Annotated in this window: 55 protein-coding genes and 1 riboswitch (2 of these 56 cut by a window edge); of the genes, 38 read left to right on the forward strand and 17 right to left on the reverse strand. The window is 59.4% G+C overall.

Annotated elements, in window-relative coordinates:
* On the forward strand, positions 1-20 hold the end of the coding sequence (locus ACR0JW_RS19145) for a ribokinase (RefSeq protein ID WP_170619055.1). It extends 853 nt beyond the left edge of the window; only the last 20 of its 873 coding nucleotides appear in the window; the start codon falls outside the window, past its left edge; the stop codon is at positions 18-20.
* Here the strand turns inward: ACR0JW_RS19145 and msrA are convergent.
* From msrA to ACR0JW_RS19160, 3 genes are all read right to left on the reverse strand, one after another.
* A complete protein-coding gene (gene msrA / locus ACR0JW_RS19150) occupies positions 17-688 on the reverse strand; it encodes a peptide-methionine (S)-S-oxide reductase MsrA (RefSeq protein ID WP_480714315.1) in 672 nt (223 codons plus the stop codon). The two genes, ACR0JW_RS19145 and msrA, sit on opposite strands and share 4 nt — an antisense overlap.
* A 98-nt stretch (positions 689-786) precedes the next feature.
* Positions 787-1,068: an SCP2 sterol-binding domain-containing protein gene (locus tag ACR0JW_RS19155; protein WP_170612731.1), complete on the reverse strand. Its 282-nt coding sequence runs from the start codon at positions 1,066-1,068 to the stop codon at positions 787-789.
* Positions 1,069-1,212: 144 nt separating this feature from the next.
* Positions 1,213-2,439 (reverse strand): argininosuccinate synthase, encoded by a 1,227-nt coding sequence (locus ACR0JW_RS19160; protein WP_170680158.1) that lies wholly within the window; start codon positions 2,437-2,439, stop codon positions 1,213-1,215.
* Between the two features lie 141 nt (positions 2,440-2,580).
* On the opposite strand from ACR0JW_RS19160, the gene ACR0JW_RS19165 reads away from it, so the two are divergent.
* Positions 2,581-3,342 (forward strand): hypothetical protein, encoded by a 762-nt coding sequence (locus ACR0JW_RS19165; protein WP_170612727.1) that lies wholly within the window; start codon positions 2,581-2,583, stop codon positions 3,340-3,342.
* Between the two features lie 58 nt (positions 3,343-3,400).
* Positions 3,401-4,627, forward strand: coding sequence for a threonine ammonia-lyase IlvA (gene ilvA / locus ACR0JW_RS19170; RefSeq protein WP_480714316.1), 1,227 nt, complete (start codon positions 3,401-3,403; stop codon positions 4,625-4,627).
* Between the two features lie 14 nt (positions 4,628-4,641).
* On the opposite strand, the gene ACR0JW_RS19175 is transcribed toward ilvA, so the two are convergent.
* Positions 4,642-4,971 carry an Hpt domain-containing protein gene (locus ACR0JW_RS19175; RefSeq protein WP_170680162.1) on the reverse strand — a complete coding sequence of 110 codons (330 nt, stop codon included), beginning with the start codon at positions 4,969-4,971 and terminating at the stop codon, positions 4,642-4,644.
* Positions 4,972-5,133: 162 nt separating this feature from the next.
* Between ACR0JW_RS19175 and ACR0JW_RS19180 the strand changes: the two genes are divergently transcribed.
* Entirely contained in the window at positions 5,134-6,423 is a 1,290-nt protein-coding gene (locus ACR0JW_RS19180) for a PP2C family protein-serine/threonine phosphatase (RefSeq protein WP_480714317.1), read from the forward strand.
* Here ACR0JW_RS19180 and ACR0JW_RS19185 read toward each other — a convergent pair.
* A complete protein-coding gene (locus ACR0JW_RS19185) occupies positions 6,405-6,848 on the reverse strand; it encodes an NUDIX hydrolase (protein ID WP_170612719.1) in 444 nt (147 codons plus the stop codon). The two genes, ACR0JW_RS19180 and ACR0JW_RS19185, sit on opposite strands and share 19 nt — an antisense overlap.
* A gap of 76 nt (positions 6,849-6,924) precedes the next feature.
* Here ACR0JW_RS19185 and hslO point away from each other — a divergent pair, with 76 nt between their 5' ends.
* The 8 genes from hslO to ACR0JW_RS19225 all read left to right on the forward strand — a co-directional run bounded on the left by hslO (position 6,925) and on the right by ACR0JW_RS19225 (position 16,186).
* Positions 6,925-7,911 carry an Hsp33 family molecular chaperone HslO gene (gene hslO, locus ACR0JW_RS19190; RefSeq protein ID WP_170680166.1) on the forward strand — a complete coding sequence of 329 codons (987 nt, stop codon included), beginning with the start codon at positions 6,925-6,927 and terminating at the stop codon, positions 7,909-7,911.
* The gene (locus ACR0JW_RS19195) at positions 7,886-8,500 is read left to right on the forward strand and encodes a CoA pyrophosphatase (RefSeq protein WP_170612715.1); all 615 of its coding nucleotides are present in this window, start codon (positions 7,886-7,888) and stop codon (positions 8,498-8,500) included. The genes hslO and ACR0JW_RS19195 overlap by 26 nt, the downstream gene beginning before the upstream one ends.
* On the forward strand, positions 8,497-9,651 hold the full coding sequence (locus tag ACR0JW_RS19200; RefSeq protein WP_170680168.1) for a CCA tRNA nucleotidyltransferase: 1,155 nt from the start codon (positions 8,497-8,499) through the stop codon (positions 9,649-9,651). The genes ACR0JW_RS19195 and ACR0JW_RS19200 overlap by 4 nt, the downstream gene beginning before the upstream one ends.
* A gap of 192 nt (positions 9,652-9,843) precedes the next feature.
* Complete coding sequence (locus ACR0JW_RS19205) at positions 9,844-11,682, forward strand: ABC transporter ATP-binding protein (protein ID WP_170680170.1); 1,839 nt, start codon at positions 9,844-9,846, stop codon at positions 11,680-11,682.
* Positions 11,679-13,511 carry an ABC transporter ATP-binding protein gene (locus ACR0JW_RS19210; RefSeq protein ID WP_170680172.1) on the forward strand — a complete coding sequence of 611 codons (1,833 nt, stop codon included), beginning with the start codon at positions 11,679-11,681 and terminating at the stop codon, positions 13,509-13,511. Before ACR0JW_RS19205 ends, ACR0JW_RS19210 begins: the two co-directional genes overlap by 4 nt.
* A gap of 59 nt (positions 13,512-13,570) precedes the next feature.
* On the forward strand, positions 13,571-14,800 hold the full coding sequence (locus ACR0JW_RS19215; protein ID WP_170680174.1) for a methyltransferase: 1,230 nt from the start codon (positions 13,571-13,573) through the stop codon (positions 14,798-14,800).
* Positions 14,801-14,820: 20 nt separating this feature from the next.
* Complete coding sequence (locus ACR0JW_RS19220; RefSeq protein ID WP_170612705.1) at positions 14,821-15,606, forward strand: ion transporter; 786 nt, start codon at positions 14,821-14,823, stop codon at positions 15,604-15,606.
* A gap of 61 nt (positions 15,607-15,667) precedes the next feature.
* Complete coding sequence (locus ACR0JW_RS19225) at positions 15,668-16,186, forward strand: L,D-transpeptidase family protein (RefSeq protein WP_170680176.1); 519 nt, start codon at positions 15,668-15,670, stop codon at positions 16,184-16,186.
* A 2-nt stretch (positions 16,187-16,188) separates the two neighbouring features.
* Here the strand turns inward: ACR0JW_RS19225 and ACR0JW_RS19230 are convergent, their stop codons facing one another.
* The 7 genes from ACR0JW_RS19230 to cysQ all read right to left on the reverse strand — a co-directional run bounded on the left by ACR0JW_RS19230 (position 16,189) and on the right by cysQ (position 24,192).
* Positions 16,189-17,613: a nodulation protein NodH gene (locus tag ACR0JW_RS19230; protein WP_480714318.1), complete on the reverse strand. Its 1,425-nt coding sequence runs from the start codon at positions 17,611-17,613 to the stop codon at positions 16,189-16,191.
* Positions 17,614-17,619: 6 nt separating this feature from the next.
* Positions 17,620-19,320: a DUF5927 domain-containing protein gene (locus tag ACR0JW_RS19235; RefSeq protein ID WP_480714319.1), complete on the reverse strand. Its 1,701-nt coding sequence runs from the start codon at positions 19,318-19,320 to the stop codon at positions 17,620-17,622.
* Complete coding sequence (locus ACR0JW_RS19240) at positions 19,317-20,303, reverse strand: glycosyltransferase family 2 protein (RefSeq protein WP_480714320.1); 987 nt, start codon at positions 20,301-20,303, stop codon at positions 19,317-19,319. Before ACR0JW_RS19240 ends, ACR0JW_RS19235 begins: the two co-directional genes overlap by 4 nt.
* A gap of 186 nt (positions 20,304-20,489) precedes the next feature.
* Entirely contained in the window at positions 20,490-21,485 is a 996-nt protein-coding gene (locus ACR0JW_RS19245) for a glycosyltransferase family 2 protein (RefSeq protein WP_170680307.1), read from the reverse strand.
* A gap of 55 nt (positions 21,486-21,540) precedes the next feature.
* Positions 21,541-22,524 carry a UDP-glucose 4-epimerase GalE gene (galE, locus tag ACR0JW_RS19250; RefSeq protein WP_480714321.1) on the reverse strand — a complete coding sequence of 328 codons (984 nt, stop codon included), beginning with the start codon at positions 22,522-22,524 and terminating at the stop codon, positions 21,541-21,543.
* 70 nt (positions 22,525-22,594) lie between these two features.
* The gene (locus ACR0JW_RS19255) at positions 22,595-23,395 is read right to left on the reverse strand and encodes a 3-deoxy-manno-octulosonate cytidylyltransferase family protein (RefSeq protein ID WP_170680182.1); all 801 of its coding nucleotides are present in this window, start codon (positions 23,393-23,395) and stop codon (positions 22,595-22,597) included.
* Complete coding sequence (cysQ, locus tag ACR0JW_RS19260; RefSeq protein ID WP_170680184.1) at positions 23,395-24,192, reverse strand: 3'(2'),5'-bisphosphate nucleotidase CysQ; 798 nt, start codon at positions 24,190-24,192, stop codon at positions 23,395-23,397. Before cysQ ends, ACR0JW_RS19255 begins: the two co-directional genes overlap by 1 nt.
* Before the next feature lie 122 nt (positions 24,193-24,314).
* On the opposite strand from cysQ, the gene ACR0JW_RS19265 reads away from it, so the two are divergent.
* Positions 24,315-25,136, forward strand: a complete 822-nt coding sequence (locus ACR0JW_RS19265; RefSeq protein WP_170680309.1) for an ABC-2 transporter permease — start codon at positions 24,315-24,317, stop codon at positions 25,134-25,136.
* On the opposite strand, the gene ACR0JW_RS19270 is transcribed toward ACR0JW_RS19265, so the two are convergent.
* Positions 25,133-25,735: an alpha-ketoglutarate-dependent dioxygenase AlkB gene (locus tag ACR0JW_RS19270; RefSeq protein ID WP_170680186.1), complete on the reverse strand. Its 603-nt coding sequence runs from the start codon at positions 25,733-25,735 to the stop codon at positions 25,133-25,135. The genes ACR0JW_RS19265 and ACR0JW_RS19270 overlap by 4 nt on opposite strands.
* Positions 25,736-25,949: 214 nt before the next feature.
* On the opposite strand from ACR0JW_RS19270, the gene dnaK reads away from it, so the two are divergent.
* The 13 genes from dnaK to radC all read left to right on the forward strand — a co-directional run bounded on the left by dnaK (position 25,950) and on the right by radC (position 37,652).
* Positions 25,950-27,857 carry a molecular chaperone DnaK gene (gene dnaK, locus ACR0JW_RS19275; RefSeq protein WP_170680188.1) on the forward strand — a complete coding sequence of 636 codons (1,908 nt, stop codon included), beginning with the start codon at positions 25,950-25,952 and terminating at the stop codon, positions 27,855-27,857.
* Positions 27,858-27,931: 74 nt separating this feature from the next.
* Positions 27,932-29,077 carry a molecular chaperone DnaJ gene (dnaJ, locus tag ACR0JW_RS19280; protein ID WP_170680190.1) on the forward strand — a complete coding sequence of 382 codons (1,146 nt, stop codon included), beginning with the start codon at positions 27,932-27,934 and terminating at the stop codon, positions 29,075-29,077.
* 262 nt (positions 29,078-29,339) lie between these two features.
* Positions 29,340-29,446, forward strand: a riboswitch (TPP riboswitch).
* A 45-nt stretch (positions 29,447-29,491) separates the two neighbouring features.
* Positions 29,492-30,295, forward strand: coding sequence for a bifunctional hydroxymethylpyrimidine kinase/phosphomethylpyrimidine kinase (thiD, locus tag ACR0JW_RS19285; RefSeq protein WP_480714322.1), 804 nt, complete (start codon positions 29,492-29,494; stop codon positions 30,293-30,295).
* Complete coding sequence (locus ACR0JW_RS19290; RefSeq protein ID WP_480714323.1) at positions 30,292-31,269, forward strand: FAD-dependent oxidoreductase; 978 nt, start codon at positions 30,292-30,294, stop codon at positions 31,267-31,269. The genes thiD and ACR0JW_RS19290 overlap by 4 nt, the downstream gene beginning before the upstream one ends.
* On the forward strand, positions 31,253-31,447 hold the full coding sequence (thiS, locus tag ACR0JW_RS19295; protein ID WP_170680193.1) for a sulfur carrier protein ThiS: 195 nt from the start codon (positions 31,253-31,255) through the stop codon (positions 31,445-31,447). The genes ACR0JW_RS19290 and thiS overlap by 17 nt, the downstream gene beginning before the upstream one ends.
* 2 nt (positions 31,448-31,449) lie before the next feature.
* Positions 31,450-32,220 (forward strand): thiazole synthase, encoded by a 771-nt coding sequence (locus tag ACR0JW_RS19300; protein ID WP_170680195.1) that lies wholly within the window; start codon positions 31,450-31,452, stop codon positions 32,218-32,220.
* A complete protein-coding gene (locus tag ACR0JW_RS19305) occupies positions 32,217-32,813 on the forward strand; it encodes a thiamine phosphate synthase (protein ID WP_480714324.1) in 597 nt (198 codons plus the stop codon). Before ACR0JW_RS19300 ends, ACR0JW_RS19305 begins: the two co-directional genes overlap by 4 nt.
* A complete protein-coding gene (locus ACR0JW_RS19310) occupies positions 32,810-33,775 on the forward strand; it encodes a ThiF family adenylyltransferase (RefSeq protein WP_170680198.1) in 966 nt (321 codons plus the stop codon). The genes ACR0JW_RS19305 and ACR0JW_RS19310 overlap by 4 nt, the downstream gene beginning before the upstream one ends.
* A 20-nt stretch (positions 33,776-33,795) precedes the next feature.
* Positions 33,796-34,731: an ABC transporter substrate-binding protein gene (locus ACR0JW_RS19315; protein WP_170680200.1), complete on the forward strand. Its 936-nt coding sequence runs from the start codon at positions 33,796-33,798 to the stop codon at positions 34,729-34,731.
* Positions 34,728-35,402 (forward strand): thiaminase II, encoded by a 675-nt coding sequence (gene tenA / locus ACR0JW_RS19320; protein WP_480714325.1) that lies wholly within the window; start codon positions 34,728-34,730, stop codon positions 35,400-35,402. Before ACR0JW_RS19315 ends, tenA begins: the two co-directional genes overlap by 4 nt.
* Complete coding sequence (locus ACR0JW_RS19325) at positions 35,399-36,127, forward strand: ABC transporter ATP-binding protein (protein WP_480714326.1); 729 nt, start codon at positions 35,399-35,401, stop codon at positions 36,125-36,127. The genes tenA and ACR0JW_RS19325 overlap by 4 nt, the downstream gene beginning before the upstream one ends.
* The gene (locus ACR0JW_RS19330; protein ID WP_170680206.1) at positions 36,124-36,861 is read left to right on the forward strand and encodes an ABC transporter permease; all 738 of its coding nucleotides are present in this window, start codon (positions 36,124-36,126) and stop codon (positions 36,859-36,861) included. Before ACR0JW_RS19325 ends, ACR0JW_RS19330 begins: the two co-directional genes overlap by 4 nt.
* 35 nt (positions 36,862-36,896) lie before the next feature.
* Positions 36,897-37,652, forward strand: a complete 756-nt coding sequence (gene radC, locus ACR0JW_RS19335) for a RadC family protein (protein WP_170680208.1) — start codon at positions 36,897-36,899, stop codon at positions 37,650-37,652.
* A gap of 19 nt (positions 37,653-37,671) precedes the next feature.
* Here the strand turns inward: radC and ACR0JW_RS19340 are convergent, their stop codons facing one another.
* From ACR0JW_RS19340 to secA, 3 genes are all read right to left on the reverse strand, one after another.
* The gene (locus ACR0JW_RS19340; protein ID WP_170680210.1) at positions 37,672-39,228 is read right to left on the reverse strand and encodes a phosphate ABC transporter substrate-binding/OmpA family protein; all 1,557 of its coding nucleotides are present in this window, start codon (positions 39,226-39,228) and stop codon (positions 37,672-37,674) included.
* Between the two features lie 24 nt (positions 39,229-39,252).
* Positions 39,253-40,173, reverse strand: coding sequence for a hypothetical protein (locus ACR0JW_RS19345; protein WP_170680212.1), 921 nt, complete (start codon positions 40,171-40,173; stop codon positions 39,253-39,255).
* Between the two features lie 100 nt (positions 40,174-40,273).
* Entirely contained in the window at positions 40,274-42,991 is a 2,718-nt protein-coding gene (gene secA, locus ACR0JW_RS19350; RefSeq protein WP_170680224.1) for a preprotein translocase subunit SecA, read from the reverse strand.
* A 176-nt stretch (positions 42,992-43,167) separates the two neighbouring features.
* On the opposite strand from secA, the gene ACR0JW_RS19355 reads away from it, so the two are divergent.
* The 3 genes from ACR0JW_RS19355 to mutT are packed head-to-tail and all read left to right on the forward strand — an operon-like array spanning position 43,168 to position 45,702.
* Positions 43,168-44,016 carry a peptidylprolyl isomerase gene (locus tag ACR0JW_RS19355; protein WP_480714327.1) on the forward strand — a complete coding sequence of 283 codons (849 nt, stop codon included), beginning with the start codon at positions 43,168-43,170 and terminating at the stop codon, positions 44,014-44,016.
* A gap of 5 nt (positions 44,017-44,021) precedes the next feature.
* Positions 44,022-45,248, forward strand: coding sequence for a bifunctional glutamate N-acetyltransferase/amino-acid acetyltransferase ArgJ (gene argJ / locus ACR0JW_RS19360; protein WP_170680228.1), 1,227 nt, complete (start codon positions 44,022-44,024; stop codon positions 45,246-45,248).
* A gap of 55 nt (positions 45,249-45,303) precedes the next feature.
* Positions 45,304-45,702 carry an 8-oxo-dGTP diphosphatase MutT gene (mutT, locus tag ACR0JW_RS19365; protein ID WP_170612653.1) on the forward strand — a complete coding sequence of 133 codons (399 nt, stop codon included), beginning with the start codon at positions 45,304-45,306 and terminating at the stop codon, positions 45,700-45,702.
* 268 nt (positions 45,703-45,970) lie between these two features.
* Here the strand turns inward: mutT and ACR0JW_RS19370 are convergent, their stop codons facing one another.
* On the reverse strand, positions 45,971-46,435 hold the full coding sequence (locus tag ACR0JW_RS19370; RefSeq protein ID WP_480523117.1) for a phosphate-starvation-inducible PsiE family protein: 465 nt from the start codon (positions 46,433-46,435) through the stop codon (positions 45,971-45,973).
* A gap of 469 nt (positions 46,436-46,904) precedes the next feature.
* Between ACR0JW_RS19370 and ACR0JW_RS19375 the strand changes: the two genes are divergently transcribed.
* The 9 genes from ACR0JW_RS19375 to ACR0JW_RS19415 all read left to right on the forward strand — a co-directional run.
* Positions 46,905-48,848, forward strand: coding sequence for an AMP-binding protein (locus ACR0JW_RS19375; protein WP_170613143.1), 1,944 nt, complete (start codon positions 46,905-46,907; stop codon positions 48,846-48,848).
* 78 nt (positions 48,849-48,926) lie between these two features.
* Positions 48,927-49,745, forward strand: coding sequence for an ABC transporter ATP-binding protein (locus tag ACR0JW_RS19380; protein ID WP_170680230.1), 819 nt, complete (start codon positions 48,927-48,929; stop codon positions 49,743-49,745).
* A gap of 29 nt (positions 49,746-49,774) precedes the next feature.
* Positions 49,775-50,761 (forward strand): branched-chain amino acid ABC transporter permease, encoded by a 987-nt coding sequence (locus tag ACR0JW_RS19385; protein WP_170612647.1) that lies wholly within the window; start codon positions 49,775-49,777, stop codon positions 50,759-50,761.
* A 3-nt stretch (positions 50,762-50,764) separates the two neighbouring features.
* Complete coding sequence (locus ACR0JW_RS19390; protein ID WP_170612645.1) at positions 50,765-51,022, forward strand: hypothetical protein; 258 nt, start codon at positions 50,765-50,767, stop codon at positions 51,020-51,022.
* Between the two features lie 3 nt (positions 51,023-51,025).
* Positions 51,026-52,102, forward strand: coding sequence for a branched-chain amino acid ABC transporter permease (locus tag ACR0JW_RS19395; RefSeq protein WP_170612643.1), 1,077 nt, complete (start codon positions 51,026-51,028; stop codon positions 52,100-52,102).
* A 74-nt stretch (positions 52,103-52,176) separates the two neighbouring features.
* Positions 52,177-53,460 (forward strand): ABC transporter substrate-binding protein, encoded by a 1,284-nt coding sequence (locus tag ACR0JW_RS19400; protein ID WP_170612641.1) that lies wholly within the window; start codon positions 52,177-52,179, stop codon positions 53,458-53,460.
* A gap of 113 nt (positions 53,461-53,573) precedes the next feature.
* Positions 53,574-54,407, forward strand: a complete 834-nt coding sequence (locus ACR0JW_RS19405) for an ABC transporter ATP-binding protein (RefSeq protein WP_170612639.1) — start codon at positions 53,574-53,576, stop codon at positions 54,405-54,407.
* Between the two features lie 19 nt (positions 54,408-54,426).
* Entirely contained in the window at positions 54,427-55,644 is a 1,218-nt protein-coding gene (locus ACR0JW_RS19410; RefSeq protein WP_480714328.1) for a phenylacetate--CoA ligase family protein, read from the forward strand.
* 121 nt (positions 55,645-55,765) lie between these two features.
* Positions 55,766-56,991, forward strand: the 5' portion of a protein-coding gene (locus tag ACR0JW_RS19415) for an ABC transporter permease (protein WP_170680236.1). It continues 439 nt past the right edge of the window; 1,226 of the gene's 1,665 nt are visible here — the first part of the coding sequence; the start codon lies at positions 55,766-55,768; its stop codon lies beyond the right edge, outside the window.

The following is a 56,991-nucleotide window of genomic DNA, read 5'->3' on the forward strand; positions in this document are numbered from 1 at the left end:
GGGCAGCTCGGTTCGACTAGGACCCGGCGAAGGGCGCATCACTGCCCCACAGTTGTTTGACCCGCGCATCGCGTCCGCATGCTTTGCGGTAGGCCTTGTAAGCGCTGCTCTGACGTTTGGGGCCAAAGCGGGTTAAGACCAGTTTGTCGCCTTTGTAATAATCCTGATGGTATTTTTCGGCCGGGTAGAACGTGGATGCGTTCAGAATGGGTGTGACCACCGTTTGCCCCAATGCTGATTGCGCATTGGACTTGGCTTTTTCCGCCAGCACCTTTTCCCCTGTGTTAGAGACGAAGATGGCCGTCCGATAGCTGTCGCCCCGGTCGCAGAACTGCCCACCGGCATCGGTTGGGTCGACCGAGCGGAAAAACATGTTCAGCAGCGTTTCACGTGACACACGCGACGGATCGAATGTGATCTGAACGGCTTCGTAGTGACCTGTTCCTCCACGTGTCACCTGTTTGTAGGTCGGATTGTCCACCGTGCCGCCCGTATAACCCGAAACGGCGCCGGTCACGCCGGGGACGGATTCAAAATCGGATTCAACACACCAGAAACAGCCACCCGCAACCGTCAGTGTCTCGGTCCCGGCGGCAGGCGCGGGCAGTGCGCGCAGCAGCGCGGCCAGAAAGATCAGAATGAACAGCAGGGTCGGTTTGAAACAAACGGCATTTGCAGTCCGGGTCATGGCAGGTCTCCTTCCAGAGACAGGCTGCCCCGTGTTCCCCGATCATGCAATCCGCTGACATCGTTTGTCACATGCTGGTGAAACGAAGTTATCGCGCGCTAACCCAGCAACTGCCCCAGCTTCATCGCCACGCCCATGTTGCCCGAGATTTTCAGCTTGCCCATCGCGATGCCCGTCATCGGGTTCAGCTTGCCGGTCAGCAGCTTTGTCAGGTTGTCCCTGGAAATCCGAATGGTGCAGTCAGTGTCCTGATCCGTCGTCGACGCCATGTTGTCCGCCAGAACGATGACGCCATCCGCGCCGCAATCGAATTTGAGCGATCCGTCAAAGCTTTTGCCGTTCAGACCTTTCTGAATTCCGTCGGCGATCTCTTGCAGCATGTGTTGTCCTTTTCCCAATTGACCTTTGCGTAAGGACAAACGGGAGCCGCGGGCAAGGGTGACGCAACAGGAACCGCAGCACGCAACAAAATAACCCCGGCACCGGATTGCGGGCCGGGGTTTTAGAATTCGGTCGAGCAGGGCTTATTTTGAAAGCCGCTTGTCCCGCGCCGCCAGTAGTTTCAGGCGCAGGGCGTTCAGCTGGATGAATCCGGCTGCGTCCTTCTGATCATAGGCACCGGCGTCTTCCTCGAAGGTCACATGCGCCTCGGAATACAGCGAATGATCCGACCAGCGGCCCACGGTCGAGGCCAGGCCTTTGTACAGTTTCACACGCACGGTGCCGGTGACGTGTTCCTGAGACCTGTCAATTGCGGCCTGCAGCATTTCCCGCTCGGGCGAGTACCAGAAGCCGTTGTAGATCAGCTCGGCATATTGCGGCATCAGCTGGTCTTTCAGATGCATCGCGCCGCGGTCCATTGTAATGGACTCGATCCCGCGATGCGCCTCCAGCAGGATGGTGCCGCCCGGCGTTTCATAGATGCCGCGCGATTTCATGCCCACGAACCGGCCTTCGACCAGGTCGAGACGGCCGATACCGTGCTTGCCGCCATATTCGTTCAGCTTGGTCAGGATGGTCGCGGGGCTCATCGCCTCACCATTGATGCTGACCGCATCGCCTTTTTCAAAGCCGATTTCGATGAATTCCGGCTCGTTCGGCGCATCCTCTGGGTGGACGGTGCGTTGGTAGACATAGTCGGGCGCCATATCGGCGGGATCTTCCAGAACTTTGCCCTCGGACGAGGTGTGCAGCAGGTTGGCGTCGACCGAGAAGGGTGCTTCACCGCGTTTGTCTTTGGCAATCGGGATCTGGTTCGCCTCGGCAAATTCCAGCAGCTTGGTGCGGCTGGTCAGGTCCCACTCGCGCCACGGGGCGATGACCTTGATGTCGGGGTTCAGCGCATAGGCCGCCAGTTCAAAGCGGACCTGATCGTTGCCCTTGCCGGTTGCGCCATGGGCGACGGCATCGGCACCGGTGGCTTGTGCAATCTCGACCAGACGTTTTGAAATCAGCGGACGCGCGATCGAAGTGCCCAGCAGGTACAATCCTTCGTACTGCGCATTGGCGCGGAACATCGGGAAGACGAAATCGCGCACGAACTCTTCGCGGATGTCCTCGATATAGATGTTTTCAGGCTTGATCCCCAGCAGCTCGGCCTTTTGGCGGGCGGGTTCCAGTTCCTCACCCTGACCCAGATCGGCGGTAAAGGTCACGACCTCACAGCCATACTCGGTCTGCAGCCATTTCAGAATGATCGAGGTATCAAGGCCACCGGAATAGGCCAGAACAACTTTCTTGGGCGCGGACATCTGACTTCCCCTTATGCGTAGAACGCTTGGCCCCTAGCGGGTTTTGGACCCGGGGGCAAGCTGTGTGGATTGACGCAGGGCGGGAATTGGGGTGAAACAGTTGGAAAGAGAACAAGGATTGGTTGAGAGGGCGGTTTTCAGATGCTGGGTTGGGAGATTTTTGCGCATTCGGTGCGGATGGTATTCGGGAATTTCAGACAGGTTTTGCAGATCGCACTGGGACCGGCCGTGATCGCAACCGCCGTGATCGTCGGGCTGTTTCTGCTGCTGGGAATTCCACTCGAGTCGTTTGATGACACCGCCAATGCGTCGCCAGAAAACCTTGGTTCGATTACGGTCTTTACCTTTTTGGTTGTCGTCGTGGTGTTCATCGTGATGTTCTGGATCGCCGTGTCCTGGCACAGGTTCATATTGTTGGAGGAATACCCCAGCGGGCTGTTGCCCACATTCCGCTTCGACAGAATTCTCGCTTATCTGGGCCGCTTTGTTTTGTTGGGCCTGTTGATGGCAATCGGGTTCATACCGGTCGGACTAATTCTGTCTGTCCTGGGTGAAAGCGCCGGACTGATCGCGGTTGTCATAAGCTTCGGTGCCGCGCTAGTTCTGGTTGTTTGCTTCTACCGCTTGTCCATCATCCTGCCGGCTGCCGCGATCGGCAACCCGATTACACTGGGCGATGCATGGAACCGAACATCGGGTGTGGCTGGGGCGATTGTTGTTCTGCTAGTGGTCAGTTTTGTGTTTCAGATCCTGGTACAGTTTGCGCTTGCGGCGCTTGCCATTATCCCGGTTCTGGGCGTTTTGCTGACCGTGTTCTTCGGATCTCTCATTCTGCCGATGATCAATGTCAGCATCCTGACCACGATGTATGGGATCTTTGTCGAAAAACGCGAACTCACCTGAGCCGCGTACACATATGTATTCCTTGCCCTTCTCGCACTGATGCGGCACTGAAACGGTTATGACTGATTTCATGACCCGCGCCCGTGCCGCCGAACAGGCGATGCGCACCGTGTTTCCGCCAACGCCGTTGCAGCGGAACGCCCACCTGTCCGACCGGTTTGGGGCTGATATCTGGCTCAAACGTGAAGACCTCAGCCCGGTGCGGTCTTACAAGATCCGGGGCGCGTTCAACGCCATGCGCAAGCAGCCGGGTCAGGATCTGTTCGTTTGCGCCAGCGCGGGCAATCACGCGCAAGGCGTGGCCTTTATGTGCAAGCACATGGGTGTGAACGGTGTGATTTTCATGCCCGTGACCACCCCGCAGCAAAAAATTCAGAAAACCCGGATCTTCGGCGGTGACAATATCGAGATTCATCTGACCGGGGACTATTTCGACGACACGCTGAAGGCGGCGCAAAAATGGTGTGCGGAAAAAGGCGGGCATTTCCTGTCGCCGTTCGACGATGCAGACGTGATCGAAGGGCAGGCCTCGCTTGCAGTCGAGATCGAGGAACAGCTGGGCGGTGTACCTGATCACCTGCTGTTGCCGGTGGGCGGCGGCGGGATGTCGGCGGGTGTGGCGACCTGGTTCAGGGATCGCACCCATTGCCTGTTCGTGGAACCGGCAGGCGGGGCCTGCCTGCGCGCAGCGCTGGCGGCGGGTCATCCGGTGGCGCTGGATCGCGTCGACACATTTGTCGATGGCGCCGCCGTCGGCCGGATTGGCGAAAAGCCCTTTGAACTGCTGCGCAATTGCCACCTGTCGGATGTCCTGGTGATGTCCGAAGATCGTATCTGCGCTACCATGATCGAGATGCTGAATGTCGAAGGCATCGTTCTTGAGCCCGCCGGTGCGCTGGCGGTCGAGGCTGTGACGGATGTTCAAAGCTTTGTACGCGGCAAGACGGTGGTCTGTGTCACCTCGGGCGGCAACTTCGATTTCGAGCGTCTACCCGAAGTGAAGGAGCGGGCGCAGCGCTATTCCGGCGTCAAAAAGTACTTCATCCTGCGCCTGCCCCAGCGCCCCGGTGCGTTGAAAGAGTTTCTGGGCATTCTCGGCCCCGAGGATGACATCGCGCGCTTCGAATACATGAAGAAATCGGCGCGCAATTTCGGCTCGGTCCTGATCGGGATCGAAACCCGCAAGCCGGAAAACTTCATGCGGCTTTTTGCGCATCTGGACGAGGCCGGGTTCACCTATACCGACATCACTGAAGACGAAACACTGGCCCAGTTTGTGATCTGAGCGAAAAACAGCCTCTAACTAAGGCTCTCCGCCCGGTTTGCTAAAAATGCTGCCCGAGATTCATCGTAGGCGGTCAGGATTGCGGTCAGATCCACATTGTCGCCTTCGCCGCCTGCTGCCCGCCGTTCGCCATCCTGACAAAGTTTGGAAAACTGATCGAATCCCAGGCTCAGCGCGCTGCCTTTCAGGAAATGCAGGTTTTGTTCCAGTTCTGTCCGCGCGGTATCATTGTGCAGGCGCGCAAGAGCTTCCTGAACCTCATCCAGAAAGATCTGCACCACCTCGTCAAACTCGTCAGCGCCAACCTCATCCCGCAATTGTCTGACCCTGTGCCAGTGGATCATGGTGCCCTTCTCGCCTCGTTCTGTTGTGTCATGGAATTAGCATCTGTGCAGTAAAGGTCGGGTTAAGCCGGTCGAAGAAACCTCGGATTGCACCTTCATCGGATATTAAATCACCGCGCGCTAGGGTTGTGACATTCGAAAACGCGTGCGGTGCAGAGGGTGATGGTGTCAGGACCCGGACAGGCGGAAGCCAGCGCAGAGCTGGAGTTTGGTGCGATCCGCAGGGTGTTGGTCGTGGATGACAGCCGCCTGCAACGGCGCATTCTGGTTGCATCCCTCAGAAAATGGGGGTTCGAGGTCATCGAGGCGGACGGCGGTGAAGCCGCTATTGCCTTATGTGCCGAAAGCCTTCCGGATCTGGTTGTCAGCGATTGGGTCATGCCGGGGATGAGCGGGCTGGAATTCTGCCGCGCCTTCCGGGCGTTGGGCGGCGATCACTACAGCTATTTCATCCTTCTCACCTCCAAAAGCGAAAAGCAGGAGGTCGCGCGCGGGCTGGATGCCGGTGCAGACGATTTTCTGATCAAACCGCTCGAGGCGGATGAGTTGCGCGCCCGTATCTCGGCCGGAGCACGCATTCTGGATATGCAACGCGAACTGTCGGAAAAGAACCGTCTGATCGAAAACGCGCTGAACGAGTTGAAGCAGGCCCACCACGCCATCGACAAGGACCTGATGCAGGCCCGAAAGATCCAGCAGTCACTGGTGCCCGAGTTCAGCCGGGAATTCGGCAATTCCCGGGTCAGCCTGTTGCTTAAACCCTGTGGCCACATTGGCGGTGACCTTGTTGGTATGTTTTCCCCAGGCATCAATCGCCTTGGGTTTTACAGCATTGATGTGTCCGGGCACGGTATCACTTCGGCGATGATGACGGCGCGTCTGGGCGGGTATCTTTCCAGCACACATTTCGATCAGAACGTGGCGATGGAGCGTCGGTTCGACAAGTTCTTTGCCCTGCTTCCACCGGAACAGGTTGCTGCGACGCTCAACTCACGCCTGATGGCGGATGCCGGTGTCGAAGAATATTTCACGATGGTCTACGCCATTGTCGATCTGCGCAACGGTCATGTGAAAATGGTGCAAGCAGGGCATCCGCATCCGCTTCTGCTGCGCCAGGATGGCAGCGCTGAGTTTCTGGGTGAGGGCGGTCTGCCGATCGGCTTGCTACCGGATGTTCACTTCCAGCAGACGGAACTCTACCTCAAGCCCGGCGACAGGCTGATGCTGTATTCCGATGGGTTCACGGAATGCCGCCTGGCCGATGGCGGTCTGCTGGACGAATCCGGATTGCAGCAAATGGCGCTGGGCTGCGCGTCGGACCGGGCAGGAAGCGAGTTTCTGGACGACATGTTCTGGCAGCTCACCCAGGCCGCTTCGCCCGGTGAAGGCATGGACGACGATGTCTCGGCCGTTTTTTTTGAGTTTAATGTTTGTCAGAGCCTGTTCAAATGAAGTCTGGCAAAGTGCCGATCGCCGCCGTTGCCCAACATCTCAACCGCGTCCGCGCCATGCATCCACAATGCTTCGTGAAAGGGTTCGCTGGGCGGGCCCATGCGGCGCACAGGCCTTGCGCGATAGATCAGGCAAACCTTTTCGGCCCACAGATCGTATTCCGGCATGAACGTGAACCGTCGGAACGCGCCGATGCGCCGGGGCGCGGCGATTTGCCAGCCTGTCTCCTCGTAAACCTCGCGGTGCAGCGCAGTGATCGGGGATTCGCCGGGATCGATACCGCCACCGGGTAACTGAAGGTCCGGCCCAGGTTCGGTCTGGCAGGTCAGCAACAGGTGCCGGCCTCGCGGCAGCAGACCGTAAACGCCCACCCTGCGTATGTACTTGCGCCCCGGTTCCGGGGTTTCACCGAACCGTCTGATCATGTATGGCCCCTTACAACCCAATCTGTTCGACCTATATGGTGGCGGTATGCCAACCCGTGGCGTGTAAGGAAACCCCATGTCTCTTGGAACGAAAATCGCGTGGGACGACACCGTCCTGCCCTTTCAACTCGATGTATCGGATATGCGCGGCCGCGTGGCCCGTCTGGATGGCGTTCTGGACGGCATCCTGAAACAGCACGACTATCCCGAAAAGGTCGAGGCATTGGTGGCCGAGATGGCCCTGCTGACCGCGCTGATCGGCCAGACTGTTGCGTTGCGCTGGAAGCTTTCGCTGCAGGTACAGTCCAAGGGTGCGGTGCGGATGATCGCAACGGATTATTACGCGCCTCAAAAAGAGGGTGAGCTTGCCCGCATCCGCGCGTATGCAAGCTTTGACCGCGATCGGCTGACCGATGCCGCGCCGTTTGATCAGGTGGGCGAAGGCTATTTCGCGATTCTGATCGACCAGGGGAAAGGCACACAGCCCTATCAGGGCATCACACCGCTGGCCGGCGGTTCGCTCAGCGCCTGCGCTGAGGCATATTTTGCGCAATCCGAGCAATTGCCAACCCGGTTTTCGCTGAGCTTTGGCAAATCGACCGAACCGGGCGTGGGGGAACACTGGCGCGCGGGTGGCGTCATGTTGCAGCATATGCCCAAGGCCTCGCCCTTTGTGGCGACCAGTCAGGGCGAGGGCGAAATCCTGACAGCAAGGGATTTGGTCGACGGCGAAGAAGGCGAAAACTGGGGCCGGGTCAATATCCTGCTGGATACGGTCGAAGATCTGGAGCTCATCGGGCCTTCGGTGGCACCCACGGACCTGCTGATCCGCCTGTTTCACGAGGAACAGCCCCGCGTTTATGACGCGCAAGCCGTGCAGTTCGGCTGTACCTGTTCCGAGGACCGTGTACGGCAGAGCCTGTCGATCTATTCCGCCAAGGACATCGAAAAGATGACCACTCCCGAAGGTCAGGTGACGGCTGACTGCCAGTTCTGTGGCGCACATTACGTGCTTGACCCCGAAACCGTGGGTTTCGATGCCAAAGAGTCCGGCGGTGCATGACCTGACTGAACAGCTCAGGGCGGCCCTGCGCCGACCGGGCGGTGGGTCCAGCGATTTTGACCTGAACCCCGATGCGGTTCTTCCGCCCGGGCGGAAACTGCGTCCTGCGGGTGTGCTGGTGCCGATTTCGCTGGTCGGGGAGCAGCCGCGTCTGATTCTGACCAAACGGTCGTCGGCCCTGAAACACCATCCCGGGCAGATCGCCTTTCCGGGTGGCAAGCAGGACGGTGACGATGCCGACGTCACCGCCACGGCCCTGCGCGAAGCCCGCGAAGAGATCGCGCTGCCACCTGAACTGCCCGAAATCCTGGGACACCTGCCCGCGCATGAGACCGTGACATCGTTTCAGGTGACGCCGGTTGTCGCCATATTGCGGCGGCCTTTCACCCCGATCCCCGAACCCGGTGAGGTGGAGGAAGTTTTCTCGGTTCCGCTTGCACATGTCCTCAACCCTGCGAATTATATCGTGGAATCGCGTCGTTGGAGGGGCCAAAGACGGCACTATTTCACAGTTCCGTTCGGTCCCTATTACATCTGGGGCGCAACGGCCCGCATGTTGCGGGGATTGGCAGCACGGTTGAATGAATGAAGCGGATTGTTGAACCCTGGGTTACGGAACCGGCAACGCAGAAGGTCTGTGCGGCCCTGACAGAAGCCGGGGCGCAGGCGCTGTTTGTCGGCGGTTGCGTGCGCAACGCATTGTTGGGCGAACCTGTGTCGGATATCGACATCGCCACAGATGCGCCGCCGGAACGGGTCATGCAGCTTGCACGGCATGCGGGTCTCAAGGCTATCCCAACCGGGATTGATCACGGAACCATCACGGTCGTTTGTCACGGGGTCGCGCATGAAATCACCACGTTCCGCCGGGACGTGCAAACGGACGGTCGCCGGGCCGTTGTGGCATTTTCGGATAAGGTGGAAGAAGACGCCGCCCGCCGTGATTTCACCATGAATGCGATCTATGCCGCGCCGGACGGGACGGTTCTTGACCCGTTGAACGGCCTGCCCGATCTGCAGGCCCGTCGGGTCCGTTTTATCGGAACCGCCGAACACCGCATTCGCGAGGATTACCTGCGATCCCTGCGCTTTTTCCGGTTTCACGCCTGGTATGGCGATCCGCAGGCCGGGTTCGATCAGGATGCGCTGGCGGCGATTGCGGCTAACCCGGACGGGCTGCGTCAACTGTCGCGCGAACGGGTCGGGGCCGAGTTGCTGAAGCTGCTGGCAGCCCCTGATCCCGCACCGTCGGTGGCGGGAATGCGCAGTACCGGCGTTCTGATGCAAGTGCTGCCCGGGGCGGATGACAGATCACTGGCACCGCTGATTGCACTGGAACAGCAGGCCGGCGCGTCCCCTGATGCAGTACGCAGGCTGGCAGCCATTGCAACACCCGAAGACGCCGCGACCCTGCGCCTTAGCCGGGCGCAACTGCAGCGGCTGACCCGAATGCGGGAAGAGGCCTCGGGGACCGCAAGCGTGGCCGAGTTGGGTTATCGCTATGGCGAAGAGGGTGGATTGCACGAAACCCTGCTGCGCTGTGCGTTGCTGGAACAACCCTGGTCGGATGACCTGAAACAGCAGTTGAAAGCTGGCGCGGCGGCCCGTTTTCCAATCGGTGCAACGGACCTGATCCCCGATTTTTCCGGGCCCGCACTGGGCCAGAAACTTGCCGAACTGGAGCGCCGTTGGATCGAGTCGGGCTTCCGGCTAAGCCGCAAAGAGCTGCTTGCCGATTAGCGCGAGGTCTCAAAAAGGGATGACAAGTCAAATCGTTTGTGGTTACTTGCCCCCGTCACATGGATGGAGGAATGCGAATGTATTACGGGATCTGGTTCGGCTAAAGCCGGAACACTTTGACCCGTAAGGGTGGTGTTCTGGCGCCATCTTTCTTCGCACGCCCCTAGTTTATGCTCAATCGGAGCACTCTCCATGTTTCGCTATTTCGAAAACCTTGTTGACCCTTTTGTCGCCTATACCGAGACCGACACACCGCCGACGCGGCTGTGGCCATTCATGCTGGACTATTCGAGCCCGTTCTACAGGATCTTCATCTGGACGGCGCTGATTTCTGTCATCGTGGCCGGGGTCGAGATCGGTCTGATCTACTATATGGGGCGCGTCGTGGACCTGCTCAGCGGATCGCCCACCGAGGTTTGGCAGGCGCATGGAACGGAACTGATCCTGATGGCGGTCTTTGTCTTGTTCCTGCGGCCTTTGTTGCATGTGGTGGACGTGCTGCTGCTGAACAACGCGATCCTGCCGAATTTTGGCACCCTGATCAGGTGGCGCGCGCATAAACACGTGCTGCGCCAGTCCGTTGGATGGTTTGAAAACGACTTTGCCGGACGTATCGCAAACCGGATCATGCAAACCCCTCCGGCTGCCGGCGAGGTGATTTTTCAGGTCTTCGACGCGATTTCCTTTTCGCTGGCCTATCTGATCGGTGCGGCAATCCTTCTTTATGCGGCAGACGCGCGTCTTCTGATACCGCTGCTGATCTGGTTCGCGCTCTATGCAGCTCTGGTCCGGTGGACCGTCCGGCGTGTGGAACCGGCGTCAAAAGCGGCGTCTGATGCGCGGTCAACCGTGACCGGGCGGGTTGTGGACAGCTACACCAACATCCATTCGGTGAAGATGTTCGCGCACGATACGCAGGAGCTCGACTACGCCCGAGAAGCGATCGAGGAAACGCGGCGGACCTTTCAGATCGAGATGCGGATCTTCACCGTGATGGATGCCGTTCTGGTCACGCTGAACGGTCTGCTGATCGTCGGCGTTGTGGGCTGGGCCATTTCCCTGTGGATGCAGGGCAGCGCGTCGGTCGGAGTGGTTGCCGCCGCCACCGCCCTGACCCTGCGGCTGAATGCCATGACCGGCTGGATCATGTGGGCGCTGACCAGTTTTTTCCGCCAGCTCGGTATCGTTGCCGAAGGGATGGAAACGATTGCGCAGCCCATCGACCTGCTGGACGCACCGAAGGCCGACGATTTGCAGCTGACCAAAGGCCAGATCGAAATCCGCGACCTGTCGCATCACTATGGCCGGGAAACCGGTGGTCTGGATCACGTCGATCTGACAATCCGCCCGGGTGAAAAAATCGGCCTGATCGGGCGGTCGGGGGCCGGGAAATCGACCCTGGTCAAGCTGCTTTTGCGGTTTTACGACGTCGAGAGCGGCGCAATCCTGATCGACAATCAGAATATCGCCGACATCACGCAGGACAGCCTGCGCAGCCACATCGGCATGGTCCAGCAAGACAGTGCGCTGTTGCATCGATCGGTGCGGGACAACATCCTCTATGGTCGACCCGATGCCACGGAAGATCAGATGATCGCCGCCGCCAAACAGGCCGAGGCGCATGACTTCATCCTTGACCTGCAAGACCCACAAGGGCGCACAGGCTACGATGCCCATGTGGGTGAACGCGGCGTGAAACTAAGCGGCGGTCAGCGGCAGCGGGTCACGCTGGCGCGGGTGATCCTGAAGGACGCGCCGATCTTGTTGTTGGACGAGGCGACTTCTGCCCTAGATTCCGAGGTCGAAGCCTCAATTCAGGAAACTCTTTACGGCATGATGCAAGGTAAAACCGTAATCGCCATCGCCCACAGGCTCAGCACCATCGCGCAGATGGATCGCATTCTGGTGATGGATGGGGGCCGAATCGTGGAACAGGGCAGGCACTCTGAACTGCTGTCGCAAGGCGGGCTTTACTCGCAGTTCTGGGCGCGGCAGTCTGGCGGCTTCCTGAACCCAGAGGCTGCTGAATGAGGCTTGCAAACCTCATCGACCCTTTCAAAGGCGCTGAAACGCCCCCACCGCAGAAGTTGGGGGCGTTCATTCGCTGGTGTCTAGCGGGGTCCTGGTCGATCCTGTTTGTGGCGGCGTTCCTTTCCATGCTGGGCGGAGCAGCAGAAGTGGCCACCGCGTGGATACTGGGAAAGGTGATCGACATTGCCACCTCCAGCGGGCCGGAGAACCTGTTCAATGAACGGAACCTGTGGGCCTTCGGTGGTGCCGCGATCTTTTTGATGCTGTTGCGGCCGATCATCGCGGCCTTGTCGTCCTTCTCGAACAATTACGTTGTGATGCCCAACATTACGCCGCTGGTTCTGGCCCGGTTGAATCGTTGGACGCTGGGCCAGTCGACGACCTATTTCGATGACGATTTTGCCGGCCGTATCGCGCAGAAACAGATGCAAACGTCGAATGCAATGGCGTCGGTGGTGTCGGATGTCATCAGTGCAATCGTATTTGCGCTGGCTTCGCTTGCGGGATCTTTGCTTTTGTTAGGGTCGATTCACCCGCTGGTCATGCTGCCTTTTGCCGGATGGCTTGCGGTGTATCTGCTGTTGATCCGATGGTACTTGCCACGCATCCGCCTGCGTTCAGCCGCGCGGGCAGGAGCCCGGGCCATGGTGTCGGGGCAGGTGGTGGATACCATCACGAACATCAAGACGGTTAAACTGTTCGCCCATTCCGACAACGAAGATCAGGCCGCGCGTGACGCCATGATGACCCTGCGCGAAAGGTCACTGGATTTCGGTTGGCTCTCGGCCAGTTTCCGATCCATCCTGATGGCGTTGGCAGGCGTGTTGCCTGTGCTTTTGCTGGGAGCCACACTTTTGTTGTGGCAGGCAGGCATTGCCACGGCGGGCGACATCGTCGCGGCAGGCGCAGTGTCGATCCGGATCGCACAGATGACAGGCTGGGTCAGTTTCACGCTGATGGGCCTTTATGCCAATGTCGGCGAGATCGAGAATGGCATGAAGACACTGACCAGGCGGGACCGGATCGAAGACCGCAGCGGCGCAACACATCTGAGCGTCACCAAAGGTCGCATCGCTTTTGAAAACGTCAGTTTCGCCTATGGGCGGGATATCGGCGGGGTTGCAGACCTGAACCTGACCGTCGCGCCCGGCGAAAAGCTGGGTGTGGTTGGTGCCTCGGGGGCCGGAAAATCGACTTTGGTTTCCCTGCTGCTACGGCTTTATGATCGGGAAGAGGGCGCGATCCTGATCGATGGACAGGACGTTTCTAAGGTGACGCAGGACAGCCTGCGCAGCCAGATCGGGATGGTCACGCAGGAAACGGCGATGTTCAACCGCTCGGCCCGTGAAAATATTCTGTATGGCCGACCCGACGCCACGGAACCCGAACTGATCGCCGCCGCGCGGAAGGCCGAAGCGCATGAATTCATCCTCGGGCTTGAGGATGCGCAGGGTCGAACCGGTTATGAAGCGCATCTGGGGGAGCGGGGCGTCAAGCTTAGCGGTGGTCAGCGCCAGCGAATCGCGCTGGCCCGCGCCATTTTGAAGGACGCGCCAATTCTGGTTCTGGACGAAGCAACCTCGGCGCTGGATTCCGAAGTTGAGGCATCGATCCAGGCCGCCTTGCATCGCGTCATGCAGGGCAAAACCGTTCTGGCCATCGCGCACCGCCTGTCGACCCTGATCGAGATGGACCGCATTATCGTGCTGGATCATGGACGCATCGTGGAAAGCGGAACCCACGAGGCGCTGCTGGAACAGGGTGGGCTTTATGCCCGCTTCTGGCACCGGCAGTCGGGTGGCTTCATTCAGGCCGAAGCGGCGGAATAAGGCGCAAAGCGTTCAGTCAGGGGTTTTGTTGCGGGCGCAGCCCCGGTATCAGGCCACGCATGACGCAGCAATTCATCATCACCCGTCTTGGCCATCAGGGCGACGGCATCGCCGAAGGCCCGGTCTATGCGCCGCGCACCCTGCCGGGAGAAGTGGTCAGCGGGACGTTGCAGGGCCAGATTCTCGGCGATATCCGCGTGGACACCCCATCGGAAGACAGGGTCAAGGCACCGTGCCGCCACTACAAAGCCTGTGGCGGATGCCAGTTGCAACATGCAGCCGACAGTTTTGTCGCGGACTGGAAGGTCGAAGTGGTGCGCAACGCACTGGCCGCACAGGACCTGAGCGCGCCCATGCGTCCGATCCATACGTCGCCGGAACGGTCGCGCCGTCGGGCAACAATCGCGGTGCGTCGAACGAAAAAGGGAACGTTGGCCGGGTTTCACGGACGCGCCTCGGACACGATCACCGAGATCCCCGATTGCCAGCTGCTCGACCCGGCGCTGATCGCTGCCATCCCCGTTGCCGAAGCATTGGCTGCTCTGGGGGGCAGCCGGAAAGGCGTGCTGGCTGTGACGCTGACATTGTCCGAGGTCGGCCTGGATGTATCCGTTCAGGGCGGCAAGCCGCTGGACGGCCCGCTGGAACTGGCGCTGGCGCAGGCGACTGAGGCAAACGGGCTGGCAAGGCTGGCCTGGGATGGCGAGGTGATCGCCATGCGTACGCCTCCGTTCCAGAGGTTTGGTCAGGCGGAAGTCACCCCGCCGCCCGGCGCATTCCTGCAGGCCACGAAGGACGGGGAACAGGCTCTGATACAGGCGGTTTTGCAGGCCACGCAGGGCGCGAAGCGCGTCGCCGATCTGTTTGCGGGGTGCGGTACGCTCTCGTTACCGCTTGCGGAACAGGCCGAGGTTCACGCCGTCGAAGGCGAAGCGGCGATGACCAAGGCGCTGGACCGGGGCTGGCGCAAAGCCAAAGGTCTGAAACGGATCACGACCGAGGCCCGCGATCTTTTTCGCCGACCCCTGATGCCGGATGAGCTCAAGTCTTTTGACGCCATTGTGCTGGACCCGCCTCGTGCGGGCGCGCAGGCGCAGGTGGCCGAACTGGCGCAGGCGCTGCGTCCGGTCGTGGCCTATGTGTCCTGCAACCCCGTGACCTTTGCGCGGGATGGAAAAATTCTGGTTGATGCCGGATATGCCCTTGAATGGGTACAGGTCGTTGACCAATTTCGGTGGTCGTCACACACCGAACTTGCCGCGCGGTTCACTTTAGGCCCAGCACAATGATCAGACCGGAGATATTCACAATGGGGATCACCCAGCGCCTTTCGACTGTCATCGAAGCCCCGGCATTTGGGCGTTTCATCACCGGTGTCATTATCTTTAACGCCATCTTGCTGGGCATGGAAACTTCGCCCAGCCTGATGGAACGCGCAGGCCCCCTGATCGTGACGCTGGACAGCCTGTGCCTGACGGTCTTTGTGGCCGAGATTGCCATGAAGCTTGTGGCAACCGGTCGGCGGTTCTTTCAAAGCGGCTGGAATATTTTCGATTTTCTGATTGTGGGTATCGCCCTCATTCCGGGAGGTGCGGGCCTGTCAGTGCTGCGGGCTCTGCGTATCCTGCGGGTTCTGCGTGTCATTTCGGTGGCCCCGCGCCTGCGCCGCGTTGTCGAAGGGTTCATCTCGGCGCTTCCCGGCATGGCCAGCGTGTTTCTGCTGATGGCGATCCTGTTCTATATCGGTGCCGTCATCGCGACCAAGCTGTTCTCGCAGTCTTTCCCGGACTGGTTCGGTGATCTGGGCTTGTCCGCCTATACGCTGTTTCAGATCATGACGCTGGAGAGCTGGTCGATGGGCATCGTCCGCCCGGTGATGGAGGTCTATCCCTACGCGTGGATTTTCTTTGTGCCCTTTATCATGGTCACGACCTTTGCCGTGGTGAACCTGCTGGTCGGTCTGATCGTCAACTCGATGCAGGATGCCCACCATGCCGAGGATGAAGTCAAAACCGATGCCTACCGCGATGAGGTTCTGGAGCGTCTGGAAACCATCGAGCGCCACCTGACCAGGCAGTTGAACAGCAAAAAGTGATTTCAAATTTCGCGTTTTCTGGCATAATCATCGCAAAAAAGCAGAAGCAGGCAGTGAATATATGGATCGTCGAGTATTTGGATTAGGGGCGATGGCGACGCTGGCCCTTTCGGCATGTGCATCCGCCAACCCGAAATTTCTGACATATCGCGGGCCCGAGGTGACGTCGCTGGTCGTCAACAAGAGCGCGCGCAAGCTGTATCTGTTGCACAACGAACGGATACTGAAAGAATACGATGTCGCGCTGGGCTTTGCGCCCCAAGGTACCAAGACAAAACGCGGCGATGGCCGCACACCCGAAGGGTCGTACCTGATTGACCGCCGTAACCCGCGCAGCCGCTATCACCTGTCGATCGGGATTTCCTACCCGAATTCGGAAGACATTGCGCAGGCCAAAGCCGCAGGCGTCGATCCGGGCGGCGACATCTTCATTCATGGTGAGCCCAGCCTCAGGTCTGAAATCCGCCGCTCCCGTAAGACGCCCGACTGGACGGCAGGCTGTATCGCCGTAAAAAACAAAGAAATCGAAGAGATTTACGCGATGGTGAACAAGGGCACGCTGATCACCCTGCGCCCCTGATCCTAGACCGGTTTCCAGTCTCCAAATCCGAATTGCTGATAGTCGCGCTGGTAGGTTTCAACCGCCAGCGCTTCCAGTTGTGCGTCATAAATCTGATCCAGCGCGTAGGGGGTGTCCGGCGCACATGTTGCCGGTTGGGGCGGCGAAGGATGGCCCGTTTTGCGCGCCAGTTCCGGCAGGGCGATGACCATTTCATCTTCCCGCAGGATCAGATCGGGCAGCGCAAAGGCCGACATCCCCTCCAGCGTGTGCGCCTGACTGCACCAAACGCCGTCCACCCGAATGGACGTTTGCCCGGACAGATTGTGGTGCAGGAATTTCAGAAAGGCCGCAAACGCCTGATAGTGCTGTTCCAAGGGGTAATTACCTTCACGGATCTGGCCGGGAATGGGAAGCTTGAAACGGTTGCGCAGGGTATTTCGGATGGAAGCATAGGCACCTGGATCGGCGCTGAGAATTTTTGAAGAGAACGCGGTATGGGCCCGCGCCAGTGGGTGGCGCAAGACACTGAATTTGCGGTGTCCGGGGTTGGCCTCCAGCCATTGTCGGATCTGCCTGCGATTGCGGTTCGTGACCGGCGCGCTGCCATCAAGATCGGCCATCCATGCCGTCACCACGTCGTCGATTCCGCCGCGCAGGGGAAGATACATCAAAGGTGTACGTGCGGCAGTGACGTATTGGCCTACTGCCGGCCCGCGGCGCGGCTCGAAAGCGGGATTGCGATGCAGGTTGAACGTGTCCAATCCGGACAACGCCTGTTCCAATTCCTCCGGGTTTGAGACTTTGGACAAGGCCGGGCCGGGATTCTGGGGTTTGAGCGTGTCGTCCAGCGCCGTCAGTCGCGCCTGTATCCCCAGCCACGATGCCAGACCGTTTAGAATATCCAGTCTGTTAAGGTCGTCATAGGCCAGAAAAAATGCGGTCTGCCCGGTTTTCTGCAGCTGGTTCAGCAGCATCAGTTGAAATTCCTGCTGCTGATCCATGTAATCCGAGAACTCTTCAGCCTGAAACGTGACCAGAGCATCGCGGCGGCGCTTTATGTTCTTCAACTGCCATTGCATGGTCTCCCGCGCAATTTTCAGTGAGATGTAGCTGTCCAGCGGATTTCGCGTCAGAACAATCTTGGCACAGCGCGGGTCGTTCAGCGCATGCTCCAGAACGCGGGGATCGTGACCCTGAAAATAGCGAAACCCGTTCAGTGCGCCGGGGGCTGCTTTGATGGCGTCCAGTAACAGGTCGGGATTTTGGTCGCGTTCGGTCAGCGAAACACCCAGCAATTCCTCGGACTTCAATCGGCCGATGAAATGCGGATTGAACGCTTCTCCGTGGCAGGTCACACCCTCCTGTGCGTTCAGATTGGCTTCCAGCAGATTGGATCCCGTGCGCATGGCGCCAAGAACGATGAAGTAATCCCAGGGACCGGACATGGCGATTTACTGAACCAAATAAGGTTTTCGGAACGGTTTGGTCTGGCTGCCAAACACGTCGTCTACCGTGAAATCGCCCATCAGATACGGGTGCATTCCCTGGTTCTTCAGGTTTTGCAGGAATTGACCGAAGCCGGACAGATCAACCATCTTCGGCGCCTCAATCAGGTGGCTCGGTTGCTGGGTCCCGATCTCGTCTATCACCTCATGCAGCGCCTCAATCGGAGATTCGACAAACTCTGCCATACACCAGGTGCGCACCCGCGCCTTGGTCCAGACCGAGGTCAGAACCTCAAGCTGTTTGCTTTCGACCTGTTGCAGGCGCGCAGCCTCATTGCGGATGTCGGCGAAGTTCCGGTTCGACCGGAACAGCGGAATTGCCCAGGCACCGGTGATCACTGAAATCTGTGCGTTCTTGTCGCGCGCCAGAAACCAGTTGATATCCTGCGTGTCCGCCGGGCCGAACTGGAAACACTGCCTTTCGCCGCGAGTATTCCAGATCAGGTTCGACAGGAAAGCCTTCGTGTTGTAGTCGCGCAATGTGGCGCAATCGCTGAGTGCGCCGTTCGTGATCGTCTGGTCACCTGCAAACTCTGCCCGTTCAGGGCTGAACACATGACCATGTACGCGTGTGTTTGTTGTGTTTTCCAGCCAGGTTTCGAAATCTTCAAAAAGGTCGGAAAATCCCTGAAATACCGAATATGGAAACGACGTCAGGCCGTTCTCGCTGCCATGTCGGGGAAACCGGCTTTGCATGTACAGCCCGTCGCGCCCGCGCATGCGCCGCTCGACCGCTTTGGAAAATACCCGGTCGATCTTGCCCGGATTTGGCTCGGCCGGTTTCATCGCCCCAGCTTGATCGGTCAAAAACGACTGGTACAGCCGGTCGGCCTTCCACCAGATCTTGCGGGCCACAAAACAGTCCGAACGGCGCAGCAATTGCAGGTGGTCATCATAGAATATGTGCGGCCGACCCTGATAGTCGAACTTGGACAAGGTCAGCGAGCGGCTTTCGATATGCGTTGAATAGAGCCTTGCGAGCGTCTGGAAATAGCTTTCATCCGGTATCCAGACGCGGCGGAAATAGCGGTCGTAAACGGGGCGTTTGGGGTCTTGCAGGATGGCCGACAGGGTCTGCCGGGTCAGGCACCACCACTGGCTGCCCATATGCGGGACCAGCCCGTCCGGGATACGCCGCCGCAAGCCCAGAGCGCGTTGAAATTTGACGTAAGTATCAAACAATTTGCGGCGCTTGCGCCAGGAAAACGGGAACCGCAGGGTGAACCGTTCATGATCCAGACCGCCGATGGTCCAGCTGACATCGGCGGTGGTCGCGCTTTCGATGAAATCGACGCGCGGGCGGTCCGACAGATAGTCGATCAGTTCCTGCACGGGCCGCAGGGGCAGACAGGCCCCGGACGACAAAAATACGTGGCGCACATCCGGGAACTGTTCCAGCATCAGCGTCGCCGCGCATTGCGAGGCTGCGACGATGCCCCAGCCGCCCCATTCGCAGGCATGCCGGTCCGAGAATACAATCAGGGGATTGTCGGCGCAGGCCTCGGAAAACTCGGCAAATGCCTGGTCGGAAACCTTGCGATCCACGTGGATCACTACCGGGCAGCCGGACGTTGTCCAGTGGCGCGCGACCTGCTCGGCACGGTCCAGTGCTGTATGCACCAGCATGACGACGCCCAGACCGCTCATGCCCAGTTTCCTTTCGACATAAGGCCCAGAATCTCAAGCTGTCTCCAGTTGATGTATTTCTCGGACCAGTCGCACCAGAAAACCGGTTTGCCTTCCAGCCGCTGGGCATAGGCCCGGTACTCGTCCGAGCCGCGATAATGCTGGCCGCGGTGCAGTTCTTCGCGCGCCTTGTCGCCCAGAGTGTTGATCAGCTTGGCATGAAGCAACGCGCCGCTGGCCTTTTCACCGCCCCATTCGTCGTAGACCTGGTTCAGCCCGCGCGGCAGCAGGGAATGGGTCGAGCTGACATAGACATAGCGCTTGTCCCATTTGACCAGCGGTATCTTGTTCAACGCCGGAGCTTTTGAGGGATTGTCCTGAAAGAACACCCGCGCGCGGGGACCGCCCTGAATCCACAGATTTCCATAATCGGGGTTCCGGGTAATCATGTAGTTGCCCGAGTCGAACCAGTTCGCGATTTCGAACGGATTCTGCCCTTCTTGATATGGCGCCTCATCGACCGGACCCTGCGGATACATGTCGATCAGCATGGTGCCAAAGCTGCGTACGGCGCAGCCATCCAGCCAGTCCGTCAACGCGCGGATCGGGCGGGTGTCACAAAACGGGTAAATGAAGAACTCATCCGGGTCGACCGTCAGGACCCAGTGATCGGGCGCGTATTTGCGCAGCAGATAGTTGGACCAGTCCAGACCAAAGGATGCGCGCTTATAGCTGGCCTCGGCCTGCCAGACGGACACATCCGGCTGCGCCTCAAGAAAGGCGCAGGTTCCGTCATCGCTGTCGTTATCGACAAACAGGAAGTGATTGATGCCCAGGTTGCGATAATAGTCCAGAAAGAACGGCAGCCTGATCTTTTCGTTGCGTACAACGCTCATCAGCAAGACATCGCCACGCTGTATTTGCGCGGTGTTGTTCGAAACCGCGCGCAGCTCGCTTCGTTTGCGCACACAGCGCACCAGACGGCGCTTGCGCCGAAGCCTCATTCTATATGAATCCAACAGGCTCACGCGACTGCCCAACCCTTATTATTACGCGAGCAGGCCCGGGGCCTGTTCAAGCCTGAGTGGATCCGAGCCATTGCCGTTTTATGCCACCTATGCATCTTGCGAGGCAACGGGTTTAAAAGTTGTTAGCCGGGGGCGTTGCAATTCTGTCGGGAAGGCGGCAATTCAGTTCCAGCCCCCGTCATTCATCAGCCCCAGTGCGCGCAATTGCTGCCATCCAGCGTAGTGCTCTGATCGCTCTGTCCACATGACAGGCTGCGCAATTATGCCATCGTAATATGGCCCGAATTGGTCCGGATCATGAAAATGCTGACGCCTGGCTTTCTCGGTTTTGGACCTGTCGACGACATCCGGCAGGAATTTGGTGTGCAGCAGGATACCCGAGGCCGCAGTCCCCCCAGGCCCGTCATAAATGGCGTTCAACCGGCGCGGCAGCGCGGAATGGCACGAGTTTACAAATGCATAATGCCGCGACCATCGCACCAGCGGTATCTTGTTCAGCGTGGGCGACCGACGTGGGGCACTTGCAAAAAACATCCTCTCGCGGGCTCCGCCCTGCACCCAAAGATTACCCAGCGGGCTTTGGCGCTGCACCCGGTAGGGACCGTTGTCGAACCCGTCCAGTACCCGGATCGGGTCGGTTTCGGGGTCATAGGTTTGATTCCCCAGCGGCCCTTGCGGATACAGATCCAGCATCAGCGCGCCAAAGGCGTCTTGCCCGTGCGACTCCAGCCATGCGGTCAGATCATGTAGCGATCTGGTCTCGTGATGGGCGTAAATCAGCAACTCGTCCGCATCAGCCATCAAGGTCCAGTGCCCGTGCCCGTATCGCATCTGCAGCCAGGTCAGCCAGTCCAGGCCAAACCGCGCGGCACGGTAGCTGGCCGCCGTGTTCCAGACCGAAACATCGGGTTGTTCCAACAGATATTCGGTCGATCCGTCGTCGCTGCCGTTATCCACGATCAGAAAATGATCCACGCCGTAGGTTCGGTAGTGTTCAAAAAACCACGGCAGCCGCGTCATCTCGTTGCGCAGTGTGGTAAAGGCCAGAATATCTCCCTTACCGATTTTCTCCGTCCGGTCCTCAAGACAGGACAGCTGGCGGCGGCTTCGGAATGAGCGCCACAAGAGCCCGCGGCGTTTCAGCCGCAACCGGTACATCTGCGCCCAGCCAATGGATGGCAGATCCTGTACCGGGTGCGCGGTCACATGACCCTCATTTCTCGTAGTGTCCGGTCTGGTGCCAGCGCCATGCGTCCCGGACAATCGTCTCTAATGTTGATCTTTTCGGCCGCCAGCCCAGTTCCTGTTCCGCCCGGTCCGAGCCCGAAACCAGCCGCGTACAATCCCCGGCGCGACGGGGTCCGATCGTATAGGGCACTGTTCGGTTGGTGACCGCGCCGGATTGCTCGATCACTTCCATCACCGAAAACCCGGACCCGGTCCCCAGGTTGAACACCCGGTTGCCTTTGCCGTTTTCCAGCCATTTCAGTCCCAGAACATGGGCATCCACCAGATCGCAGACATGAACGTAATCGCGGATACAGGTGCCGTCCGGCGTATCGTAATCGGTTCCGAACACGGTCAAACCAACCCGCTTGCCGTCGATGGCATCCAGCATCAGCGGCACCAGATGGGTTTCGGGCCGGTGAAACTCGCCAACTTCTGCGTCAGGATCAGCTCCTGCAACGTTGAAATAGCGGAAAATGACGTGATTCAGCCCGTGCGCGGCCCCGAAATCATGCAGAATATCCTCAATCGCGCGTTTCGAGGAGCTGTAGGCATTCACCGGGTTCTGTGGCGCGTTTTCGTCCAGCACCACATTGTCCTGATCGCCGTAAGTGGCACAGGTCGACGAAAAGACGAAATCCAGACACCCGGCTTCGACGGCTGCTTCGATCAGGTTCAGCGAACCGGTGACATTGTTCGCCCAGTATCTGCCGGGTTGCGCCATCGCTTCGCCCACCTGGCTGAGGGCGGCGAAATGCATCACCGCAGCGGGACGGTATTTGGCAAACACCTGATCCAGCCTGTTTCGGTCCAGCAGATCCCCATGCTCGAACGGTCCGAATTTCACCGCGTCCTGCCAGCCGGTAACCAGATTGTCATATGTCACAGGCGTATAGCCAGCGGCGGCAAGGGCCTTGCAGGCATGCGACCCGATATATCCGGCGCCGCCGGTGACAAGAACAACTGTCATGGGTGATCCAATTTCCGAACGTCAAAAAACACTAGGCCATGAAAGGAGGCGGTGAAATGGGGAAAAACGTTCAATCCAACCCCATCGCGGCCATCATTTCTTCGATCTTTGGCACGTCTTGCGGGTTGTTCAGTTCCCAGAACTGGCGGCCCTTGGCCTCAACCTCGACGCACAAAACCTTGCGGCCGTTCTCCATGAACCGAAGCTGCTCCAGTCCTTCCAGTTTCTCCAGCGGCCCCACCGGCCAGTCGGGATAAGCGGCCAGCGCATCGGGTCGATAGGCATAAACACCCACGTGATGGAACACCGGGGTTGGCTCGTCACCCGCATAAGTGGCCGTGGTAAAGGGGACCACCTCTTTCGAGAAATACATCGCGCTGTGATCTGCACCGAACACGGCGGTTGTGCCGCCGACCCGTCCGTTCCTGCGATCATTCAGCAGGCTGTTCAGCGCATCACCGTCACAACGCAGGACCGGCGTGGCCACACCCGCGTCAGGGGCCGTACGTAACCCCGCGATCAGATCTTCGACGAACCAATGCGGTGTCAGCGGCGCGTCGCCCTGCAGATTGACGACGATCTCGTAGCCCGAACCCAGATTGGCATGGGTTTCGGCGCAGCGTTCCGTGCCGTTACCGCAGGTCTCGGAGGTCATGACCACTTCCGCCCCAAACCCTTCGCATACGTCACGAATACGGTCATCGTCTGTGGCCACTACAACGCGGTCCACGCCGGATACCGAACACGCAGCGCGCCAGGATCGTTCGATCAGGGTCATGGACACGCCATTTGCACCGTTCAGCGGCACCAGCGGTTTGCCCGGATAGCGGGTCGACGCGTAACGGGCGGGGATTGCGATCAGTACAGACATCAGGCTTCCTTCAGTTCCACACCCGGAGCGTAGGCAATGAAGAACGGATTTGCATAGTCTTCCTTGCCATAGCTCAGCGGTGAATGATCGTCGAAGCGAACGACCTTGCCCCCGGCGCCGGCCAGAACCGCGTGTCCGGCGGCGGTGTCCCACTCCATCGTGCGGCCAACCCGTGGATAGATGTCGGCCTCGCCAGTGGCCACAAGGCAGAACTTGAGCGACGAGCCGGCGCTTTTGCTGTCCTTTACCTGATATTTGTTGATGTAATCCTCGGTCGCCTGGTCCCGATGCGATTTCGAGGCCACGACCAAAAGGGCGGAATTGTCCGGTTCAGACACTGAAATTGGCGTAACGTCCCCGATAATGTCCATCTCAAGCGCACCTGTTTCTTCGACCGACCGGCCATCGGCCCGCGTGTAGAACATGCGGCCCCGGGCAGGTGCATAAACAACGCCGCGCGTGGGAACGCCGTTTTCGACCAGCGCGATATTGACGGTGAAATCACCACGCCGGTTGATGAATTCCTTGGTGCCGTCCAGCGGGTCGACGATCAGAAACGTATCACCCTTCTGCGTGTGCGAGGCCGCCTGTTCCTCGGTCACCAGCAGGACGTCGGGAAAGGCTTCGCGCAGACCGGCCGAGATCAGGGCATCTGCCGCCTCGTCCGCTTCGGTCACGGGGCTGGCATCGGATTTGACCTTCACGTCGAAATCATCCGCCTCATAAATCTGCATGATCTTGTCCCCTGCTTGCAGGGCAAGGCGTCTGATGACGGGAATTAACGCGTCGTAGGTCACAAAAATGCTCCGTTCCTGGGATTTGTTGATCCAATGTCCTGTTGGACTTATGATGTGACGGTTACGGAACGGCAAGAATTTCGTGCCAGTTTTTGGGCAAAGAAGCAGGAAAGACGCGTCGGGTGTTTTATTACAAGCGCAACCAAACGCTTTTGGGCGGTTCCTTCACCACGGCGGAACTGGTGTTTCACGCCGTCGTGCGGCAGATACGCTCGCAACATTCGAATGCTGTTATCGCGATTTTCATCAACATCATGCAGATCGTCATTCTGGCCACTGTCTTCTACCTGATACTGTCATTCATGGGGGGACGGATTGCCAAAATCCGCGGCAACTTCGTGCTTTACATGCTGTCGGGCGTTTTCATGTTCATCATGCATGTAAAGTCGGTATCCGCGATTGCCGGTATTGCGCCGGGGAACAATCCGATGATGCTGCATTCGCCGATGAATCCGATGATCATGCTTTTGGCGGCGGCCTTCGGCGCGCTTTATACGCAGCTCGTTTCAATACTGGTGATCCTGTTCGTGTATCATGTCGCGGTTGAACCTTTGGATATTCTGGACCCAGGCGGCGCCTTCGGAATGCTGATCCTGTCTTGGTTTGTGGGATGCACGGTGGGATTGAACCTGATGGCCCTGAAGCCGTGGTTTCCAAGGACGGCGGAGATGTTGAAAAACATCTATCGGCGTCTGAACATGGTGTTCTCGGGCAAGATGTTCGTCGCCAATGCGCTGGGCGGCTATATCCTGATGATGTTCGCCTGGAACCCGCTGTTTCACATCATCGACCAGGCCCGGGGCTTCATTTTCCGCAACTATTTTCCACGGAACACAAACTGGGAATATGCCTTGTGGGTTGGCATAGCGCTGCTGATGATCGGGCTATTGGGAGAGTTCTTTACACGCAAACACGTGTCTCAAAGCTGGGACGCACGCCGCTAACGGGCCACCCGCAGCGTCAAGTTGATCCGCCCGCCTTTTGGCAAGAGTTTGGAAGATCCGAAGCGGATGCGATCGATCCCGTGATAAGTCAGCCGTGCCGGCCCGCCCATGATGACAACGTCGCCCGAGTTCAGCCAGATCGACTCGGTCTTGCCGCCTCGGGTGGTGTTGCCGATCCGAAAAAGCGCATCATCCCCCAGCGAAACCGAAAGAACCGGCCAGGAAAAATCGGCCTCGTCCTTGTCCTGATGCAGACCCATCCGGGCGCCTTCCCCGTAATAATTGATCAGACAGCAATCGGGGTCGCGTTCACTGCTGGCAAGGTCGTGCCACAGGTTCAGGATCGGTTCGGGAATGTCGGGCCAGGCCTTCCCTTGCGGGTGCTGTGTTTGATACCGGTAGCCATCCCGGTCCGTGACCCAGCCAACGGCCCCGGCCGAGGTCATGCGCACCGACATCGCCTTGCCTTGCGGCGTCACCGGCCGCACCAGTGGCACTGCTTTCAGAATCGGGCGCAGCGTTTCGATCAGTTGCGTCTGGGCCGCTGCATCCAGCCAGCCCTTTCTGATATCGAATCCGCGCAAAATCAGCCGGGCCATCCCAGAATCCTCAATCCTTGCCAAAACCTTGCCGAAAAAGGCCACAAAATCCCGAAAACCTGCGTTTTACACCGCTTGCAGGCCTTTCGTCGCGCCCTTATATACGCCGGGACGCGCAATGGTGTAGGGCCATTACGCAATGCAGATCGGGGCAGGGATGCCATAACGGGTCCCGGCCTCGGGACATCGCCTTGAAGAGAAAGGGATTGAAAATATGGGTAAAGTAATCGGGATTGACCTTGGTACCACAAACTCGTGCGTGGCCATCATGGACGGCTCGCAGCCGAAAGTCATCGAAAACGCCGAAGGGGCGCGGACCACGCCCTCGATCGTCGCCTTCACCGAAGATGAGCGACTGGTCGGTCAGCCTGCAAAACGTCAGGCGGTCACCAACCCCGACAACACGATCTTTGGCGTCAAGCGTCTGATCGGTCGTCGTGTGGATGATGCCGAAGTCGAAAAAGACAAGAAAATGGTGCCGTACGCCATCGTTGATGGCGGCAATGGCGACGCGTGGGTCCAAGCCCGCGGCGAAAAGTACTCCCCAAGCCAGATCTCGGCCTTCACTCTGGGCAAGATGAAGGAAACCGCCGAGAGCTATCTGGGTGAGGAAGTCACGCAGGCCGTGATCACCGTTCCGGCATATTTCAACGACGCTCAGCGTCAGGCCACCAAGGACGCGGGCAAGATCGCCGGCCTGGAAGTGCTTCGGATCATCAACGAACCGACAGCTGCCGCGCTGGCCTATGGTCTGGACAAGAAAGACACTCAAACCATCGCGGTCTATGACCTTGGTGGCGGTACTTTCGACGTGACCATCCTGGAAATCGACGACGGCCTGTTCGAAGTCAAATCGACCAACGGCGACACCTTCCTAGGCGGTGAAGACTTTGACATGCGCATCGTCAACTACTTGGCGGACGAGTTCAAAAAGGAACACGGCGTCGACCTGTCTGCCGACAAGATGGCGCTGCAGCGTTTGAAAGAAGCTGCTGAAAAAGCCAAGATCGAGCTGTCCTCGACCTCGCAGACCGAGATCAACCAGCCGTTCATCTCGATGGGTTCGAACGGCCAGCCGCTGCACATGGTCATGAAACTGACCCGCGCCAAGCTGGAATCGCTGGTTGGCGATCTGATCAAGAAGTCGATGAAGCCCTGCGCCGCAGCTCTGAAAGACGCCGGTCTGTCGGCTGCTGACGTGGACGAGGTTGTTCTGGTCGGTGGTATGACCCGGATGCCGAAAGTGATCGAAGAGGTCACCAAATTCTTCGGCAAAGAGCCGCACAAGGGTGTGAACCCGGACGAAGTGGTTGCCATGGGCGCCGCCATTCAGGCCGGTGTTCTGCAGGGCGACGTCAAAGACGTGGTTTTGCTGGACGTGACCCCGCTGTCGCTGGGCATCGAAACCCTGGGTGGCGTGTTCACCCGTCTGATCGACCGCAACACCACGATCCCGACCAAGAAGTCTCAGGTCTTCTCGACGGCCGAGGACAACCAGAACGCCGTAACCATCCGCGTGTTCCAGGGTGAGCGTGAGATGGCTTCGGACAACAAGATCCTGGGTCAGTTCAACCTCGAAGACATCCCGCCCGCACCGCGCGGCATGCCGCAGATCGAGGTGACTTTTGACATCGACGCCAACGGCATTGTCTCGGTTTCGGCCAAGGACAAAGGCACCGGCAAGGAACAGAAGATCACCATCCAGGCCTCGGGCGGTCTGTCCGACGAGGACATCGAAAAGATGGTCAAGGACGCCGAAGAGAACGCGGAAGCCGACAAGGAACGCCGCGAGCTGGTCGACGCCAAGAACCAGGCGGAAAGCCTCATCCACTCGACCGAAAAGTCGATGGAAGAGCATGCCGACAAGGTCGACCCGACCACCATCGAGGCCATCGAGCTGGCAATTGCCGCGCTGAAAGACGAGCTGGAAACCGAAAACGCCGACAAGATCAAATCGGGCATCCAGAACGTCACCGAAGCTGCGATGAAGCTGGGCGAGGCCATTTACAAGTCGCAGGCCGAAGGAGGTGAAGAAGAACCGGCAGCAGCAGATGCCGCGCCGGGTGATGACGACATCGTCGACGCCGAGTTCGAAGATCTGGACGACGACAAGCGTAACTAACGGGTAACCGGGCCAATTCGGGCCGGTCCGGTTGCCGGGCCGGCCCGATTACGTTGAGGCAGAAGGAAAAACTGATGTCAAAACGCGACTACTACGATGTGCTCGGCGTGTCCAAGGGCGCATCATCGGACGAGATCAAGAAGGGTTTTCGCAAGAAAGCCAAGGAATTGCATCCCGACCGCAACAAGGACAACCCGGAAGCCGAGGCGCAGTTCAAGGAAGCGAACGAAGCCTATGACGTTCTGAAAGACGCAGAACGTAAGGCTGCCTATGACCGTTTTGGCCATGCCGCGTTTGAAAACGGCATGGGCGGCGGCGGCCGGCCCGGCGGCGGCTTTGGTCAGGGCGATTTCTCCAGCGCGTTTTCGGACGTGTTCGACGATCTGTTCGGCGATTTCATGGGTGGCCAGCGCGGTGGCGGTGGCCGTCGTGCCGCACGCGGTTCCGACCTACGTTACAACCTGCGCGTTTCGCTGGAAGAGGCGTTTGCGGGTCTGCAAAAGACTATCAACGTGCCCGCTGCCGTGGCCTGTTCGGCCTGTGATGGATCGGGCGCTGAAAGCGGCGTTGAACCGACCACCTGCCCGACCTGTTCGGGTATGGGTAAGGTCCGCGCGCAACAGGGCTTTTTCACCGTTGAACGCACCTGTCCGACCTGCTCGGGATTGGGTCAGATCATCAAGAATCCCTGTAAATCCTGCGGCGGCGCGGGTCGGGTGGAAAAAGAACGGGCGCTGTCCGTCAATATTCCAGCCGGTGTCGAAACCGGAACCCGCATCCGTCTGGCGGGTGAGGGTGAGGCCGGAATGCGTGGTGGCCCCCCGGGCGATTTGTATATCTTTGTTGAAGTGTCCGATCACAAGCTGTTTGAGCGTGACAGCATAAACCTCTATTGCCGCGTGCCGGTCAGCATGGCCAAGGCCGCGCTGGGCGGTTCGATCGAAGTGCCCACCATCGATGGCGGTCGTGGCCGGGTGCAGATCCCGGCAGGTAGCCAGTCGGGCCGCCAGATGCGTTTGCGTGGCAAGGGAATGCCCGCCCTGCGTGGCGGTGGAGTGGGTGACATGTTCATCGAACTGGCTGTGGAAACACCGGTCAACCTGACCAGTCGTCAGAAAGAACTGCTGCGTGAGTTTGACGATCTGGGAGAGGACAACCACCCGGAATCAAAAAGCTTTTTCTCGTCGGTCAAGTCCTTCTGGGATGGCATGAAAAGCTAAGGGAACCGCTTTCCCGACCAAAGCCGCCCGGATTCGGGCGGCTTTTTTGTTGCAGGGGGCGCTGCCCCCGCCGCCCTTTGGGCGCCTCCCCCGGGATATTTTTGGCCAGATGAAGGAAAGATCCCTTGTTCATCTGGCCCCAAATATCCCGGAGCGCGAGGCAGAGCCTCGCAAATACCATTGGCCTTACTCAAGGGATCAGGGTGGCCATAAAACAGATCAAATTCAGTCTTGTGTTTTTCCGATGTGCCTGTGATTGTCCGGTCAACCGTTGGGGTGCCCTGATCGAAGGGCTGAGAGGCGTTAATGCGCTAACCCATCGAACCTGATCCGGGCAATACCGGCGTAGGGAACGGTCTCAGATTGTCAGACGTTTTCCATGCGCGCGTTGCCCAATTTTGATGGAGCAACGATATGACGCCTATTGCGCTGACAATTGCAGGCTCGGACAGTGGCGGTGGGGCCGGAATTCAGGCTGACATCAAGGCAATGTCTGCCTTGGGGGTTTATGGTGCCAGCGTGATCACCGCCGTGACCGCGCAAAACACACGGGCCGTTACCGCCGTTCACGGGATCCCGCTGAATACTGTCGCCGCACAGATCGATGCCGTTCTGTCTGATCTGAGCGTGGGCGCCGTCAAGATTGGCATGCTGGCGACGCCGGAGATCATCCGATGTGTTGCAGACAGCCTTGCAGCGTTTCGTGGTTCCATCGTTCTGGATCCTGTGATGATTGCCAAATCCGGCGATGCCTTGCTGACAGAAGACGCGGTTGAGACATTACGGGCGGTGCTCGTGCCCATAGCCACGCTATTGACGCCGAACTTGCCTGAGGCCGGACGCCTTCTGGTTTGCCCGGCTGCGGAGTCGCCGGATCAGATGGTAAAACAGGGGCTTGCCTTGTGTGACATGGGCGCAGATTCCGTTCTGATGAAGGGCGGGCATGGATCCGGCGACATTTGCCGTGATCTCTTGATCGACGCTTCGGGCTTGGTGGCAGAGTTCACGGCACCGCGCCGAAATACCAAAAACACGCATGGCACCGGTTGTACATTGTCCGCGTCAATTGCTGCCGGGCTGGCGCTGGGAAAAACGCTGATGACGGCCGTTGCAGATGCGCACAGCTATCTGCAAGGCGCGATAGCCCGGTCCGATGATCTGGACATTGGTCGCGGGCATGGGCCAGTTCATCATTTTCATCAGCTTTGGCCCGCATGACTGTCTGGTCGGTCATAGGTGCCGGAGTAGCCGGTCTGACTGTTGCAGCCGAGTTGGTATCGCGCGGCGCTGACGTGCAGATATTCGACCCGGCAGGTGCGCCGGGTCCACATGGCTGTTCCTGGTGGGCGGGTGGCATGCTTGGCCCCTGGTGTGAATACGAAAATGCCGAGGAGCCGGTTCTGCGGCTTGGACAAGCAGCGATTGACTGGTGGGCCGCCAGAACGCGGGTGCATCGTTGCGGAACGCTGGTTGTTGCGCATTCGCGCGACCTGCCGGATTTGCGCCGCTTTGCACGCCGAACGGATGGGTATTCAGAAGTCGGAAGTGCGAAAATCACTGATTTAGAGCCTGAAATAAGCAACTTCGGTAACGGTCTCTTCTTCCGGGCAGAGGCCCATCTTGATCCCCGGCAAGCGTTGCGAGACCTCTACAGCCACCTCAGGGACAGAGGTGTACCCTTTCACCGTAAACTGGCCCCTTCCCGTTTGGAGAATGCGATCGATTGCCGGGGGTTGCACGCGCGTGAGATCTTGAATGATCTGCGTGGCGTCAAAGGCGAGATGCTGGTGATTCGCTGCCCGGATGTCACGCTCTCTCGCCCGGTGCGACTGCTGCACCCGCGCATGCCGCTTTATGTCGTCCCGCGGGGTGACGGGGTCTACATGCTGGGCGCGACGATGATCGAATCCGAGGACAGCGGCCGGATTACCGCCCGCTCGATGTTGGAGCTTCTCAGCGCGGCTTATGCGCTGAACCCGGCCTTTGGTGAGGCTGAGATCCTGGAAATCGGTGTCGATCTTCGCCCCGCTTTTCCCGACAACCTGCCGCGCATCCGCCGGTTGGGGCGAACGATCTATGCCAATGGCCTGTATCGCCATGGCTACCTTCTTGCGCCCGCGTTGGCACAGGGCGTCGCCGATCTGGCGCTGGAAAACAAACATTCGGAGATGGTCGATGAAGATCGTGCTTAACGGCGAGGCGCGCGAAAGCCGCGCGGATACCTTGTCAGATTTGTTGGTGGAATGTGGATTCTCGGGCTGTGTAGCCACCGCAGTGAATGAGGAATTCGTCCCTTCAAGCCTGCGCACGGCCCTAAAACTCGAAGATGGTGACCGGGTCGAAGTTGTCGCCCCGATGCAGGGGGGCTGACGATGAAGACCTTTTACGGCACAGAACTGCCTAACCCGCTGATGCTGGGCACGGCGCAGTATCCCAGTCCGGCCATTCTGGAACAAGCGTTTCGCCTCAGCGGGGCCGGTGTTGCCACGGTATCCCTGCGCCGTGAAGGCGCGGGTGGGGCCGGGCAGAGCTTTTGGCGGATGATCCGCGACCTGGGTGTGATTGTCCTGCCCAACACCGCCGGATGCCACACGGTGAAAGAGGCCGTGACAACCGCCCAGATGGCGCGCGAGGTTTTTCAGACCAATTGGATCAAGCTGGAACTGATCGGTCATACCGACAGCCTGCAACCGGATGTGTTTCAACTGGTCGAAGCCGCCCGCATCCTGACGGAAGATGGATTTCAGGTCTTTCCCTACACGACGGACGATCTGATCGTCAGCGAACGCCTGTTGCAGGCGGGTTGCGAGGTTCTGATGCCGTGGGGTGCGCCCATCGGGTCCGGGCGCGGTCTGAACAACGAATATGCGCTGCGGGCGCTGCGGGCTGCGTTTCCCGATGTACCGCTTGTCATTGATGCCGGGATCGGCCGTCCAAGCCACGCCGCGCATGCGATGGAGTTGGGCTATGATGCTGTTCTTCTGAACACGGCGGTGGCCCGTGCCGGTGATCCGGTGGGGATGGCGCGTGCAATGGCATTGGCGGTTCAGGCCGGCCAATTGGCCCATAAGGCCGACCCGATCGAGGCACGCGACATGGCTGAACCCTCAACCCCCGTGATCGGAAAGGCATTTCTGTCATGACGCTGGCCCGGTTCTATCCGATCTTCGATCATTCCGACTGGCTGCACAGGATGCTGCCTCTGGGCGTCAAACTGGTGCAGTTGCGGATCAAAGACCAACCGGACGATGCGGTGCGCGTCCAGATTATGATCTCGCTCGAACTGTGCCGCACCCATGGCGCTCAGTTGGTCGTGAACGACCATTGGCAGCAGGCAATAGAGGCGGGCTGCGACTGGGTCCACCTGGGGCAGGAGGATCTGGATGATGCCGATCTGCATGCCATCCGCCGGGCAGGCCTGAAACTTGGTGTTTCAACCCATGATAATGATGAGCTTGAGCGGGTTCTGTCGATGGACCCCGGCTATGTGGCTCTAGGACCTGTCTATCCGACCATCCTGAAAAAGATGAAGTGGCGGCAGCAAGGTCTGCCCCGCGTGACCGAATGGAAGGCGCGGGTGGGGCGTATCCCATTGGTCGGCATTGGTGGAATGACCGTCGAGCGCGCGCCGGGCGTGTTCGAGGCCGGAGCCGACATTGTCGCGGCAGTAACCGACATCACGCTGAAACCTGACCCCGAAGTGCGGGTGCGCGAATGGATCGGCATCACGCGATGAACCGTTATGCCCGCCAGATGACCCTGCCCGAAGTGGGGCCCGAAGGGCAGGCGGGCCTGTCCGCTGTACGAGTACTTGTCGTCGGAGCCGGAGGGTTGGCCGCGCCGGTTCTGCCGCTGTTGGCAGGGGCAGGGGTGGGTCACATCACGGTTGTTGATGTCGATGTCGTTGATCTGTCGAACCTGCACCGGCAAACGCTTTTCACGGAACGGGATGTCGGCTTGCCAAAGGCTGAAGTTGCGGCGCGGCGCTGTCGCGACCTCAACTCCATGCTTGAAGTCACCAGCCAAAGCCAGGCCCTGACATGCGAAAACGCGGCAAATCTGGTGTCGCGGTCGGATGTGGTCCTGGATTGTGCGGATAGTTATGCGGCCAGTTATGTCCTGTCAGATACCTGTCTGGCTCAGGGAAAGCCGCTGATCAGTGCCTCGGTGCTCGGCTTGTCAGGTTATGCGGGCGGCTTTTGCGGCGGCGCGCCGTCTTTACGGGCGCTGTTTCCAGACGCGCCCGACAGTGGTGCCAGCTGCGCGTCAGCAGGTGTTTTGGGTCCGGTTGTCGGTGTTATCGGCGCTATGCAGGCGCAAATGGCGCTGAGCGTGATCCTGGGCCTGCAACCATCGCCGCTGGGCCAGATGGTGAACTTTGATGCCCGCACCTTGCGCAGCAACAGTTTCCGTTTCGATGATGCGCCAGAACCCGCAAGTTGTTTCCGCTTCCTGTCTGCCAGCCAACTCACGGCCGAAGACCGGGTCATCGAGCTTCGCGGCACGGATGAAGCGCTGGTCCCGATACACCCCGGCGCAGAACGACTAACGCCAGTCGAATTGTCCGGATTAGAGCCTAAAAAAGCAAAAAGATTGGCCCTTTGCTGCGCCACTGGTCTGCGGGCGTGGCGTGCAGCCGAACAAATTCAATCGAATTGGCCGGGCGGGATTGTCCTCGTCGCGGCCTCAACCTCGTGAACAGGAAGGAAACGCGAGATATGAAGAAACTGATCACAGCCTTATCGCTGCTGGCCGCTGCACCGGCCTGGGCTGACGACAAGATGACCATTTTGCTGGACTGGTTCATCAACCCCGATCACGGCCCCATTATCGTGGCGCAGGAAAACGGCTATTTCGCCGAACAGGGGCTTGAAGTTGAAATCGTCCCGCCTGCGGATCCGTCCGCACCGCCGCGTCTGGTTGCTGCGGGGCAGGCCGATCTGGCTGTATCCTACCAGCCGCAACTGCATCTGCAGATACACGAGGGTCTGCCCCTGAAACGTGTCGGCACGCTAGTCGCGACCCCGCTCAACTGCCTTCTGGTATTGGAAGATGGCCCGGTCAAAACCCCGGCGGACCTGAAGGGCAAGAAAATCGGCTTTTCTGTCGCGGGCGTGGAAGAGGCGGTTCTGGGCACCGTTCTCGGCAAATATGACGTCGCACTGGCCGATGTCGAAATGATCAACGTCAACTTCTCGCTTTCGCCGTCGCTGATGTCGGGGCAGGTAGATGCGGTGATCGGCGCCTACCGCAATTTCGAGCTGAACCAGATGGACATCGAAGACCATCCCGGCACCTGCTTCTATATCGAGGAAGAGGGCGTGCCGTCCTATGATGAACTGATCTATGTCGCGAACCCGGACACAATGGATACCGACAAGATCGCCCGTTTTCTGGCCGCGACGGAAAAGGCAACACAGTTCATCGTCAACAACCCCGAAAAAAGCTGGGAAATCTTCGCCGCAACCTCGCCCGCGCTGCAGGATGAGCTGAACGCCCGGGCCTGGGTCGACACGCTGCCGCGTTTTGCCCTGCGCCCGGCCGGGTTCGATGCCGGGCGGTACACCCGGTTCGAGGCTTTTCTGAAAGACAGCGGCATGATCGACAGCATCAACCCGGTCAGCGCCATCGCCATCGACGTGACTGCGCAATGAATGAATATGGCAAGGCCTTCGCGCTGATGCGCGATGCGGCGCAGGGGCCGTGGCGGGATTATACCCGCCACGCCTTTGTCGAAGGGTTGAAGGACGGAACGCTTCCGCGCGCAGCGTTTCTTCATTATCTGCGGCAGGACTATGTGTTTCTGATCCATTTTGCCCGTGCCTGGGCGCTTGCGGTGGTAAAATCGGAAACCCACGAAGAGATGCTGGCCGCCTCGCGCACAGTGAACGGTCTGATCAGCGAAGAGATGAAACTGCATATCGGTGTCTGCGAAGCTGCGGGTATTTCACAGCAGGACCTCGTTGCGACGCCCGAGCGTGCCGAGAACCTGGCCTATACGCGCTTTGTGCTCGAGGCAGGCTACAGCAGTGACTTGCTGGACTTGCTGGCAGCGCTTGCGCCTTGCGTCATGGGCTATGGCGAGATTGGCGGGCGTCTGGCAACCGAGGCCACGTCCGAAACCTATCGGGACTGGATCAACGCCTATGCCAGCGAAGACTATCAGGCTGCATGCAAGGCGGTTGGAGAGTTGCTTGATCAGGCTCTAACACGGCGCATTGGGCACGATTTTGAAGCCTCCCCGCGCTGGGACCGCCTGAGCCGGACGTTCCGCACTGCGACCGAACTTGAAGTCAGTTTCTGGCAGATGGGCCTGACGCCATGATGTCTGCCCCCGCCCTGACCATCAGCGGACAGGCCACAATCGGCGGCGCGACCCTGTTCGCGCCGCTTTCGCTTACACTGGCGGCAGGGGAATGGACCTGTCTTCTGGGCGGTTCCGGCGTCGGTAAAACCAATATCCTGCGCCTGATCGCGGGATTGCAGACCGGGGCGGAGTTCTCAGGGCAAATCACGGCTGACGATGGCTTGCCGGTGCCAGAACGTGTCGCGTACATGGCGCAGGACGATCTGTTGCTGCCTTGGGCAAGTGTTGCCCGGAATATCACGCTGGGCGCACAGTTGAGGGGGGAAAAGGCCGATCTGAACCGGCGCGACCGTCTGATCAAACGGATGCGCCTTTGGGATCACCTGACAAGGAAACCGTCGGAACTGTCAGGTGGTCAGCGCCAGCGCGTGGCTCTTGCCCGAACGCTGATGGAGGACCGCCCTTTCGTATTGCTGGACGAGCCGTTTTCGGCCCTTGATGCCCGAACCCGCGCCGATATGCAGGATCTCGCGGCCGAGGTGTTGCGGGGCCGCACCGTTTTGCTGGTCACCCACGACCCGGCCGAAGCCGCCCGGCTGGGGCAAACCATTATTGTCATGACCCGGCACGGGCTGACCAAATGCCAGCCGCCCCGGGCCCCGGTCCCCCGCAAAGTGGACGACCCGGACTCGTTGGCCGCGCAAGGCGCTTTGCTGAGCCTGCTGAGACAGGAGGCAGCATGAAATACCTGTCTCCGCTTGCGGCAGCGCTTTTTGCCCTTGTTGTCTGGCAGGGCATCGTCTCCTTCACGGGCTGGCCGAAATTCATCTTACCCGGCCCGGCCATTGTCGTCGAAACCTGGTGGGACAACCGGTGGATCATCGCAAAGGACACCTGGGTGACGGCGGTCGAGGTTCTGACCGGCTTCGTTTTTGGTGTAACCTTGGGCGTTGTCACAGCCGTCTCGCTGGCCAGTTCGCGCATGACCCGGATCCTGGTGCGACCCTTGCTAGTGTTCACGCAAGCCTTGCCGGTTTTTGCCCTGGCACCGCTTTTGACGCTTTGGCTGGGGTTTGATCTTTGGTCGAAAGTGGCAATGGCCATGCTGATCATCTATTTTCCGGTGACGTCGTCCTTTTTTGACGGATTGATGCGCACTCCGGCCGGATATCTGGACCTTGCACGCACCATGCAGGCCAGCCCGCGCGCGGTTTTGTGGCATATCCGAATACCAGCCGCGTTGCCCTCGCTGGCTTCGGGGATGCGGCTGGCGGCTGTCTACGCACCCATCGGGGCCGTGATCGGAGAATGGGTCGGTGGTTCGTCCGGGGGTTTGGGGAACCTGATGCTGCTGGCCAACGGCCGGGCCAAGACGGACCTGATGTTCGCGGCCATGCTGACGCTGGGTGTATTTTCGATCCTGCTGCACATGGTGGTGCACCGCGCCACGGCGCGCATGGCGTGTGAGGTGCGCTAACGTTTCGGAAAGCAATTCTGCGCCAGTCTGCGCGTATGACCAAGGACGCCTTTGCCGAAGCCCCGATGCTTTTTGAAAACGACGAAGCCCCGGTGCAGCCGCTGCCGGCAGGCCGGTTGCCGTCTTATATCAAGGACCATCGCAAAAGGCTGCGCGAACGGTTCATGTCAGGTGGTTCTGCAGCGATGCCGGATTATGAACTGCTGGAGCTGGTCCTGTTCCGCTCGATCCCCCGACAGGACGTAAAGCCCCTGGCCCGGGCCCTGATGGACGAACTGGGCGACTTCAACCGGGTGCTGACCGCACCCGAAGAACGGTTGCGACAGATCAAGGGTGTCGGCGACAGCGTGATTACCGATCTGAAGATTCTGGAAGCCTGCGCTCATCGCATGGCCCGCGCACGGGTGATGCAACGGCATGTGATCTCGGGCTGGGACGCATTGCTGGATTATTGCCACACCACCATGGCCCATCGCGAGACCGAGCAGTTTCGCGTGTTCTACCTTGATCGCAAGAACGTCCTCATTGCGGATGAGGAACAGGCCAAGGGCACGGTGGACCATGTTCCCGTCTACCCGCGCGAGGTGGCGAAAAGGGCGCTGGAACTGAATGCCTCGGCTTTGATCCTGGTGCACAACCACCCCTCGGGTGACCCCACACCATCACAATCCGACATCGACATGACCAATCGCATTCAAGATGCCTGCACCGCGCTTGGCCTGGTGCTGCACGATCACCTGATCATCGGAAAATCGACAGAGCTGAGTTTCCGGTCGCAGGGCTATCTGTAGCTGTCGGTGGGATTCGAAGTCACTCGATCCAGACTTCGACCCGGCGGTTGATCTTGCGGCCCCATTCGGTGTCGTCGCAGGCCATGGGCATGGCTTCGCCGAACCCTTCGACCGAGATCTCGACACTGTCTGGGATCGCGGTCTCAACAGCGGCCAGAACTGCGTTGCGCACTGTTTTGGCTCGCAATAGCGCAATGCGGGCGTTCCCCGTCGCTGGCCCGTCACCATCGCTGAATCCCACGAAGGCCAGCTTTCGGGCCTCGTAGGCACCGGCCTCAAGCGCCTGCGCCAAGTGCAGGATGTTCGCGCGGGACTGGGCATCCGGGCGCGAAGACCCGGCCTCGAACCGGAAAGACAGCGACAGGCGTGACATCGGGCGCAACGTTTCGATCATCTGTTTCAAGCTGTCCAGGCCAACTTCGTCCCCGCCGTTTGCGATTGCGTTGGCAAGGCGGTCCCCCTGCAATCCGATACGCATGGTCTCGGGTGCCTGATCCACGAAACCGGCCTGCCGTATCGCCATCTGAGCCTCCGGGCTTTGGGTATAGGCCAGAAACTGTCGTGCGATCCGGGGCAGGCGGTATGACGGCAGGTACAGGAACATGGGTGAGGTTAGCGGATAATCCTCGGTCTTGATCGATTGCCGGGTCGCCGTCAGCGCGTGGCCGCAGCCCCCGGCAAGCGCCAGCGCGCGGACATTGTCAGCTTCGGCCCGGCTGGCGATTCCGATGGCAAACGGATCCTCGGCCACTGCGTGAACCAAGTCGTTGCTGCGCCCATGCCGCAGGACCGTGTCGGACAGCGTCACGCCAGCGGGCGCAAGCAACTGATCCTCGAAGGCCTGGGACAAGCCTGATCCTATGTCCGGCAGATGCAGCGCAATCGGCGCATCGGCCCCGCCCAGTTCGGCCCAGTTCAGGATTTCGCCGGAATACACGCGTGCCAGATCCGTGGGCGAGATCTGTCGTATCGCATTGACGGCGGACACCACAGGCACCATCGCATCCAGCGCCACAACCCGGGATCGCCGCGCTTTTGTCAGATCACCCATCCCGGCGTCTTCCGCAGCCAGTCGCTCACCCGGACGGATTTCGCGCAAGGCCATGACGATATCGGTTTCATTCGCGCTCAGATCGGAAAACCCCCGGCCTGTATTGCCCACGCGAAAGAAGAACCGCCCCAAAGGTGTGGGTCGCCCGGGTTGAAACAGATCGTAGGCAAAGGTTGCCGAGTCAATCCGTGATGGGGTCGCCGACAATCCTTCTTGTTGGGCAAAACCCAGAATCAGGGCAGGCATGACCTTCTCGGCCATGACCGACGACCCGGAGAACCGGACCTCTGCTACAAAATCGGTGAGATTGGGGCAGGCGGGGCCATCGCAGGTCACGCCGGACCCGTCCACCGTCAGTTCACCGAATTGGGTATCTATGCGATAGAACTCGCCATCATATCCGAGCAGGTTTCCAGTTACCTCGACCTTGCCGTCATGCGAGGTCAGCGTGATGTCCTGTGCCTGAGCACCAGATGCCAGCGTTGCCAGAAAAAGTGCAGCCACTGCTGCACGTAAGGATGTCATAGGAGTTTCGAGCCTGCCTGCGGTTTACTTTGCCGCGATTGTCAGGTCTTGGAACAGATTATTCAACACCAGAAACTCTCCGACCTGCGAACAGTCGGGCAGGTTCAGCACCAGATCGCGCGAGCGCAGGCGGCGGTCGGCGCGCAGTTCCAGCGACTGTACGCTCAGATCCGAGCCGCAATTGGCCTTGGTCACGTCAGCCTCGACCGTCAGGCCGATGGCGCCCGATTGCGCAGACTGGCCGGAAGGGAAGGAATAAATCTCGATATTCTGCGCGGTGCCAAGACCCGGCTGGCCCATATGGACAACCTCGCCGACACCCATTGCCGAACTGTCCGCCCAGACATGCCCCTCACCGCCATAACTGGCACCAAACTCCAGCGCGTGAAGCTGCAGATCGGTCGCGCCCTTCCATTGCAGCGCGACGCGGTCGTACTGGCTGATATCCGGCACGTGCGTTGTTGCCACCGTGCCTTTTTGATCCTCGAAGGAAATGAGAAAAATCGCGTATTCCGACAGCACCGGCATCGTCAGATCCAAGGCGCCGTTTTCATCCGTCTGTTGAGAAACGGCCAGCCCGCTGTGATGGATCTCGATCCGTTGGTTGGCGTGGCAGGGGGCCTTGACGATCAACCTTGCCGCTGCGCCAGGCACCGCGGTGGCGCGCGCGCTCAGGTTGCAGTCGGCCGTTACTTCGGGGCCGGGTTGCAGGCTGCGCTGCGAGGGTGCCGGAGCAGAAAGTGACGCGGTGCTGGCAGAAGACGAAGTAAGCGCGAACTGCTCAAGCCCGGCCAGCCCAACAGGTTGGCCCGCGGCAGAAGCCACAGAGATACCGGCCTGATTTCCATCAGGTTGCGCGGCAGATCCATTCTGCATCAGGTAACCGATGGCGAGCGCGCAGACGACAGTGCCACCCATGGTCACGTAGTTTCTTACAACGAACAAGACACCCTCCCCAGTTGAAGGAGCGAGTCACACTTTCCCGGTCAATCGCGGCCAATTTGTGACCGCGACGCGAAGTCATTGTGTTCGAATCTGGGTGACGTTAGGTCAGCCTGCCGTGACAGTGTTTGAACTTCTTTCCGGATCCACAGGGGCAGCGGTCGTTGCGCGACGGGTTACCCCAGGTCGCCGGATCGCTTTCGTCAAATCCGGGCCGGGCATCACCCGAGGCGTCGGCTTCTGCGACTGCTTCGGCCTGACCGGCGGCCTGTTCGACCGCCTGTTGCGCTTGGGCCTGCTGCGCCGCCATCTGGGCCAGCATCTCACGCTGCTCTTCCTCGGTCAGCGGGCGAACGCGCGACAATTGCTGTGTCACGGTTTCGCGCAGGCTGTCCAGCATCCCTTCGAACAGCTGGAAGCTTTCGTTCTTGTACTCGTTCAGCGGATCGCGCTGGGCATAGCTGCGGTAGCCCACGACCGAGCGCAGATGTTCCAGCGTCAGAAGATGCTCGCGCCACTTGCCGTCGATGGTCTGCAGCAGCACCTGCTTTTCGATGTTGCGCATGTTCTCGGGGCCAAACGCGGCGGCCTTCTGGGCCATCATCTCGTCGGCGGCTTTGATCAGGCGCTCGCGCACCTGCTCGTCATCGACGCCTTCCTCGGCGGCCCAGTCCTGAACCGGCGCATCGATGGTCAGCTTGTCCTTGATCGCCTCGTGCAGACCGTCGGTGTCCCACTGGTCGGCATAGGTTTTCGGCGGCATATATTCGTCGATCAGATCGTCGATCACCTGCTCGCGCATGTCCGACACGATTTCCGAAAGGTCACCGGTCGACATGATCTCGCGCCGCTGGCTGAAAATCACCCTGCGCTGGTCGTTCATTACGTCGTCGAACTTCAGAACGTTCTTGCGCATGTCAAAGTTGCGGCCTTCGACCTTGGACTGGGCGCGTTCCAGCGACTTGTTCACCCATGGGTGGATGATCGCCTCGCCTTCTTTCATACCCAGCGTTGTCAGCACCTTGTCCAGCCGTTCCGAGCCGAAGATGCGCATCAGATCGTCTTCGAGGCTCAGGTAGAAAACAGTGCGGCCCGGGTCACCCTGGCGGCCCGAACGGCCACGCAGCTGGTTGTCGATGCGGCGGCTTTCATGCCGTTCCGAGGCCATGACATACAGGCCACCGGCCTCAAGCACCTTCTGTTTTTCCTCGGCGTGACGCGCCTCTTCCGCCGCGCGCAGTTCGGCGGGGTCCGCTTCTGGGTTCTCGGCAAGTGCCTGCAGAACCTTCATTTCCACGTTGCCGCCCAATTGAATGTCGGTACCGCGTCCGGCCATGTTGGTGGCGATGGTCACCGCGCCCAGACGACCCGCTTCGGCGACGATTTGCGCTTCCTGCTCGTGCTGGCGGGCGTTCAGCACGTTGTGCTGAATGCCCTCCTTGGTCAGCATCTGGCTCAGCACCTCTGATTTTTCAATCGAGGTGGTGCCCAGCAAAACCGGCTGGCCCTTCTCGACCGCCTTTTTGGTTTCCTTGATCATCGCGCCGTATTTTTCGGGTGCGGTGCGATAGACCTGATCGTCCTCGTCCAGACGGGCGATCGGCTTGTTGGTCGGAACTTCGACCACACCCAGCCCATAGATCTCGGCAAATTCCTCGGCTTCGGTCAGCGCGGTACCGGTCATGCCGCCCAGCTTGTCATAAAGACGGAAGTAGTTCTGGAACGTCACGCTGGCCAGGGTCACGTTCTCGGGCTGAATCTGCACGCCTTCCTTGGCTTCGATGGCCTGATGCAGGCCTTCGGACAACCGGCGGCCCGGCATCATCCGGCCCGTAAATTCGTCGATCAGTACCACATTGCCGTCGCGGACGATGTAGTCCTTGTCGCGCTGAAACAGCTTGTGCGCGCGCAGGCCCTGGTTGACGTGATGCACCACGGTCGTGCTTTCGGGGTCGTACAGCGAATGACCTTCAGGGATCAGGTCGTTTGCCAGCAACTGCTGCTCAAGATACTCGTTGCCCTCATCGGTAAAGGTCACCGAGCGCGACTTTTCGTCCAGCGAATAGTGATCGTCCTGCAGCAACGGGATCAGCGTATCGATCGCGGTATACAGGTCCGACCGGTCCTGCGATGGACCCGAGATGATCAGCGGTGTCCGCGCCTCATCGATCAGGATCGAGTCGACCTCGTCCACGATCGCGAAATTGTGGTGCTTCTGATAGACGTCGTTCAGGTCCGCCTTCATGTTGTCGCGCAGGTAGTCGAAGCCCAGCTCATTGTTGGTGGCATAGGTGATGTCGCAGGCATAGGCCGCCTTTTTGTCTTCGTCCGGCTGACCGGACCAGATCACACCGGTCGTCATGCCTACGGCCGAGAAAACCTTGCCCATCCATTCCGCGTCGCGCTTGGCCAGGTATTCGTTCACCGTGACCACGTGCACACCTTTGCCGGTCAGCGCGTTCAGATAGGCCGGTAGGGTGGCGACCAGCGTCTTTCCCTCACCCGTTTTCATTTCCGAGATGTTGCCCTGATGCAGGAACGCGCCGCCCATCAGCTGCACGTCAAAGGCGCGCAGGCCCAGCGCCCGCTTTGCACCCTCGCGTACGTTGGAAAAAGCTTCTGGCAGCAAGGTATCCAGGCTCTCGCCATCCAGCGCGCGTTTGCGCAGCTCTTCAGTTTTCTCGATCAGACCCTCATCCGACAGTTTCTCAAACTCCGGCTCCAGCGCGTTGATCTTTTCGACCAGCGGGCGGGTCGCCTTGATCTTGCGGTCGTTCGGTGTTCCGAACACCTTTTTGGCAAGCGTTCCGAGTCCCAGCATGTTCACTCCAGCGGATCTGTTCTTGTCTTGGTTGCGACAGGCTTGCCCACCTTGCGCGCAACCCATAGATACGGGGGGTGAAAGGCGGCCCTGTCCAAGGCTTCAAAGCGATGTAAGCGGCAGGTTCCAGAGTGTCAACGCTGCGCCCTGTCGCGGCATGGAAATAGGATAATTCAATGCCCAAAGGCCTCACTTTTCTGCCATCGCTGGCCCTGACCGCCGTGATGGCCCTGCCACTTGCCGCCCAGACCCAGCCGGATGCGACCACTGTGGTTGCGCGCGTCAACGGGGACGAGATCACTTTGGGTCACGTGATCGCCACCGCCGCAAGCCTGCCGCAGCAATACAAGCAGATGGAAGACCAGGTCCTCTTTGACTTCATTGTCGAGCAACTGGTTCAGCAGCAATTGCTCAGCCAGGAACAGGAAGGCCTTTCCACCTACAACGCCCTGACACTCAAGAACGAGGAACGTTCGCTGAGGGCCGTGCAGACGGTTGCCGAAATCACCGGCGGTTTGGTGACGGACGAGTCGATTCAGGCCGCCTATGACGCGCAGATCGCCGAGTTTGAAGGCGAGGACGAGTACGAGGCCAGCCACATTCTGGTGGAAACCGAGGATGAGGCCAAGGAAATCAGGACCCAGCTGGACGGTGGCGCGGATTTCGCGGAGCTCGCCAGGGAAAAGTCCACCGGCCCGTCTGGCCCCAATGGCGGCATGCTGGGCTGGTTCGGCAAGGGCCGCATGGTGCCCGAGTTTGAGGCCGCCGTGCTGGAGCTGGAAGTAGGCCAGGTCTCGGACCCTGTGCAGACCCAGTTCGGCTGGCACGTGATCATCCTGAACGATCAGCGCAAGTCCGAGGCCCCCGAACTTGCCGATGTTCGCAATGAACTGGCCCAGACCATCCAGCAGGAAGCCATTCAGGCCCGTATCGACGAACTGACCCAGAAGGCCCAGATCGAGCGTCCGGCGCTGGAAGGTGCCGGTCCGGAAATCATGCGGCAGCTGGATCTGATTCAGGAGTAAGCCCCTTGGCCAATATCACTAAAGTGTCGCCGCTGGCACCTGCGGCCTTCCCCGACCTTCCGGCCATCGACGGCGTGCGTTTCGCGACCGTCGAGGCCGGTGTGCGCTATCAGGGTCGTACCGATGTCATGCTGGCAGTGCTGGATCCGGGCACATCCGTGGCCGGGGTGTTCACCCGCTCGGCGACCCGCGCGGCCCCGGTGCTGGATTGTCAGAACAAGATTGGCGGATCCAGCGAAGGACCGGCAGCGATCGTTGTGAACTCGGGCAATGCCAACGCCTTCACCGGCCATTATGGCCAGACCTCGGTGGCAGAAGTAACCCAGGCCGTTTCCAAGGCCACCGGCGTTCCGGTCGAACGGGTCTTTACCTCATCAACCGGCGTGATTGGTGAACCGCTGCCGCATGAACGCATCGTGGCCCAGCTTGAGACGCTGAAGGCGGGGCTCAGCCGGCATGCGATCGAGGATGCCGCCCGCGCCATCATGACCACCGATACCTTCCCGAAAGGGGCATCGGCGCGGGTTGAGATTGACGGTAAAACAGTCTCTATTGCAGGGATTGCCAAGGGCTCCGGCATGATCGCGCCGGACATGGCGACGATGCTGGTCTACATCTTCACGGATGCCCGGGTCGAGCAATCGGCACTGCAGGCGATGCTGGGCGCGCAGACGGACCGGACGTTCAACTGCATCACCGTCGACAGCGACACCTCGACTTCGGACAGCCTGCTGTTGTGCGCGACGGGGGCCTCGGGGGTGGATGCCACCGGCAATGCGGCGTTTGCCGAGGCGCTGGAAGGCGTCATGCTGGATCTGGCACAGCAAGTGGTGCGCGACGGTGAAGGCGCCACGAAATTCGTGGAAATTCGCGTGACTGGTGCGGCCTCGGATGCGGATGCCAAGGTGCATGGGCTGGCTATCGCCAACTCTCCGCTGATCAAGACGGCCATCGCGGGCGAAGACCCCAACTGGGGCCGCGTGGTCATGGCTATCGGTAAGTCCGGTGCCGCAGCGGATCGGGACCTGCTGAGCATTTCCTTCGGGGATATTCTGGTGGCCGAGAAAGGTTGGGTCAGCCCCAGCTATCGCGAAGAAGACGCCGCCGCCTATATGAAAGGTCAGGATTTGGTCATTGCCGTTGATCTGGGGCTGGGCGAGGGCAAATCCACCGTCTGGACCTGCGATCTGACCCACGGCTATATCGAGATCAACGCGGACTATCGCTCGTGAAACCGGAGCAATTCCAGCAAAAGTGGAGCCCGGTTTTGCGTCCGGGATTGCGACCATGAAAACCGTGTTGGTGTCTGCGGTTGCCCTGATCGATATCGAGGGCCGGGTGCTGCTGGCGCAGCGCCCGGAAGGCAAATCCATGGCCGGTCTGTGGGAGTTCCCCGGCGGCAAGATCGAACCCGGCGAAACCCCCGAGGCCGCGCTGATCCGCGAATTGCACGAAGAACTGGGTATCGACACCTGGGCGTCCTGCCTGGCCCCACTGACCTTTGCCAGTCACAGCTATAGTGACTTCCATCTGCTGATGCCGTTGTTCGCCTGCCGCAAATGGCAGGGCATCCCGCAGTCGAAAGAAGGGCAGGCGTTGAAATGGGTCCGCGCGAATGATTTGCGCAGCTACCCGATGCCTGCGGCGGATGTGCCGCTGATCCCGATCCTGCGGGACTGGTTATAAGTGGAATGCAAAGGGCATTCAGGGTGATCAGTCTGGATGACGGGAACGTGGACCTGGCAGCTGTTTCTTTTCGCAAATGGTCAGCACAAACTGCGCCCTTCTGGTAAACGACACCAAGCCGTCACACCCTAAAGGAAAATCCAGCAGATCGCATTGTGCCGACCCAGATCGAATGGCCCAACCGCAACTTTCCGATAGAGCGGTCAGACTCTGAGCAGGCCAAGCAAACGGCTTCACCGATGCGTCGGACACAAACGAGCAGTTGGACTCACGGTTTTCTCGCAATAAGCCAGTATGTTACGCCCAAGGCTAGGCCGATTGCCGCGTAACCAAGAAAGTACTGCGGCTCCAGATTCTTGTCGTCGAGCGTGATGATTTTTCGGGCGACCGCCATCAAGGCCGTCGCGACAACAAGCTTGATGTGGATGACGTCAGCGGTCAGATAGAGCGTGATATTTGTATAGATCTCTATCGCGATAAGAACGACCAATACAGCGCTAAAAACTGTAAGAAGGTCACTGACTTCCAAGATGTAGACAGGCGGTTCCAGCAACTTCTGAAATGTTGTGAAACCTGCGTCTATAATAGCCATCAGAATGATACCGAGCATGAGCACTGACAATGCTCTGACACCGTGGCGGATCATCCTGTTGCACCACCGAACGATGGCGTCTTCGTGATCGGGATCTAGTTCCACATGTGCCGGGATCGGTTTGTTATTTTCGCCACTCACTGTAATCTCCAATTCCGTGTTCGTTCACCAGCGTGAGATATTTCATACAGTTGCACCACTCGCCTCGGCTTTGACGGAACTTTTCCATGAAAGGGAATTGGTTTTCCAGTCCGATCTGTTGGTCGTCACAACGCCCCGTCGATAGCTCCCGGAAAACTTTGAAGCGGTATCAGCCGGTCTGCTGGATCTGTCCGTGTGCCAACGGCCCGTTTTCCGCCCCGCTTTTCCCGGAGGCATAATTTCGTTGCCTGTACGTTTGGTACAAATCAGAAGATCACCACTCTACCCCTGTTACAATTCGTAAGAATTGAGAAAACATCAGGAAAAAGTTGACGCTGATTGTGCCCCTGTCCCAAATCGGGGCATTGGCGTTCGGACCCTGTTCCGGACCCGCCATTTCCGCCCCCTGGGAGAGGGGTCGGATGGGGAGGAGAAAAGATTGGCTCAGACGCAGTCGGGCGCCGAAGGGATGCAGTCTCTTCCGGCGCTGTTACACCGCAATGTGACCCGGTTCGGGGATGCCCCGGCCTATCGGGAAAAAGAATTCGGGATCTGGCAATGCTGGACCTGGGCAGAAGCGGCCCGGGAAATCCGCGCCATCGCGCTGGGTTTTCTGGAACTTGGCGTCGAGAAGGGCGACCATATCGCGGTGATCGGCCGCAACCGTCCGGCGCATTACTGGTCCATGGTCGCGGCCCAGATGGTGGGCGCGGTTCCGGTGCCTCTCTATCAGGATTCGGTCGCCGAAGAGATGGCCTATGTTCTGGAACATTGCGGCGCGAAATACGTCGTCTGCGGTGATCAGGAGCAAGTCGACAAGGTCATCGAAATCCAGGAAAAAATGGATCAGGTCAAACACATCCTCTATACCGACAAGCGGGGGATGCGGAAATACGACCACAGTCAGATGAACGCTTTGGCCGATATCATGGCCGAGGGCAGCGCCGGCCATGCGCGGTTCGATGAGGAACTGGACAAGCGCATCTCCGAGATCACCTATGACGACACATGCGTGATGCTTTACACCTCGGGCACCACGGGCAAGCCCAAGGGCGTGGTGCTGTCGAACCGCAACGTAATCGAAAGCGCCAAGAACTCGGCCGATTTCGATCATCTGACACGGAACGAAGACATTTTGTCGTATCTGCCGATGGCGTGGGTGGGGGATTTCATCTTTTCGATCGGTCAGGCCTATTGGTGCGGCTTCTGCGTGAACTGCCCTGAAAGCGCCGACACGATGATGACGGACCTGCGCGAGATCGGACCGACCTATTTCTTTGCCCCGCCGCGCGTGTTCGAGACCCAGCTGACCAACGTGATGATCCGGATGGAGGATGCGAGCAAACTGAAGCAGCGCATGTTCCACCACTTCATGGCTCATGCCAAGAAGGTCGGAGGCCTGCTGCTGGATGGAAAGCCGGTGGGTTTCGGCGACCGGATGAAATACGCGCTGGGCAATCTGCTGGTGTATGGTCCGCTGAAGGACACGCTTGGTTACGGTCGCTTTCGCGTCGGTTACACGGCCGGTGAGGCAATCGGACCGGAGATTTTCGATTTCTACCGCTCGCTGGGCATCAATCTGAAACAGCTTTACGGCCAGACCGAAGCGACGGTCTTTATCACCGTTCAGCCCGATGGAGAGGTTCGGGCCGATACGGTTGGCGTCCCTGCGCCGGATGTCGAACTGAAGATCGACGACAAGGGCGAGATTCACTACCGCTCGCCCGGTGTGTTCGTCGAGTATTACAACAACCCGGAATCGACGGCATCGACCAAGGATGCCGAAGGTTGGGTGGCGACCGGGGATGCCGGCTTTATCGAGGAAAGCAGCGGCCATCTGCGGATCATCGACCGCGCCAAGGATGTGGGCAAAATGGCCGACGGGTCCATGTTTGCGCCGAAATATGTCGAAAACAAACTGAAGTTCTTTCCTGACATTCTTGAAGTTGTCCTGTTCGGCAACGGAAAGGATCGCTGCGTGGCCTTCATCAATATCGACCTGACCGCTGTCGGCAACTGGGCCGAACGCAACAATGTGGCCTATGCGTCTTATCAGGAACTGGCGGCGCATCCCCGTGTGTTAGAGACGATTCGCGGCCATGTGGAAGAAGTCAACAAGTCCGTAGCCGCTGATGAGATGCTGTCGGGCTGCCAGGTACATCGCTTTGTGGTGCTGCACAAGGAACTAGATGCGGATGACGGTGAAATGACCCGGACCCGCAAGGTGCGGCGCGGCTTCGTCGAAGAGAAGTTCCACGACATCATCCAGGCACTTTATGACGGGTCCGAGAGCATTTCGACGACCACGGAAGTGACCTATGAGGATGGCCGCAAAGGCGCGATCAGCGCGACCTTGAAGATTGTCGATGCGCCGGTCGTGCCTGTCGCGCAGCACAAGGTGGCGGCAGAATGAGGGCCGGTCGTACGCCGCTCGACCTGCGGTCATCGCCCCGCCCGCCGTCCCGTTTTTCCAATCGTCAGGGAGCGACTGATGCTGGATAATTCCGAAGGATATGTCACCGAAGACGGCCGCAAGATCGGCGGTGTGGTGATGGAAATGAAGAACATCACCCTGCGCTTTGGTGGCGTGGTGGCGATCAAGGATATCTCGTTCGACATCCGTGAGGGCGAGATTCGCGCGATCATTGGGCCGAACGGGGCCGGTAAATCCTCGATGCTGAACGTGATTTCCGGGTTCTATGTTCCGCAGGAGGGTGAGGTCTGGTTCCACGGATCGAAACGCCCGGCGATGCGCCCCTACGAAGTGGCGCGTCAGGGCATTGCGCGCACGTTCCAGAATATCGCCCTGTTTGAGGGGATGAGCGTGCTGGACAACGTTATGACCGGCCGTCTGAACTTCATGAAGACCAACGTCCTTCAACAGGCGTTCTGGAAGGGTAAGGCCGAGGCGGAAGAGGTCGAGAACCGCGAGGCGGTCGAGAAGATCATCGACTTTCTTGAAATTCAGCACATCCGAAAGACGCCCGTGGCGCGCTTGCCATACGGTTTGAAAAAACGCGTCGAGCTGGCCCGTGCGCTGGCTGCGGAGCCCAAACTGTTGCTGCTGGATGAACCGATGGCGGGCATGAATGTCGAAGAGAAAGAGGACATGAGCCGCTTTATCCTCGACGTGAATGACGAGTTCGGCACCACGATTGCCCTGATCGAACACGACATGGGCGTGGTGATGGACCTGAGCGACCGGGTGGTCGTGATGGATTACGGCAAAAAGATCGGAGACGGCACACCCGACGAGGTGCGCAACAATCAGGAAGTTATCGACGCCTATCTGGGGGTCAGCCATGACTGAAGCCTTGGCAGAATTGGGGAGGGGCTGACATGCCTGAACAACTCGTATTTGCGATGGAGGTCATCCTCAACGGTCTGATGGCCGGGGTGCTTTATGCACTGGTCGCGCTGGGCTTTGTGCTGATCTACAAGGCGTCCGGGATTTTCAATTACGCGCAAGGGGTTATGGCCCTTTTTGCGGCGATGACACTGGTCGGGATCATGAACGGTCAGGTGCCCTTTGCGCATCTGATCAACGCGATCTTCGGCACCCATGTCCACTATTTCGGCTGGAATGTGCCAGCGTTGCTGGCGATCATTCTGACAATGGCAGTGATGGTCTTGCTGGCCTGGGCGGTGCAGCGGTTCGTCATGCGCCATCTGGTCGGGCAGGAGCCGATCATTCTGTTCATGGCGACCATCGGTCTGGCCTATTTCCTTGAAGGCGTGGCCGACCTGATGTGGGGATCCGAGATCAAGACGCTGGATGTTGGCCTGCCGCAGGGTATCAACCTGTGGATTGACGAGACGACGTTCAACATCTTCGATTACGGCTTTTTCATCGACAATCTGGATATCGTGGCGACGGTCATTGCGGCGCTGCTGGTCGCGGCGCTGGTGGCCTTCAGCCAGTACACCAAACAGGGCCGGGCCATGCGTGCCGTTGCGGATGATCACCAGGCCGCGCTGTCGGTCGGCATTTCGCTGAACTTCATCTGGGTCATGGTCTGGTCGGTGGCCGGATTCGTGGCACTGGTCGCAGGGATCATGTGGGGCACCAAGTCCGGCGTGCAGTTCTCATTGTCGCTGATCGCGCTCAAGGCGCTGCCGGTGTTGATGCTGGGCGGGTTCACCTCGATCCCCGGCGCGATCGTGGGCGGGCTGATCATCGGTGTGGGAGAGAAGCTGTTCGAATTCGCGATCGGCCCGATGGTGGGCGGCGCGACCGAGAACTGGTTCGCCTATGTTCTGGCGCTGATCTTCCTCGTGTTCCGGCCTCAGGGTCTGTTCGGTGAGAAGATCATCGAAAGGGTTTAGGTCGTGCAGAAGCTGATCGCCATCATTAACGTCATCGCCTGGGCCGGGTTCTGGGCCTTCGGCTACATCGCGATCACAGCCGAGGGGCTGACAGACGGCCAGTTGATGATCGCCGCGATCCTGGCGTTTGCCGGTCTGGTGACGGGCGTGCTGGCCTATATGAAACTGGTGCGCAACACCGAGCAGAGCGGTTACGCCAAGTCTTCAAAACAATTGGACGCTGCGACCCGGAACCGGGCGCAGGAAGAATGGGGAAAGTAAGACATGTTCTATCGTGAAGCCGGGGACTTCAAAGTCTCGTACGTGGATGACAGCCAGACTTTCCCGATCAAGTTTGATCGGTACCGCTACTACGTGGTGCTGGCGGTGGCGTTCGGGATCATTCCGTTCATCATCAACGATTATTGGGCCAACGCGCTGCTGTTGCCGTTCCTGATCTACGCAATTGCGGCCATCGGGCTGAACATTCTGGTGGGCTATTGCGGGCAGGTATCGCTGGGGACCGGCGGGTTCATGGCTGTGGGCGCATATGCCTGCTACAAGCTGATGACGGCCTTTCCCGATGTCAGCATGTTCATCCATGTCCTGCTTGCCGGAGGCATTACGGCCATCGTGGGTGTGCTGTTCGGTCTGCCTTCGCTGCGGATCAAAGGGTTCTATCTGGCGGTGGCCACGCTGGCGGCGCAGTTCTTTCTGGTCTGGCTGTTCAACCGGGTGCCGTGGTTCTACAACTATTCCGCTTCGGGTCAGATCAATGCGCCCGAACGTGATGTGTTCGGCATCATCATCACGGGGCCGAATGCTCCGGCCTGGGCGACCTATCTGTTCTGCCTGATCTTCCTGACGGTCAGCGCGCTGATTGCCCGCAACCTGACGCGCGGCACCACCGGGCGCACATGGATGGCGATCCGCGACATGGACATCGCAGCCGAGATCATCGGGGTGAACCCGCTGAAAGCCAAGATCAGCGCCTTCGCCGTCAGTTCGTTCTTTGTGGGCATCGCTGGTGCGCTGTTCTTTGCGGTCTATCTGGGCGCGGTCGAAGTGGGCGAGGTGTTCGGCATCCAGAAGTCGTTCCTGGTGCTGTTCATGGTGATTATCGGCGGATTAGGCTCTATTTTCGGATCCTTTGCCGGGGCTGCGTTTCTTGTGCTGTTGCCGGTGGTTCTGAAGGTTGTCGGGGTCGACGTTTTGGGCTGGCCCACCGATATCGTGGCGCATCTTCAGCTTGTGATCGTCGGTGCGCTGATCATCATGTTCCTGATCCTGGAACCACACGGGCTTGCGCAGCTGTGGCGCGTGGCCAAGGAAAAGCTCAGACTCTGGCCGTTCCCGCACTAAACGGAACCGGCCCAATCATAAGACGGGTGCAAAGCCCGAAACCGCATCGGAATAACCAAGGGAGGAAACACCCGATGAACAAGAAACTGGCAACTATGGCGCTGGGCGCTCTGATGGCCGCAGGGCCCGCTTTGGCGGATCTTGTGATCCCGGACCTCAGCTATCGCACAGGGCCTTATGCTGCGGGCGGTATTCCGTTCTCGGACGGCTACAACGACTATTTCACTCTGTTGAATGAGAGGGATGGCGGTATCGGCGGTGTTCCCGTTCGTGTTGTCGAATGCGAGACCGGCTACAACACCGAAAAAGGTGTGGAATGCTATGAATCGACCAAGGGCGAGGGCGCGCTGATCTATCAACCGCTGTCGACCGGCATCACCTATCAGCTCATCCCGAAAGTGACGGCCGATGACATTCCGCTTCACACCATGGGATATGGCCGGACTTCGGCCCGCAACGGCAAGGTGTTCAGCCATGTCTTCAACTATCCCGCCAATTACTGGGACGGGGCCTCGGGCGCGGTGAACTATCTGCTGGAAGAAAATGGCGGTGATCTGAACGGCAAGAAAATCGCGCTGGTCTATCACAACTCGGCCTACGGCAAAGAGCCGATCCGCACGCTGGAAGAGCTGTCCAAGAAGCACGGTTTTGAACTGTCCACGCTGCCGGTCGATCACCCCGGTCAGGAGCAAAAGTCGCAATGGCTGCAAATCCGCCGCGAAAAGCCGGACTACGTTCTGATGTGGGGCTGGGGCGTGATGAACCAGGTCGCAATCCAGGAAGCCGCGAACATCCGTTTCCCGATGGAAAACTTCATCGGCGTCTGGTGGTCGGGTGCGCAGCATGACGTGCTGCCCGCAGGTGACAAGGCGAACGGGTACAAAGCCGTCACCTTCCACGCGGTCGGTAATGATTTCCCCGTATTCGATGACATCAAAACGCATGTTGTCGATGCCGGTAAGGCCGCAGGCGCGGGCGATCAGGTCGGTACCGTTCTGTACAACCGCGGTCTCTATTCCGCGATGCTGGCTGCCGAGGCGATCAAGGACGCGCAAGAGGCCAACGGAACCGGCGACGTCACACCGGGCATGGTGCGTGACGCGATGGAGAACCTCAACATCACCGAAGAGCGTATGGCCGCACTGGGCATGCCGAACTTTGGCCCGACCTTCCAGGTGTCGTGTGACAACCATGGTGGCCCCGGCCTGATCGGTGTGTCCCAATGGGATGCCGGCACCAAGACCTGGAGCCTGATTTCCGACTTCAAGCCAACCGATGGCGAAGTGATCGGCGCGCTGGTTGCGGAAGATTCAAACGCGTACGCGGCTGAAAATAACGTCGCACCCCGCTGCGAATAAGAGAAGACTCCGCGCCCCGGAGCGATCCGGGGCCGCCAAACAATCGGAGCGGCGGCGCGCCTGCCGCTCCTGATGAACCGCCCCGGATGGGGCAGGCATGAGGAAACACGCTGATGCTGGATGCGGCACAAACCACTGACGTGCAGGCGGAAACCCTGCTGGAAGTCAACAATATCGAGGTGATCTACAACCATGTGATCCTCGTGCTGAAAGGCGTCAGCCTGACTGTGCCCAAGGGCGGCATCACGGCCTTGCTGGGCGGCAATGGTGCAGGCAAGACGACGACGCTAAAGGCGGTGTCGAACCTGCTGCATTCCGAACGGGGCGAGGTGACCAAAGGTTCCATCAAATATCGCGGAACCAGTGTTCACGAAAGCGATCCGGCCGATCTGGTGCAGAAAGGCGTGATCCAGGTGATGGAGGGTCGCCATTGCTTCGAACACCTGACGGTCGAGGAAAACCTGCTGACCGGTGCCTATACCCGCAAGGATGGCAAGGCCGCGATTCAGCAGGACCTTGAGCTGGTCTACACATATTTCCCCCGCCTCAAGGAACGCCGCCGAAGCCAGGCCGGTTATACCTCGGGTGGCGAGCAGCAGATGGTTGCGATGGGACGGGCGCTGATGTCCCGGCCCGAGACAATCCTGCTGGACGAACCGTCGATGGGACTGGCGCCGCAGCTGGTCGAAGAGATTTTCGGCATTGTGAAGGATCTGAACGAGAAAGAAGGCGTGTCCTTCCTGCTGGCCGAACAGAACACCAACGTAGCGCTTAGGTTTGCGCATTACGGATACATTCTGGAATCGGGTCGCGTCGTGATGGACGGCCCCGCCGCAGAATTGCGCGAAAACCCGGATGTAAAGGAATTCTATCTCGGCATGTCGGACGAAGGCCGCAAGAGCTTTCGGGACGTGCGCTCTTATCGCCGCCGCAAGCGGTGGCTGTGAGCGGATGGAGGATTTGGCGATGACTTACTTCGATGCACTCGAAACCCGCTCGGCCGATCAACGTTTGTCTGATCAGACCCAGGCATTGCGCGCGCAATTGCAGCGGGCGAAATCGGCACCGGGATTTGCGGCTCATTTTGCGGATGCGGATGTCGACGCGGTTGCCACGATCGAGGATCTGGCGAAACTGCCGGTTTTGCGGAAGTCCGACCTGACACAGGGGCAGGCCGCACGTGCGCCATTTGGTGGGTTTACGGTAAAACCGGCGCGTCATTTCCACCATGTGTTTCAATCACCGGGTCCGATATACGAACCGGGCAGCACGGATCACGACTGGTGGCGCATGGGCCGGTTTCTGCACGCCGCCGGAGTCGGGCCCGGAGACATCGTGCAGAACTGTTTTGGGTATCATCTGACACCAGCCGGAATGATCTTTGAAAACGGCGCGCGGGCCGTCGGCGCTGCCGTGTTGCCAGCGGGCACCGGCCAGACCGAGCTTCAGGTCACTGCTGCCCGTGATATCGGATGCACCGCATATGCGGGAACGCCCGATTACCTGAAAGTGATCCTGGATAAGGCTGACGAGATGGGCGTTTCGCTGAATTTCTCGAAGGCGGTTGTGGGCGGGGGTGCGCTGTTTCCCTCATTGCGGCAGGACTATGCCGACCGGGGTATTTCCTGCCTGCAATGCTATGCCACGGCGGATTTGGGCAACATCGCCTATGAAAGTGCCGCGATGGAAGGGATGATCATCGACGAACATGTCATCGTCGAGATCGTCACCCCCGGCACCGGAATTCCGGTTGCACCCGGCGAGGTTGGTGAGGTTGTGGTCACGACTTTCAACCCGGATTACCCGCTGATCCGCTTTGCCACTGGTGACTTGTCGGCCATGATGCCGGGCCAGTCCCCCTGCGGGCGGACAAATACCCGCATCAAGGGCTGGATGGGCCGCGCCGATCAGACCACCAAGATCAAGGGCATGTTCGTGCGTCCGGAACAGGTTGCGGCGCTGGTGGACAAGCACGAGGAAATCGTCAAAGCCCGCGTGATTGCAGCCCGGCAGGGCGAGATGGACATGATGACGGTTCAGATCGAAAGCCCCTGCGAAAACGATGCGGCCTATGCCAAATCGGTCGTCGAGGTCCTGAAGCTGAAGGGCGCGGTCGAGGTGGTGGCACCCGGCTCGCTTCCCAAGGATGGGCTGGTGATCGAGGATCAGCGCGTCTACGAATGACGCATCGGAACAGTCTGCGGCAGTAAGTGCCGCAGAATTGTTGCCCCGCCTACTGGCTTTTCCGAGCGTTTTGGTCAATGAAAGACCAAACCTGCGCATTTGCCACTCATTAGCCGGGACAATGGCCGAAATAGAGTATTCAGAACACGGATCCCGCAACCGCGGCGTATTGGGCACCAGGCTTGTTGGCGGGGTCGCTCTTTTTGTGGCTGCGGCCTGTCTGCTGCCGATGGTGGCGGTTGTCCTGGCGGCCGCAACCGGTGGTACGGCCACGATCTCGCATCTGATGTCCACGGTTCTGCCCGGATACGCGCTGACCACGGCGGTTCTGGTGGTCCTGGTTTCGGCGGGGACCTTTTCGATCGGTGTCGGGGCGGCGTGGCTTGTGACCATGACACGCTTTCCCGGTGTGCGACTTCTCGAGATCGCTCTGGTTCTGCCCCTGGCCTTTCCGGCCTATGTTCTGGCTTATGCATACACCTTCATCCTGGATCACCCCGGCATTGTTCAGACCAACCTGCGGCAGATAACGGGTTGGGGGCCGCGCGACTACTGGTTCCCCGAAATCCGCTCGACCGAAGGCGCGGCGGTCATGCTGATCCTGGTACTGTATCCCTATGTATATCTGCTGGCGCGCGCGGCGTTCATACAGCAAAGCGGCTCGGCCTTTCTGGCGGCCCGGGCTTTGGGCAACAGCCCGTGGATGGCATTCTGGCGCGTGTCCCTGCCGATGGCGCGCCCGGCGATTGCTGGCGGTGTTCTGCTGGCAGTGATGGAGACCATTGCCGATTTTGGAACAGTCGCCTATTTCGGCGTTCAGACTTTTGCCACCGGGATCTATACAAGTTGGTTTTCCATAGGCGACCGCGCCGCAGCCGCTCAACTGGCCCTGTGCCTGCTAGGGTTCGCGCTGCTGATGGCCGTGGCCGAACGGACCCAGCGCGGCAAAGCCAAATACTATCAGGCCGGTAAAAGCCACGCCGCGCTGCCAACAGCACACTTGAAAGGCTGGCAGTCGGTCGGGGCATTTGTTCTGTGCATCATTCCGGTCGTCCTGGGTTTTCTTCTGCCGGTGATCATACTGGTGCAGATGGGGATGGCCTCAGAACAGAACCTTCTGTCGCGGCGCTATATCGGGTTCATCCAGAACTCGCTGACTTTGGCCGGTGTTGCCGCAGTGGTGACCGTGTTCGCCGCCATTTGCGTGGGCTTTTATCAGCGCCTGAGACCGGGGCGCGTCTCGTCAGCGGCGGCTTATTTGGCGCGGCTGGGATACGCGGTTCCGGGCGGTGTCATTGCGGTCGGTCTGATCGTGCCCTTTGCCGGGTTCGACAACGCGCTGGACGC

Source organism: Ruegeria sp. BG6 (assembly GCF_056538465.1).

Coding starts and splice junctions, on each gene's coding strand:
- ACR0JW_RS19270 (WP_170680186.1), bottom strand. CDS start 25,735: ATGGCCCGGCTGATTTTGCGCGGATTCGATATCAGAAAGGGCTGGCTG.
- ACR0JW_RS19225 (WP_170680176.1), top strand. CDS start 15,668: ATGGATCGTCGAGTATTTGGATTAGGGGCGATGGCGACGCTGGCCCTT.
- ACR0JW_RS19305 (WP_480714324.1), top strand. CDS start 32,217: ATGACGCTGGCCCGGTTCTATCCGATCTTCGATCATTCCGACTGGCTG.
- ACR0JW_RS19325 (WP_480714326.1), top strand. CDS start 35,399: ATGATGTCTGCCCCCGCCCTGACCATCAGCGGACAGGCCACAATCGGC.
- ACR0JW_RS19315 (WP_170680200.1), top strand. CDS start 33,796: ATGAAGAAACTGATCACAGCCTTATCGCTGCTGGCCGCTGCACCGGCC.
- radC (WP_170680208.1), top strand. CDS start 36,897: ATGACCAAGGACGCCTTTGCCGAAGCCCCGATGCTTTTTGAAAACGAC.
- thiS (WP_170680193.1), top strand. CDS start 31,253: ATGAAGATCGTGCTTAACGGCGAGGCGCGCGAAAGCCGCGCGGATACC.
- ACR0JW_RS19235 (WP_480714319.1), bottom strand. CDS start 19,320: ATGAGCGGTCTGGGCGTCGTCATGCTGGTGCATACAGCACTGGACCGT.
- ACR0JW_RS19375 (WP_170613143.1), top strand. CDS start 46,905: ATGCAGTCTCTTCCGGCGCTGTTACACCGCAATGTGACCCGGTTCGGG.
- ACR0JW_RS19300 (WP_170680195.1), top strand. CDS start 31,450: ATGAAGACCTTTTACGGCACAGAACTGCCTAACCCGCTGATGCTGGGC.
- ACR0JW_RS19380 (WP_170680230.1), top strand. CDS start 48,927: ATGCTGGATAATTCCGAAGGATATGTCACCGAAGACGGCCGCAAGATC.
- ACR0JW_RS19330 (WP_170680206.1), top strand. CDS start 36,124: ATGAAATACCTGTCTCCGCTTGCGGCAGCGCTTTTTGCCCTTGTTGTC.
- ACR0JW_RS19200 (WP_170680168.1), top strand. CDS start 8,497: ATGAAGCGGATTGTTGAACCCTGGGTTACGGAACCGGCAACGCAGAAG.
- ACR0JW_RS19310 (WP_170680198.1), top strand. CDS start 32,810: ATGAACCGTTATGCCCGCCAGATGACCCTGCCCGAAGTGGGGCCCGAA.
- ACR0JW_RS19165 (WP_170612727.1), top strand. CDS start 2,581: ATGCTGGGTTGGGAGATTTTTGCGCATTCGGTGCGGATGGTATTCGGG.
- ACR0JW_RS19220 (WP_170612705.1), top strand. CDS start 14,821: ATGGGGATCACCCAGCGCCTTTCGACTGTCATCGAAGCCCCGGCATTT.
- thiD (WP_480714322.1), top strand. CDS start 29,492: ATGACGCCTATTGCGCTGACAATTGCAGGCTCGGACAGTGGCGGTGGG.
- ACR0JW_RS19290 (WP_480714323.1), top strand. CDS start 30,292: ATGACTGTCTGGTCGGTCATAGGTGCCGGAGTAGCCGGTCTGACTGTT.
- msrA (WP_480714315.1), bottom strand. CDS start 688: ATGACCCGGACTGCAAATGCCGTTTGTTTCAAACCGACCCTGCTGTTC.
- ACR0JW_RS19205 (WP_170680170.1), top strand. CDS start 9,844: ATGTTTCGCTATTTCGAAAACCTTGTTGACCCTTTTGTCGCCTATACC.
- ACR0JW_RS19405 (WP_170612639.1), top strand. CDS start 53,574: ATGCTGGATGCGGCACAAACCACTGACGTGCAGGCGGAAACCCTGCTG.
- ACR0JW_RS19230 (WP_480714318.1), bottom strand. CDS start 17,613: ATGTCCGGTCCCTGGGATTACTTCATCGTTCTTGGCGCCATGCGCACG.
- ilvA (WP_480714316.1), top strand. CDS start 3,401: ATGACTGATTTCATGACCCGCGCCCGTGCCGCCGAACAGGCGATGCGC.
- hslO (WP_170680166.1), top strand. CDS start 6,925: ATGTCTCTTGGAACGAAAATCGCGTGGGACGACACCGTCCTGCCCTTT.
- ACR0JW_RS19155 (WP_170612731.1), bottom strand. CDS start 1,068: ATGCTGCAAGAGATCGCCGACGGAATTCAGAAAGGTCTGAACGGCAAA.
- ACR0JW_RS19210 (WP_170680172.1), top strand. CDS start 11,679: ATGAGGCTTGCAAACCTCATCGACCCTTTCAAAGGCGCTGAAACGCCC.
- dnaK (WP_170680188.1), top strand. CDS start 25,950: ATGGGTAAAGTAATCGGGATTGACCTTGGTACCACAAACTCGTGCGTG.
- ACR0JW_RS19340 (WP_170680210.1), bottom strand. CDS start 39,228: ATGACATCCTTACGTGCAGCAGTGGCTGCACTTTTTCTGGCAACGCTG.
- ACR0JW_RS19180 (WP_480714317.1), top strand. CDS start 5,134: ATGGTGTCAGGACCCGGACAGGCGGAAGCCAGCGCAGAGCTGGAGTTT.
- ACR0JW_RS19160 (WP_170680158.1), bottom strand. CDS start 2,439: ATGTCCGCGCCCAAGAAAGTTGTTCTGGCCTATTCCGGTGGCCTTGAT.
- ACR0JW_RS19215 (WP_170680174.1), top strand. CDS start 13,571: ATGACGCAGCAATTCATCATCACCCGTCTTGGCCATCAGGGCGACGGC.
- ACR0JW_RS19195 (WP_170612715.1), top strand. CDS start 7,886: ATGCCAAAGAGTCCGGCGGTGCATGACCTGACTGAACAGCTCAGGGCG.
- ACR0JW_RS19385 (WP_170612647.1), top strand. CDS start 49,775: ATGCCTGAACAACTCGTATTTGCGATGGAGGTCATCCTCAACGGTCTG.
- ACR0JW_RS19240 (WP_480714320.1), bottom strand. CDS start 20,303: ATGAGGCTTCGGCGCAAGCGCCGTCTGGTGCGCTGTGTGCGCAAACGA.
- ACR0JW_RS19185 (WP_170612719.1), bottom strand. CDS start 6,848: ATGATCAGACGGTTCGGTGAAACCCCGGAACCGGGGCGCAAGTACATA.
- ACR0JW_RS19395 (WP_170612643.1), top strand. CDS start 51,026: ATGTTCTATCGTGAAGCCGGGGACTTCAAAGTCTCGTACGTGGATGAC.
- ACR0JW_RS19175 (WP_170680162.1), bottom strand. CDS start 4,971: ATGATCCACTGGCACAGGGTCAGACAATTGCGGGATGAGGTTGGCGCT.
- tenA (WP_480714325.1), top strand. CDS start 34,728: ATGAATGAATATGGCAAGGCCTTCGCGCTGATGCGCGATGCGGCGCAG.
- ACR0JW_RS19355 (WP_480714327.1), top strand. CDS start 43,168: ATGCCCAAAGGCCTCACTTTTCTGCCATCGCTGGCCCTGACCGCCGTG.
- mutT (WP_170612653.1), top strand. CDS start 45,304: ATGAAAACCGTGTTGGTGTCTGCGGTTGCCCTGATCGATATCGAGGGC.
- secA (WP_170680224.1), bottom strand. CDS start 42,991: ATGCTGGGACTCGGAACGCTTGCCAAAAAGGTGTTCGGAACACCGAAC.
- ACR0JW_RS19255 (WP_170680182.1), bottom strand. CDS start 23,395: ATGTCTGTACTGATCGCAATCCCCGCCCGTTACGCGTCGACCCGCTAT.
- ACR0JW_RS19400 (WP_170612641.1), top strand. CDS start 52,177: ATGAACAAGAAACTGGCAACTATGGCGCTGGGCGCTCTGATGGCCGCA.
- ACR0JW_RS19245 (WP_170680307.1), bottom strand. CDS start 21,485: ATGTACCGGTTGCGGCTGAAACGCCGCGGGCTCTTGTGGCGCTCATTC.
- galE (WP_480714321.1), bottom strand. CDS start 22,524: ATGACAGTTGTTCTTGTCACCGGCGGCGCCGGATATATCGGGTCGCAT.
- dnaJ (WP_170680190.1), top strand. CDS start 27,932: ATGTCAAAACGCGACTACTACGATGTGCTCGGCGTGTCCAAGGGCGCA.
- ACR0JW_RS19410 (WP_480714328.1), top strand. CDS start 54,427: ATGACTTACTTCGATGCACTCGAAACCCGCTCGGCCGATCAACGTTTG.